Below are 57461 nucleotides of genomic sequence, written 5' to 3'. Positions count from 1 at the left end.
CGGCGCTGAAACCGGGCGGCGAGGCGGTGATTACCAGACTGGCCGACATCCTCATCATCCAGGCGATAAGAACGTGGCTGGATACGGCGCCGGAAGCGCAGACCGGGTGGTTGGCGGCCCTGCGCGACCGCCAATTGGGACAGGCTCTGGTGGCCATGCACCGCTCGCCCGCCGAAGACTGGACATTGGAGGCGCTGGCACGGCTGGCGGGCATGTCGCGGTCCGGCTTTGCCGCGCGCTTCACCGAAATGGTCGGGCAACCAGCCATGCGCTACCTCACCGACTGGCGCTTGCAGCGGGCGCGCCTGGCCATTGTCGGGGGGCGGGACAGCATCGGGCACATTGCCCGCAGCGCCGGCTATCAGTCGGAAGCGGCCTTCGGGCGGGCATTCAAGCAATTTTTTGGAGAGCCGCCGGGCAGTTTACGGCGCGCGGGTTAGCGGTTGCGCAGCCGGTCGAGCGCGCCCTGCAGGATGTAGCTGGCCGCAAGCTTGTCGACGACCTCGGCACGCCGGTCGCGCCGCATATCGGCCTCGATCATCATACGGGTGACGGCGGAGGTGGAAAGTCGCTCGTCCCAAAAGGCGATAGGCAGATTTATCCTGGGCGCCAGGTTGCGGGCAAAGGCGCGGGTCGATTGGACCCGCGGCCCTTCCGTACCGTCCATATTGAGCGGCAGGCCGAGCAGGATCGCCGCCACCTGGTTCTCGGCGATCAGCTCGACGATGCGTTCGGCATCCTGGGTGAATTTGGTGCGCTTGATGGTTTCGAGCGGCGTAGCCGAATATCGCATGCCGTCGGAAATCGCGACGCCAATGGTCTTGGTGCCCAGGTCCAGGCCGAGAATCCTGCCGCTGTCGGGGATCAGGGCAAGGGGGTCATCGGGCAGGGCGCTTGGCATGAGGCACTTTCGCGGTGTAGCTCTGGGGAAGTCTCAATAGGCGCAGGAGTCGCCAATGTCGAGCCAGGCAGGCGGGCCGCTGCATGTCGCCATTATCGGGGCCGGACCGGGGGGAGCGCTCACCGCGTGGCTGCTAACGCGCATGGGCATCAAGGTGACGCTGATCGAGCGGCACAGCGATTTTTCCCGCGAGTTTCGTGGCGACGGCATGACGCCGGGCGGCATGCGGGCCATTCGCGAGGCCGGACTTTGGGACGCATTCGAAGCGCTGCCGTCAGAGCCGATCCGCAGCATGCAGCTCTATTCACGCGGCAAGCGCTTCCTGAGCGTCGATTTGGATAAGATATTGCCGGCTGGCAGCCAGTTCATCCGGCTGCTGGCGCAGCCGCGCCTCATTGAAATGCTGGCGGAACAGAGTGCGGCCTTTGCCAATTTCACGCTGCTGCGCGGCACTGTGGTGCGCGACCTGTTGGTCGAAGGTGGACGGGTCGTGGGTCTGCAATTGGGCGGCGAAGGTGGCGAGCGGGATCTGGCGGTCGATTATGTCATCGCTGCCGATGGCCGTTACTCGATTGCCCGCAAGCGGCTGGGGCTCGAATTGCAGGGCAACCAGCAGGAATTCGACGTCGTCTGGTGCCGCGTGCCGCGGGGCGAACCCGTGCCACGCGGCCAGGCCTTCGGGTTCCTGCTCGATGATTTTTTCGGGCTGGCCTTTCCGGCAGAGAATGATCACGTCCAGATCGGCCGGATCATCGCCAAGGGCAGCTATCGCAGCTTCCGTGGCTCTGAGGGCGAGGACTGGAAGGGTCATCTGGCGAGTGTCCTGCCGCCGCCCTTGCTGACCCTGTTCAATGCCCATCGCGACGAGGCCAGCGACCCATTCCTGCTCGATGTTATCTGCGGAATGCTGCCGAAATGGTCGGTTCCGGGACTAGTGCTGATGGGTGACGCGGCCCATCCGATGTCGCCGGTCGGGGCGCAGGGGATCAATATCGCGTTGCGCGACGCCGTCATCCTGGCCAATCATCTCGGCCCCGGACTTCTGGCTGGCGCCGGCGGCGAAACACTCGATACCGCAGCCTCGGCTTTCGAGGCAGAACGCCGACCGGAGGTTGAAAAAATCCAGGCCGAACAGAACAAGACCGGGACGCAACTGGCCCGCATGCAGGCGATGGCACCGTTTCTGCGGCTGGTGCCGATGGGTCTGGTGGGAAGGGCCGGGCGTTGGATACTCGGCCGCCCGGCAACGCGGCGCTTTATCGAAGGCGCGGCCGACATGAGGCTGACTTTCCGGCCGGAGACTGCGGTTTGAAGATCACCTGGTTCGGTGGAACGACATTTCGCATTCAGATTGGCGGCCAGATCCTGGTGATCGATGCGCAATCGGCGCCGGAGGGAATTGATCGCAATGAGCTGGTGAGCGGCGCCGACCATGTCGTGACGCTGGGTGACCGACATTCCGAGGCGGATGCGGCAGACTGGAAGCGACGGCCGGCCGAACGGCTGCTGGATGAGGGGGATAGCCAGCGTCCCGTGCAGTTCTGGTCGGTGGGCCGGACCGGCCTGCTCATCGATGGCGACGATGACATGCCGCTGCTCCTGCTCGGATCTGGCAATCCGGCGCTGGGGCGATGGGCCGAAAAGGCGGTGATTATCCTCGCCGGAGAGCAGCTTGCGGGCCGAGGGACGGCCCTGCTGGGAGGGGATCGGCCCAGATTGATGGCGCTGGCCGGGAGCGAGGCCGAGATCGGCGCCGCCATCGATGCCGTGCGCGATCTGCTCGATGGGACGGCGCTGCTGGCGCTTGAACCGGGACTGGCCGTGGAAAGCTGATCCTCCGCATAAGGCATTTTCATTGTCATTTGCCGCGCTGCATTGCTAATGAAGCGGCAACACGCCTTTCCTGCAGGAGTTTTCGCATGTCTGTCGACGCCGCCACCGTCAAGCGCATCGGGCGCCTTGCCCGTATTCGCATCGAGGAAGACGAGGTCGCTGGTTACCAGGATGAGCTCAATGCGATTCTTGGTTTTGTCGAGCAATTGGGCGAGGTCAATGTCGATGGCGTCGAGGCCATGACCTCGGTGACGCCGATGACGCTGCGCCGCCGCGACGATGTCGTCACCGATGGCAGCTATGCCGACAAGATCGTCAGCAATGCGCCCCTGACCGAGGATAATTTCTTCATGGTCCCCAAGGTGGTCGAATAGATGAGCATCTCGATCGCAATCGAGACGCCGCTTCAGGACGATGTGCGGGCGCTGGTTGCGCAACTCAACGACCACCTGCTGCCGCTGTCGCCGCTCGAATTCCAGTTCAAGATGAGTGTCGAGCAGATGGCCGACAGCGCGACGACGCTGTTCGTGGCGCGTGACGCGACCGGCAAGGCCGTGGGCATGGGTGCGCTCAAGGTGCACGGTCCCGAATTGGGCGAGGTCAAGCGCATGTTCACCGTTCCCGAGGTGCGGGGGCAGCGGGTAGGCCGGCAATTGCTGGAGCGAATCGCCAATCTGGCGCGGGAGCGCGGACTGCCGGTGGTGATGCTGGAAACCGGCACTGGCGACGGCATGGCCGAGGCGCATCGGCTCTATACCCGTTACGGGTTTGTGCCGCGCGGACCGTTTCTCGATTATCCCGACAGCGAATGGTCGGCCTTTTTTGAGATGAATTTGACGTCGCCGGCATTTGTTGCGACGGCTGACGTGACGAATGAAAGAGAATTGCGTTGACTGACCTGACCAAGCTGAGCCTCGCCGATGCCCGCAAGGGCCTCAATGACAAGAGCTTTACCGCGCTTGAGCTTACCGACGCCTATATCGGCGCCATCGAAGCGGCTAATCCCAAGCTCAATGCCTATGTGGCGACCACGCCCGATCAGGCGCGCGACATGGCCAAGGCCAGTGACGCCAGGCTGGCGCAGGGGCAGGGTGGGGCGCTTGAAGGCATTCCGCTTGGCATCAAGGACTTGTTCGGTACCAAGGGCGTTCATACCCAGGCGGCCAGCCATATCCTCGATGGCTTCAAGCCGGAATATGAGTCCACCGTGACCGGCAATCTCTGGCGCGATGGTGCCGTCATGCTGGGCAAGCTCAACATGGACGAATTCGCCATGGGTTCGTCCAACGAGACCTCCTATTACGGCCCCGTGGTCAGCCCGTTCCGCGCCGAAGGCAGCAATGCCAACCTGGTGCCGGGTGGCTCATCGGGCGGTTCGGCGGCGGCGGTTTCGGCCTGGCTCTGTGCCGGCGCGACGGCAACCGATACCGGCGGCTCCATCCGCCAGCCGGCGGCGTTTACTGGCACGGTGGGCATCAAGCCGACTTATGGCCGGTGCTCGCGCTGGGGCGTTGTGGCGTTCGCTTCATCGCTCGACCAAGCCGGCCCTATTGCCCGCACGGTGGAAGATGCGGCGATCCTGATGACCTCCATGGCCGGGTTCGACCCGAAGGATTCGACCAGCGTTGATCTGGCTGTGCCTGATTTTGCGGCGGCGGTCGAACGCGGCGTCAAGGGCCTCACCATCGGCGTGCCCAGGGAATACCGGATGGACGGCATGCCGGAAGAGATCGAAAAACTCTGGTCGGAGGGCCTGGAATGGCTCAAGGCCGAGGGCGCGAGCGTCAAGGACATCTCGCTGCCGCACACCAAATATGCCCTGCCGGCCTATTACATTGTGGCGCCGGCCGAGGCCTCGTCCAACCTGGCGCGCTATGATGGCGTCAAATATGGACTGCGGGTGTCGGGCAAGGACATCACCGACATGTACGAGATGACCCGCGCCGCCGGCTTCGGTCGCGAGGTGAAGCGCCGCATCATGATCGGGACCTATGTGCTGTCGGCTGGCTATTTCGACGCCTATTATGTCAAGGCCCAGAAGGTGCGCACGCTGATCAAGAAGGATTTTGAGGATGCCTTCAATGCGGGCGTCGACGCCATCCTGACACCGGCGACACCGTCAGCGGCTTTTGGCATTGGCGATGAAGCATTGGCCGCTGATCCAGTCGCGATGTATCTCAACGACATCTTCACCGTGACCGTCAATATGGCGGGCCTGCCGGGCATTGCCGTGCCGGCCGGCAAGGACGGGGCCGGGTTGCCGCTCGGGCTGCAATTGATCGGCAAGCCGTTCGACGAAGAGACACTGTTTGCGGCGGCGCGTGTTATCGAAAAGAGTGCCGACGGGGACTTTGCACCCAAGCGGTGGTGGTAGGGCGTAACCTGCTACACGTTGGCTTGCGCTTGATTGCGCCGCCGATCCGCACTATTTGCGGCCCATGCACAAGTTGAAACTGGTAGAGACGCGAACTGCGGCAGCGTCCGGGCCAACAGGAATTTTGCCGATGGCCACTGATATTTTCACGACGCTCGACTGGTCCGAGCCGCCCAAGGACATGAGCAAGCCATTGCAGGCGCTGTGGTGGCTCAAGAAGGGCGAATTGCGCATTGGCCCCGAATGGGAGCGGGCGCATAATATCGTGCAGTCCATGGAAGGCGTGCAGGCGTTCGACTGGGTGCATGCCCTCATGCACTGGATCGAGGCCGATATGGGCAATGCCGATTACTGGTATCGCCGCGCCGGCAAGCGCCGCGCCACCGCCAGCGTGTCGCAGGAGTGGGAACACATTGCGGCGGCGCTGAGTGAAGTGACGCGGCACTGAAACCTTACCTCTCCCCCACAGGGAGAGGTGAAACCCCTACCGATTATCCACCTGACTGCGCACCAGTTCGAGGCCACGCCTCGTGATGCGGTACGGGCCTCCGCCCTGGGACTTGATCGCCTTTTTCGCCTTGAGCTTGTTGAAGATGAGTTGGGTGAGTCCGCTCATCAGCCAGCCGTCGCGGCTGAGGAACTCGAAGTCGATTATCTTGCCGCGTTCGTCCTTGATGGCGGCGATGCGGCCGCCCTGCGAGAGGGCGTGCAGCACCCGCTGTTCGTTCCGGGAAATATCCATGAAAATGTCTGAAGCCTGATTGGGCGAGCCAGAAGCTCGCGAACAAACTTGGCCGCGCCGACCCGAGGGAAGGCGACGTCCGGTTCATTCATGCCCCGTCGCAGAAGGACGGGGTCTCAGGCATTCCCAGACTGGCTAGACATGGGAAAAACATAGAGTGTTGCAACGGTTTCCGCCAGATTACCTAGGCGCGGCGGGTTGAAATCACCAGCGTGCCGGTGCAAACCAGCAACACCAATCGACACACCGGGGGCCAGACGTGACCGCTGTCAAACTGCCATCAGAATGCCAGACCAAGGATGACGTGCGCGTCGAGATCGACCGCATCGACCAGGCGCTGCTTACCCTGTTCGCAGAGCGCCACGCCTATGTGACGCGCATGGCCGAAATCAAGACCGATCCGCATGAGGCATTTGACCCGGTGCGGATCGAGGCCATCATCACGAAGGTGCGGGGGCGCAGTTTGGACCTTGATCTGGACGAAGATCAGGCCGAACTTATCTGGCGGACCCTGATCAGCTGGAATATCAATTACGAGAAGGGCATCATCGCGGCGCGCAAACGCGCCAGATAGGAGGCGCGCATGCCCGGCATTCGGATACGCAAGGCGGAAATCACGGATGCACCGCGCCTCGCAGACATTGCTTATCGGGCCTGGGAAGCTGGCATCCTGCCCATATTGAGCGAGAAACCGGGCCTGAGGGACGCCGAGCGGCGTCGCTTGTCGCATGCCGTTGGGCATGGCTGGCGCAATACCATCGTGGCCGAGATCGACAGCGTCGTGGTCGGCTGGTGCTCGCGGGTGCCGGGCCGCTCCTACATCCCCTATCTTTTTGTGATCCCCGAGATGCAGGGGCATCGCTTTGGCGCCTTGCTGCTCGAGCGCATGGAGACGATGCTCGAATTGCAGGGTGCAGAACGTGTTCATCTGGAAACTCCGGCGGACCATGTGCGCGCGGTGCGTTTCTATGAACGGCAAGGCTACCGCATCCTTGCCCTGCGTCCCGATGGCCGGGATGGACACGACCCGTTTGTTAGCGTGCATCTCGAGAAGCGGCTGCGTCCCTATGATGGCGAAATCAGCGACGACTGATCCCTGATCCGGCTCGAAGCCAGTCCTCGGGCGCGACGCGACCGGGGAGCGTCACCTTCTCCCGCGAGGGGAGAAGGCACGATGGTGGCTGTTGCAACACTTGGGCAACACGGCTAAGCAGATGACCAGATTTGCCTTGGCTTTCAGGACTGCCCAGTGACCCTCGTTGACACCCGCACCCCCGACAAGAAGCGTCTGATTTCCGGTTCGACCGGCGACTGGGAGGTCATTATCGGCATGGAAGTGCATGCGCAGGTGACCAGCGAGAGCAAGCTGTTCTCCGGCTCGTCCACGGCCTTCGGCAATCCGCCAAATGCCAATGTCAGCTTCGTGGATGCGGCCATGCCCGGCATGCTGCCGACCATCAACGAAGAATGCGTGCGCCAGGCCGTGCGCACGGGCCTGGGCCTCAAGGCTGCGATCAACAAGCGTTCGGTGTTCGACCGGAAGAACTATTTCTATCCGGACCTGCCGCAGGGCTACCAGATCTCCCAGTTCAAGGACCCTATCGTGGGTGAGGGCGTGGTGCTGCTCGATGTCGATGGCGAGCGGATAGAGATCGGTATCGAGCGCCTGCACCTGGAGCAGGATGCCGGCAAGTCGATCCACGATCAGCACCCGAATATGAGCTTTGTCGACCTCAACCGCTCGGGCGTGGCGCTGATGGAGATCGTTTCCAAGCCCGATTTGCGCTCGTCCGATGAAGCTAAGGCCTATTTGGGCAAGCTGCGCACGATCCTGCGCTACCTGGGAACCTGCGACGGCAATATGGAGCAGGGCTCCATGCGTGCCGACGTCAATGTCTCGGTGCGTCGCCCCGGTGGAGAGTTCGGCACGCGCTGCGAGATCAAGAACGTCAATTCCATCCGCTTTACCGGCCAGGCCATCGAATATGAAGCCCGCCGCCAGATCGATATTCTCGAGGACGGTGGTTCCATCGACCAGGAAACGCGGCTGTTCGACCCCAAGCTGGGCGAGACAAGGTCCATGCGCTCAAAGGAAGAAGCGCATGACTATCGCTATTTCCCTGATCCCGACCTGCTGCCGCTCGAATTCGACGATGCCTTCATCAGTGAGCTGGCGCAGCACCTGCCGGAACTGCCAGACGAGAAGCAGGCGCGGTTCATCGCCGATTATGGGGTGACCCCCTATGACGCCATGGTGCTGACACTCGATCGCGAGACGGCAGATTATTACGAGGCCTGCGTTGCCCATGGCGGCGCCAAGCGCGACGGCAAGGCAGTGGCCAATATCCTCAATGCCGATGTGGCGGCCTATGCCAACAGCCAGGGCCTGGCCGTTTGGGAAACCCATTTGCAGCCGGCCCAGATTGCCGGGCTAGTCGACCTGATCGCCGGTGGTACGATATCGTCCAAGGGCGGCAAGGATGTGCTGCAGATCCTGATCGCTGAGGAGCCCGAGGGCGCCCCGGCCGAGATCGTGGAACGTCGTGGCCTCAAGCAGGTGACCGACCTGGGCGCCATCGAGAAGATCGTCGACGAAATCATTGCCGCCAATCCCGACCAGGTCGAGAAGGTGAAGGCAAAGCCAACCATGATCGGCTGGTTTGTCGGTCAGGCGATGAAGGCTTCAGGTGGCAAGGCCAACCCGCAGGCGCTCAACGAATTGATGAAGGCAAAGCTCGGGATCGAATAGCGTCAGGGCGCGACGTCGTCGTCGCGCTTGCCTGGGGTCTCGTCGTTTGGAGTCTCGCTTTCCTGCTCACGCCGCAGCGGAGTGCTGTGCGGATTATCCGTGTCCTCGGTCGGCAGGTGCCTCGGCATTGAAGGCACCTGTTCGGATGTGATGTCCCGATTTTCCGGGCGGCGCTCTAGCGGATCTGGCATTTTACACCTCTCGCGGTCGCGGATCGTGGCCGGGTTCCGGAGGTATCTCCGGTGTCGGTGACCGCTGGGGATCCTCTACCGGCTGGTCCGGCGTAGGGACCTCGGCTGGACCTGGAGGAACGGGGTCAACCGGCTGTGGCTGTGGCGGCTCAGGCTGCGGAACGATTTCGTCGGGCGCGACTGGATCAATGTCGGGTCTGTCTGGCATGGCTAATCTCCTGCAGCAAACCAACGGGGACGCTGCAGGAGAGTTCCGCCAAAGTTCAGGCGGGCGCGCGGCGCCAGATGTGGCGGATGCGCCCGTCGATGAACAGCAGGCCCAAGAAGATCACCAGCATGCCCAGGATCTGGATGGGCAGGATGGTCTCGCCCAGCACCGTGACCCCGATGATCAACGCCGAGATCGGGGCGATGAAGGTGGTGGTGGCGAAATTGGTGGCGCCGACGCGCGGCAGAATGCGATACATGATCTGGAAGGTGAAGGCGGTCGAGAGCAGGCCGATGGCCAGAGCCGCGCCCCAAGTCTCGGGCCGGGTCATCTGCGGCATGCCTTCGGTCAGGAAGGCAATGGGAATGGCCACCACCGCAGCGCCTGTCAAGGCGATGGAGGCAAAGGCCGTCGGCTCGATATGCTTGAAGCTGCGAGTGATATTGAGGGTCAGCGCATAGCACAGCGTTGCACCAAGGCAGGCGGCGACGGCCCAGAGATGGGAATTGCCGCCCTGCGACAGGGCCGGAGACACCAGAATCGCCGCGCCAGCAAAGCCGATGGCGACGCCGGTGAATTTCGTGCGCGTGGCTTTCTCCCCGCCAATCCAGAAATGCGAGATGAGCGCCGTGACCATTGGTGTCAAGGCGTTGATGATAGCGGCAATGCCGCTGGCCAAATGCGCCTGGGCCAGGGGAAACAGGGCGAAGGGAATGGCATAGGCGACGACACCGAGGCCAGCCAGTTGCAGCCAGAGGACCGGATCGCGCGGGATAGGCTTGCGCAGCGCAAACAGCACGACCCAGCAACCGAGGGCGCCGATGCCGACGCGCAGCGAGGTTACCCAGAGCGGGCCGAGCTCGCGGATCAGGATGGCGTTGAAGACGAATGAACATCCCCAGATCGCGCCGAGAACAATGATCCAGGTCCAGTCACGCAGACTCATTTTGCAACCCCATTCAGGAAGCGCGCAGGCTACGCCCGGGGAGAACAAAGGTCGAACCGATTTTGACGATGGGCGCCATCAATTGTAGTGATGACGGGAGCTAAAGCCGGGCTTCGCCGCTGGCCAGCAGCCGCAGGGCTTCGGGATAGAGGCGGTGTTCTTCGACCAGTAACCGGGCCGCAAGGGTTGCGGGAGTGTCGCCCGGGAGAACCGGGATACGGGCCTGGAGGATGACTGGGCCGTCATCGAGGCCTGGGGTCACGAAATGAACGGAGCAGCCATGCTCTGTGGTGCCATCGGCGAGCACGCGCTCATGGGTTTCGAGGCCCTTGTATGCCGGGAGCAGCGAAGGGTGGATATTGATCATCCGCCCCATCCAGCGATTTACGAAATCCTCGCCCAAGATGCGCATGAAACCTGCTAGGCATACATAGTCCACCTCCCAGCCTTCGAGCAGCTGGGTCATGGTATCTTCGAACATTTCCCGGCTGGGGAATTTGCTTTGCGCCAGCGAGGCCGTGGCAATGCCATGGGCGGCAGCGATCTCAAGGCCCGGCGCTGCGGCGCGATTGGAGAGGACGCCGACGATTTCAGCCGGAAAGTCCGGCGCCTTGGCGGCCTCGATCAGCGCGGCCATGTTGGAGCCGCGGCCGGAAATCAGAATGGCAACGCGCTTGCGGCTCACAGTGCGAGCTTGCCGCGGAAGGTGACGGGCTCGTCCGTGCGGGCTGTGAGCCGTCCGACCACGGCGGCGATTTCGCCCGAAGCGGTGAGGTTTTCGACCAGCTTGTCCGCATCGTCCGGCGCCACCGCAACCAGCATACCGACGCCGCAATTGAAGGTGCGCAGCATTTCGCGTTCGCTCATGCCGCCGACCTTGCCAAGCCAACCGAACACGGCCGGAACGGTGACCGCGGCCAGATCGATGTCGGCGGCGAGGTCATCAGGCAGGACGCGGGGGATATTGTCGATGAAGCCGCCGCCGGTGATATGGGCGAGGGCCTTGATGCCGAGACCGGCGCGGAGGGCTGCGAGCAGCGGTTTGACATAGATGCGGGTCGGCTCGAGCAGGGCTTCGGCCAGCGACTTGCGGTCGGCGAAGGGGGCAGGGGCGTCCCAGGCAAGGCCGGAGAGTTCGACAATCTTACGGACCAGCGAATAGCCGTTGGAATGGACGCCGGAGGACGCGATGGCAACCAGCGTATCGCCGGCGGCGATATCCTTGCGGGGCAGGAGGGCGTTGCGCTCGGCGGCGCCGACAGCAAAGCCTGCGAGATCATAGTCGTTGCCATGATACATGCCGGGCATTTCGGCGGTTTCGCCGCCGATCAAGGCGCAACCGGCCAGGCGGCAGCCATGGGCGATGCCTCCGACAATGGCCGTGCCCTGGGCGACGTCGAGCTTGCCGGTCGCCAGGTAGTCGAGGAAGAACAGCGGCTCGGCCCCCTGAACAATCAGGTCGTTTACGCACATGGCCACGAGGTCCTGGCCGATCGTGTCGTGCTTGCCGGTCTCGATGGCGATCTTGAGCTTGGTGCCCACGCCGTCATTGGCGGCCACGAGGACCGGATCAACAAAGCCGGCGGCCTTGAGGTCGAACAGGCCGCCGAAGCCACCGATCTCGCCATCGGCGCCGGGGCGCCGTGTGGACCGGACCGCCGGCTTGATGGCTTCCACCAGGGCGTTGCCGGCGTCGATGTCGACACCTGCCTGCTTGTATGAAAGTCCGTTTGATGGCAGGTTTTGTGCGTCGGACATGAGCCTTCTTGCCATGCTGGGGATTGCGGGCGCAAAAGGCTGCGCGCGAACCGGGTTGGTTGATATTTTCGGTGCTGGCCGTTAGACGGCTGATAGCTTTTCGATTACCCAGACGCAAGGGCTGCCCGGCTTCATGGCACTCAGAAATCAAGTGTTCATCTGGATTGGGCTGCTTCTGGCCCTTATCCTCTTCCTCTGGGTGTTCCGCGGCGTGCTTTTGCCATTCGTGGTGGGCGCGGCTCTGGCCTATCTGCTCAATCCACTGGTCAACCAGCTGCAGAAGTGGCGGTTTAGTCGCGTATGGGCGACGGTGGTGGTGCTGCTCAGCGTCCTGACCATCGTGGTCAGCCTGTTCTTCATGTTCGTTCCGCTGATCGGCCAGCAGATCATCGGGCTGATTCAGCGTCTGCCCGGCTATGTGGGCGACCTGCAGAAACTGGCGGCAGAATGGTCTCCCGAAATCAATGCCTGGCTCGGGCCTGAACGGGCGGCCGAATTGCAACGCAGCCTCAACGACGTTGCGCGGCAGGCGCTTGGTTTCATTGCCACATTACCCGCCGAACTGGTCAATATCGGTTTGACCGGCGCGGCGATGGTTGGTTTTACGGTATTGGCACCAGTCGTGGCTTTTTACCTGCTGCTCGACTGGGAAGGCATGGTGCGCGGCATAGATGACCTCCTGCCCAAGCAGCACAAGGGCGAGGTCAAGGGCATTCTGCGCGAGATCGACAAGTCCATGGCCGGGGTGATCCGCGGGCAGGGCAGCGTGCTGCTGCTGGACGCGGCCTTCTATGCCACGGCACTGAGCCTGATCGGACTAAGTTATGGCCTGGCCGTGGGCCTCATCGCGGGCCTCCTCAGCTTCATACCCTTTGTCGGGTTCGCCGTCGGCCTTGGCCTGTCAGTCGGCATTGCGCTCGTACAATACGCTCCGAACTGGTGGATGATCGTGCTGGTAGCAGGGGTCTATTTTTTCTGGCAGTTCATCGAGGGCAATGTGCTCTATCCCAAGCTGGTCGGATCTTCGATCAACATCAATCCGGTCTGGATGATGTTTGCTCTTCTGGCGCTGGGCGCGGTATTCGGATTTGTCGGCCTGCTGCTGGCCGTGCCGATGGCGGCAATTGCCTCGGTCCTGGTTCGCTATGGCGTGCGCAAGTACAAGGAAAGCACGCTCTATCTCGGACCCAGAAGGCACGCCCCGGGTGATGATGCCCATCTCTGAAACCGGCCCGCGGCAGCTGCCGCTCGATCTGGGTCACGAAATATCGCATGCCGAAGATGATTTCCTGGTGGGCACGGGCAATGCGATGGCGCATGCCCGGATTCTCGCCTGGCCGCACTGGCCGGACGGGGTGACCCTGCTGATCGGGCCGGCGGCGTCAGGCAAGTCGCATCTGGCGCGCATCTTCGCCGATCGAAGCGGGGCCATTCTTGTGTCGCCGGCGACGATTGGTGATGTTGCGTCCGGAGAAGGCACTCAGCCTGTGGCCATCGAAGATGTGGACCGGTTGTCCTATGACGAGCATGATCTGTTCCATCTTCTCAACCAGGCCATGCGGGGGGAGCGCACAGTGCTGCTCAGTGCGCGGGAAGATATTGCACACTGGCCGCTTCAGACCGATGATGTGCGCTCGCGGGTACGCCGTGCACCGGTTTTCCGGCTGGAGGTCAGCGACGACATCGAACTGTCACAGATGTTCGTGAAACTGTTCGGGGATCGGCAGATCAGGATCGATCCCAAGGTCATCGGCTATGTGGTGCCGCGCATGGAGCGCAGCCCCGAGGAAGCCGCTGCCCTTGTCGATCTGATGGACAGGCTGGCCCTTGCCAAAGGGTCGGCAATTACCCGCACGATAGCGTCGGAAGCCCTGGCGCTGCGCCATGGCGCGATTGGGTTGGACCCGCAACAGGATTGGGACGCCGAAACCGATGAATGAAATGAGCGAGTTTGCCGAAGCCGAAGGCTCGGTCCCCGATGTCGAGGCACTGCGCACCAGCCCGGCGCGCTTCGTCAATCGCGAAGTAAGCTGGCTGCAATTCAACATGCGGGTGCTTGAAGAAGCCGGCAATCAGTCTCATCCGTTGCTCGAGCGGCTGCGCTTCGTTTCGATCTCGGCCAATAATCTGGACGAATTCTACATGGTGCGCGTCGCCGGCCTCAAGGGCCAGATTCGCGCCGGGCTCTCCAAGCAGAGCGCCGATGGCTTGTCCCCGGCCGAGCAGCTCGAGGAAATTGCGACCCTTGCCCAGCACCTGCAACTGGAGCAGCAGGATCACTGGAAGGAGTTGCGCGAGGAACTCTTTACCCAAAATGTCGTCATCCACGAGGCCGACGATCTCACCCCGGACCAAGTCGCCTATCTGCAAAAGCTGTTCCGCGAGGAAATATTCCCGGTCCTGACGCCGATTGCCGTCGATCCGGCGCATCCTTTCCCGTTCATTCCCAATCTGGGGCTGGCGCTCGCCTTCGAGTTGAAACGCCCCAATAGCGACCAGCATCTGACGGCCCTGGTGCGCATTCCAGGCAATCTCGATCGCTTCATCAACCTGCCAGGCGGGCTGGTATCGGAGGGCCGATCGGAAGTGGTGACCATCGACACGCTGGTCAAGCTCTTCTTCCACAAGATGTTCCCGGGCCACGAAGTGATCGGCTCCGGAGCCTTCCGGGTCATTCGCGACAGTGAAATCGAAATCGACGACGAAGCCGCTGACCTGGTGGTCGAGTTCGAGAGTGCTCTGCGCCAGCGCCGGCGCGGCCAGGTGATCCGGCTCGAGATCGAGCGCAGCATGCCGCGGGCCCTGAAGCGCCAGATCGGCGAGCAGCTTGGCGTCAAGGACGCCGATGTATTCGAGGTGCATGGCTTTCTCGGCCTCGCCGATGCCAGCAAGGTTTGCGACATTGATCGCCCCGACCTCAAGTTCACGCCGTACCTGGCACGCTTTCCCGAGCGGATCCGCGACTATAATGGCGACAGCTTTGCTGCCATCAAGGCCAAGGACATCCTGGTGCACCACCCGTTCGAGAGCTTCGACGTGGTGGCGCAGTTCTTGATGCAGGCGGCCCGCGACCCGGATGTCGTCGCCATCAAGCAGACGCTCTACCGCACCTCGTCAGACAGTCCCATCGTCAAGGCGCTGGTGATGGCGGCTGAAGCCGGCAAGTCGGTGACGTGCCTGGTTGAACTCAAGGCGCGGTTCGACGAAGAGGCCAATATCCGCTGGGCGCGCGACCTGGAGCGGGCAGGGGCGCAGGTGGTGTTCGGCTTCATCGAACTCAAGACGCACGCCAAGCTGAGTCAAGTGGTGCGGCGCGAAAAGGGCAAGCTGGTGAGCTATTGCCACATCGGCACCGGCAATTATCACCCGATCACCGCCAAGATTTATACGGACCTGAGCTACTTCACCATCGACCCGGCAATCACACGGGACGTGGCCCGGGTGTTCAACTTCATTACCGGCTATGCGCGACCGACCGAGCTCGAGACCATTGCGGTATCACCGGTCAACCTGCGCCAGACCCTGGCCGACAGCATTGCCCGCGAGATCGAGCTGGCGCGCAGCGGACAGCCAGCATCGATCCTGCTGAAAATGAACTCGCTGGTCGATCCTCAGATCATCGATATGCTCTATGACGCCAGCCAGGGGGGCGTGAAGGTGGACCTGATCGTGCGCGGCATCTGCTGCCTGCGGCCGGGCATACCGGGGTTCTCGGACAATATAAGGGTGAAGTCAGTGGTGGGGCGGTTCCTCGAGCACAGCCGCATCTATTGCTTTGGAAATGGCGAACCAATGCCTTCGCCGCGCGCCAAGGTGTTCATCTCCTCAGCAGACCTGATGGGCCGCAATCTCGACGGTCGGGTGGAAACCCTTGTACCCATCCTCAACGAAACGGTGCACAAACAGATCCTGGACCGGATCCTGGTTGCCTATCTCAAGGATAACCAGCAGAGCTGGGAAGTGCTTCCAGATGGTAGCTCGCATCGTGTAAAGGTTGGCGAGGGCGAAGAGCCTTTCAATGCCCATGACTACTTCATGACCAATCCTTCCCTGTCGGGTCGCGGCACTGCAGGCATGGTGGACACTGACGAGGCTTGAATTGGTACAGTTCTGGGGCGTCGATGCCGATCCGACCGCACAGGGGCGCATCAAGGGCGCCAGACCGGTCGCTGTTCTGGACATCGGCTCCAACTCGGTGCGCCTGGTGGTCTATGAGCGCCATGCCCGCGCGCTGACGCCTCTCTACAATGAAAAATCGGCCTGCGCCCTCGGGCGCGGGATTGCCCAGAGCGGGCGGCTGGCCGACGCCAATATGGACAAGGCCATCGAAGCGATGAAGCGCTTTGCGCTGGTGGCGCGGATGATGCGCGTGGGCAAGACCTATATCCTGGCCACCTCAGCGGTCCGGGACGCGGTCAACCGCGCCGAGTTCGTCTCGGCTGTCGAAGCGGTGATGGAGGCGCCTGTCCGGGTGCTGAGCGGCGAAGAGGAAGCCCATTACGCCGCGCTTGGCGTGGTCGCGGGCATTCCCGGCTTCTGCGGTGTCGTGGGCGATCTCGGCGGCGGCAGCCTCGAATTTTCGGACATCGCCAATGGCCTCGACACCAATGGCCAGAGTTTCGAGCTTGGCGTAATCCGCCTGCAGGACGATTCCGACGGTTCGCCAGCAAAGGCCGCCGACCTGGTGCGAGCACGTCTGAAAGAGTCAATTCTCAAGTCGGCGGGAGAGAATGCGCAATTTGCTGCCATTGGCGGTACGTGGCGTTCGCTGGCAAAACTGCATCAGTCCCAAACGGATTATCCGCTGCACATGGTGCAGGACTACGTCGTGCCAGCCGAGGACATGATCACCTTTTGCGAGGAAATCGTTAGCGCTGACTCCCTCAAGTCCTATCGGGGCTCGGGTAGCGTCAGCAGTTCCCGCCGGGAACTGGTGCCGTTCGGGGCTGCGGTCCTGGCCGAGATTCTCAAGGCAGGGGGATTTGGCAGCGTGGTCTTTTCGGCGTTAGGTGTGCGCGAAGGCTATCTCCACGGCATGCTGGACGAGCGCGAACGCGGCATCGATCCGCTGATCCAGGGCGCAGAGGAACTCTCGGTGCTGCGCTCACGGTCGCCGGCCCATGGCAATGACCTGATCGAGTTTACCAGCCAATATATCCACTGCGCCGGGCTGGTCGAAACAGAGGGGGAGACGCGCTTACGGACCGTCGCCTGCCTGCTGGCGGATATCGGGTGGCGGTCGCACCCGGACTATCGCGGGCCGCAAAGCGTCGATGCGGTCGCCTATGGTTCGCTGACGGGGGTGGACCATGCCGGCCGGTCCTTCCTCGCCCAGACCCTGGCGGTCCGCTATGACGGGCTCAAAAGCAAGTCAGCACAGGTGCTGGCCCCGCTCGGGTCGCCAGAGCTCACGGCACGAGCCAGGCTCGTCGGGTCGCTCATGCGCGTGGCCTATCCGATGACAGCCGCCATGCCCGGCATTCTGCCGCGCACACATTTCAGCATGGATGGCGACGTACTGGTCCTGAACCTGCCGGCAGACTTTGCCTTCCTCAATGGCGACCACCTGCGCAATCGTCTCCGGCAGTTTGCCGAGGGCGCCGGGCATGTGGAATCACGGGTCGAGGTTGGCTAGGGCTACTCGGCCGCCTCGGTCTGGCTGACCGCGAATTCGACAATGCCCTTGCGGGTGGCAAAGAGGCCAATGCGGCCGTGCTTGATCGCCAGGGCCTTTTCGCCGAACAGCTTGCGCCGCCAGCCCTTGAGGGCCGGCACGTCCGCATCGTCATCAAGCACCAGGGCATCGATTTCGTCAGACGTGGCGATGATGCGCGCTGCGACGCCGTGTTCCTCGGCGACGGCCTTGAGCAGAACGCGGACGAGATCGCCCACCGCCCCCTTGGGCGAAGGGCCGCGATAGCGTTCGGGCATGGCTGGGAGGGCCGATTTGGGCAGGGCCTCGACGTCCTTGAGCAGGGCTATGATTTCGCCTGCGGCGCTGCTGCGGCCAAAGCCGCGCGGCACGGCGCGGAGCTTTTCGAAGGCATCGGGGGTCAGGGGGCGTTGGGTGGCCAGTTCGCCCAGCACATCATCCTTGAGAATCCGGCTGCGCGGCTGGTCTGTGTCCTGTGCTTTTTGCTCCCGCCACTTTGCCAGCACCTTGAGGGCCGCCAGATCGCGTGGACGGTTGAACTTCATCTTGAGCCGTTCCCAGGCCTGCTCGGGCTGAACGACATAGGTGTCGATGCTGCGCAGGGTGGTCATCTCGTCTTCCACCCAGTCCCAGCGGCGGGTGGCTTCAACCTGCTGGCGAAGCTCGCGGTAGATGTCGCGCAGCCAGGTCACGTCGGCAAGGGCGTAGGTACGCTGCTTTTCGGACAGAGGGCGGGCCGACCAGTCGGTAAAGCGCGAGGACTTGTCCAGTTCCACCTTGCAGATGGAGCGCACGAGGCTGTCATAGGAGGCGCTGTCGCCAAAACCGCAGACGCTGGCGGCCACCTGGGTATCGAAGATATTGTGCGGCACCGCGCCCGTCAGCTTGACGAAGATTTCGACGTCCTGCCGGGCGGCATGGAACACCTTGGTGACATTGGGATTGGCCAGCAGCGCGAAAAAGGGCGCCAGCTTGATGTCGGGCGCGAGCGGATCAATCAGTACTGCTTCGTCGTCGGTTGCCACCTGGATCAGGCATAGGCGCGGCCAATAGGTCGTTTCACGGAGGAATTCGGTATCGACCGTCACAAATTCGAACTTGGCGGCGCGCTCGCAGAATTCCGCGAGCACGTCAGTGGAAATGATGAGGTCCATACTTAATACCGTCTCAATATCGTCAACATTCTTCCTAGCAGGTGCAGCCCGATTGCTCCACCGTCGATTTCCCTTGCGGTAAAGGCGCGAAAGCCGATATGCCCGCGCTGCTTGACAAGCGGGGGCTGCCATGCGCTTTTCCCGCGCGAGATTCCGGCCTTTTCCAGCATTTTCGAGACCTGACATGACCCTGCATCGCTATCGTTCCCACACCTGTGGCGCCCTGACGGCGGGCGATGCCGGCAATAATGTTCGCCTCTCTGGCTGGGTGCATCGCGTTCGCGACCATGGCGGATTGCTGTTCATCGACCTGCGCGATCACTATGGCATCACCCAATGCGTAATCGATCCCGACTCCGCCGCCTTTGCGAGCGCCGAAAAGGTGCGCTCGGAATGGGTGCTGCGCATCGATGGGGAAGTGAAACTGCGCGATGCTGCTGCCGTCAACCCGAACATTCCAACGGGCACGATCGAAATCTTCATTCGCGAGATCGAAGTGCTCTCGGCAGCCAAGGAATTGCCGCTACCGGTGTTCGGCGATGCCGAATATCCCGAGGACATCCGGCTGCGCTATCGCTTCCTCGATCTGCGCCGCGAGAAGCTGCACGCCAATATCGTCAAGCGCACCAGGATCATCTCGTCCATGCGGGCCGGCATGGGCGAGGCCGGGTTCACCGAGTTTTCGACTCCCATCCTGACGGCTTCGTCGCCGGAAGGGGCGCGCGACTTCCTGGTGCCCAGCCGCATTCATCCGGGCAAGTTCTTCGCGCTGCCCCAGGCACCGCAGCAGTACAAGCAATTGCTGATGGTGGCGGGCTTTGACCGCTACTTCCAGGTCGCGCCCTGTTTCCGCGACGAAGACCCGCGCGCCGACCGTCTGCCGGGCGAGTTCTATCAGCTCGACCTGGAGATGAGTTTCGTGACCCAGGAAGACGTGTGGAACACCGTCGAGCCGGTCATGACCGAGGTGTTCGAGAAATTTGCCGAGGGCAAGCGCGTCACCAGGGGCTGGCCGCGCATTCCCTATGACACGGCCATCCGCAACTATGGCTCGGACAAGCCGGACCTCAGAAACCCCATCGAAATCCAGGGCGTGACCGAGCATTTTGCCGGCTCCGGCTTCAAGGTCTTTGCCAACCAGATCGAGGCCGATCCGAAGGTGGAAGTCTGGGCGATCCCGGCCAAGAACAAGGCTGGGGCCGAACCGATTGGTCGTGCGTTCTGTGACCGCATGAATGCCTGGGCACAGGGCGAGGGCCAGCCGGGCCTGGGCTATATTTTCTTCAAGGACGGGCAGGGCTCCGGTCCCATCGCCAAGAACATTGGCGAAGAGCGGACGGCCGCCCTTAAAGCCCAGCTGGGGCTCGATGATGGTGACGCCGTGTTCTTCGTCGCTGGACGCCCTGACAAGTTCTACAAGTTCGCCGGCGAAGCGCGCACCAAGGTCGGCACCGATCTTGGCGTGATCGATACGGAGCAGTTTGCGCTGTGCTGGATCGTCGACTTCCCGTTCTATGAATGGAGCGAGGAAGAAAAGCGCGTGGACTTTGCGCATAATCCCTTCTCCATGCCGCAGGGCGGGATCGAGGCGCTGAACTCGGCCGATCCACTCTCGCTCAAGGCCTACCAGTACGATGCGGTCTGCAACGGTTTCGAGATCGCCTCCGGGTCGATCCGTAACCAGGAGCCGGAAACCATGGTCAAGGCCTTCGAGTTGACCGGCAAGTCGCGGGCGGAAGTCGAAGAGCAGTTCGGTGGCCTCTATCGCGCATTCCAGTATGGCGCGCCGCCGCATGGCGGGGCCGCGTTCGGCATCGATCGCATTGTCATGCTGCTGTGCGGCGTGCAGAACCTGCGCGAGATCACCGCCTTCCCGATGAACCAGCAGGCCGAAGACCTGCTGATGGGTGCACCAAGCCCGGCGGACAACAAGCAACTGCGCGAGCTCAGCATCCGCCTCAACGTGCAGAGCTGATTGTACAGCGCCATTTTCGCGCATCGCAAGACTTCAGAAGGGTGGCCCTCGGGCCGCCCTTTTTGCTGTCACATAGTTATCGGCCGTTAATCAGCATTAACGACCCGTTAAAACCTTGCTTGTTAGTCAGATAGGCAAGATTTTCCTGGTTGGATTCGCTGCGTGAAGTCCAAATTCTCTCATATCCTGATGCTGCTGGGCGCCGTTCTGGCGTTCGTGCCCATCATTGCGGTGGATTATCTGCTCGACGCTTATGTGCAGTATCGGGAAAAAGCCTATGCCAAATCTTATGTTGAGACGATCAGTTCGCATATAAATGCAAGTGCGATGGATGGCGTAGCCGCGCTGCGGCAGGTGATCGCGGCCAGCCCGTCCCTGTGTACGCCGACCTTTGTCACCAATGCCCAAACCGCTATCGAGGCGAGTCTCAATTTGAAGCAGTTCCTGGTCGAGAACCTGGATGGCGTTCAATATTGCGATGCCTATGGGCGCATTGTGACCCATTCGCCCCTGTCGCAGCCGCTGCCGGTGCCGGGCCTGACTGAGACCATGACGGCGGTGAAGCTGGGTGAAATGTCCATGCCAGCGCTCAAGGTCTCGCAGAGCTTTGGAGAGATGAGGCGCGTGTCGGCTTTCGTGCCGTTGCTCGGGCAGTCTGAAGAGGCTTTGTCCGAGACGCTGTCCGACGCGTCAATGATGCGGGTGACGCTGACCAACGGCCTTTCCATCGTCACCATAGGCGATCCATCCGGTTTTGACCGGCGGGCGTCGAGCGCGGATTATATCAGTGCACAGGGTTATGCCGGCCAGTTCCCGATCAAGGTGGAATACGCTGTGCCCTTTGCCATGGTGCGATCCGGCTACGCGGACCTCGATGTTGTTTTTACCGTCATCGCCTGCATTGCCAGCGCAGTCTTCTTGCTGCTCAACCTGAGCTATGTCCGGCGTTCGCGGGTCCCGGCCTTCGATCTGGAGCGGGCCATCGAGCGCAACGAGATCAAGCCGTATTACCAGCCGGTCATCAATCTGCGCACCGGCCACCTGGTGGGTTGCGAGGTGCTGTGCCGCTGGGAGAAGCGCAATGGGCAAGTCATTCCGCCGGGCGCCTTTATCGACTATGCCGAGGTCACGGGCCTGGCCATTCCCATGACCGTCTCGCTGATGCAGCAGGTGCGCAACGATCTGAGCGACCTCAGCAAGATCATGCCGGACATGAAGATTTCCATCAACTTGTTCGAAGGCCACTTCCGTGACGTGGGGATTGTGGAGGACGTGCAGGCGATCTTCGGGCAATCGCCGATCAATTACCGGCAATTGGTATTCGAAATCACTGAGCGCCGACCGCTCAATAATTCCATGACCACCACCAGCGTCATTTCGGGCCTGCATGCGCTTGGCGCACGCCTCGCCATGGACGACGCCGGCACCGGCCATTCAAACCTGGCCTATCTCGCCACGCTTGGCGTGGACGTCATCAAGATCGACCGGATCTTCGTCGACATGATCAAACCGGGCACTACACAGGTTCCGGTGCTGGACGGGCTGATTGCCATGGCCAAGGACCTCGATTGCGAGATCGTGGCCGAAGGCGTTGAGACCGAGGAGCAAGCGCTCTACCTGCGTTCGCGTGGTGTGCTGCATGCCCAGGGATATATCTTTGCACCGGCGCTCAAAGTCGGGGCCTACAAGGAACTGGCTATGGCGCTCTACACGGCCAGCAACCCGCAGCCCAAACTGGAAGTGGTCGCCTCGGCCGCCTGACGCCGCATTTTCGCCGCCGACTCGACGCCATGGGCATATCCGGCCTTTTCAATCCTTCTGATTGATGGCACCAACGCGGCCAATAAGTCGCCGGGGAGAGAGTTGCGTGTCGAACGAAATCAATGAACAGCGCAAGGCATTGCGGGATGCGGCGCTGCATTTCCATGAGTTTCCCAAGCCCGGCAAGCTGGAAATACAGGCGACCAAGCCGCTCGGTAACCAGCGCGACCTGGCGCTAGCCTATTCCCCCGGCGTCGCCGCCCCCTGCGAGGAAATCGCTGCCAATCCGGAATCGGTGGCGCGCTATACGTCGCGGCAAAACCTTGTCGCCGTCATTTCCAACGGCACGGCGGTGCTGGGGCTGGGCAATATCGGGGCGCTTGCGTCTAAGCCTGTAATGGAAGGCAAGGCCGTCCTCTTCAAGAAGTTTGCCGGCATCGATGTGTTCGATCTCGAGATCGACGAGATCAACCCACAGAAATTCATCGATGCGGTTGCGCCTCTGTGGCCGACCTTTGGCGGCATCAATCTTGAAGATATCCGTGCGCCGGACTGTTTCGAGATCGAGGAAGCGCTGCGCGAGCGCATGCCGATCCCGGTATTTCATGACGACCAGCACGGCACGGCGATCATCGTCGGCGCCGCCGTGCTCAACGGGCTGGAACTGGCCGGCAAGAAGATCGCGGATGTGAAAATCTGCACGTCGGGGGCAGGGGCTGCGGCCATTGCCTGCCTTAACGTGCTGGTGGCGCTTGGCGCCAGATATGAAAACATCTGGGTGGCCGACAAGGATGGCCTGGTTACCCACAAGCGCAATGACGTCAACGACAAGTGGCGCGGGCAATTCCGCCGCACCAGCGAGGCGACGAGCCTTGCCGAGGTGATCGAGGGTGCCGATGTATTCCTCGGGCTTTCAGCGGCTGGCGCGCTGAAACCGGAAATGCTGGCCCGAATGGCACCGAAGCCGTTGATCCTGGCGCTGGCCAATCCAAACCCGGAAATCATGCCGGAAGTCGCCAGGGAGACCCGGCCCGACGCCATGGTCTGCACGGGGCGTTCGGACTACCCGAACCAGGTCAACAATGTTCTCTGCTTCCCGTTCATCTTCCGTGGCGCGCTCGACGTGCATGCGACGACGATCAATGAGGAAATGAAGCTGGCGGCGGTGCGGGCCATCGCCAAGCTGGCGCATGAGCCGGGGCTGGAAGTGTCGCCCTCTGGTGCCCCGGCCGTCTATGGCCCCGAGCACATCATTCCCAATCCGTTCGACCAGCGGCTGATCCTCAGGATAGCGCCCGCCGTGGCGCGGGCGGCCATGGAGTCGGGTGTCGCCAAGAAGCCGATCGACGACTGGGACGCCTATCTCGACAGCCTCAATCGCTTCGTGTTCCGCTCCGGCCTCGTGATGAAGCCGATCTTTGACCGGGCGCAGGGGCAGGGCAAGCGCATTGCCTTTGCCGATGGCGAGGATGAACGCGTGCTGCGGGCAGCCCAGGTTCTGCTCGAAGAAGGCATTGCCCGCCCGATCCTGATCGGGCGGCCGGCCGTGCTCGAAGCGCGTATCGAGCGGTTCGGGCTTTCCATCCAGCCGGGACGCGATTTCGAGGTGATCAATCCCGAGGACGATCCGCGCTATCGCGATTATGTCAGCCTCTTTCACTCGCTGGTCGGCCGCAATGGCGTGACGCCGGACACGGCCCGGACCATCGTGCGCACCAATACCACGGTCATCGGCGCCCTGGCGGTTAAGCGGGGTGAGGCCGATGCGCTGCTTTGTGGCCTGCAAGGGCGGTTCATCAAGCATGTGCGGGACCTGGGGTCGATACTTGGCCTTCAACCCGGCGTGACCGAGGCTTCGGCCCTCTCCATGCTGATCATGCCGCGTGGCGCGTTCTTTCTCACCGACACCTATGTGAACCAGAACCCCAGCGCCGACGAGATCGTGTCCATCGCCTTGCAGGCGCGGGATCACCTCAGGCGCTTCAATATCGAGGCCAGGGCAGCGCTGCTGAGCTATTCCAATTTCGGCTCACGCGATGGCGACAGCGCCTACAAGATGCGCGAAGCTTATACCAAGCTGAAGTCCATCGCCCCGGACCTGATCGTTGAGGGGGAAATGCAGGGCGACCTCGCCCTCAACGGGGACCTGCGCGAGCGCTATATCCCCGACACAGTGCTCAAGGGCGAAGCCAATCTCCTGATCTTCCCCGATCTTGATGCGGCGAACCTGTCGATGACGCTGCTCAAGGAGATGAACAACGCTCTGGCAGTCGGCCCGATCCTGATGGGGATGCAGGCACCGGCCCATATCCTGGCGCCATCGGTGACCAGCCGCGGCATTGTCAACATGGCGGCCATCGCCGCCAACGAAGCCCTGGGAGCGGCCCAATGATCCGGCACACTGTTGTCTTTACCCTCAAGCATACAAAGGGTTCCGCTGAGGAGTGCGCCTTTCTCGACGCCGCCCTGGTGCTGGAGGCCATTCCCGGCGTCGAGAGGTTCGAGCGCTTGCGGCAGGTCAGCCCGAAGGCGGACTTCGCCTTCGGCTTTTCCATGGAGTTCGCAGACCAGGCGGCCTATGACGCCTACAATATCCATCCGGTCCATGTCGCCTTCGTGCGGGACCGCTGGGTGCCGGAAGTGGCGCGGTTCCAGGAAATCGACTATGTGGCACTTTAGGTCAGGGACTTGGGCTGTTGCCCCTGGTCTGGCGTTGCGGTAAGGACGTTCACCGCCGCCAAGCGCCGAGGGTGTTCCCATGAACCCGATTGCCGTGTTCGCTGGAAGCTCGCATCCGCAACTGGCGCTCGAGATTTGCGCGCAACTGGGCGTGCCCTTGCAGCCCACGTCCGTCAAACGCTTCTCCAATGACTGCCTCGAAGTGCAATTGCAGGCCAATTGCCGCGAGCAGGATGTGTTCCTGATCCAGACGCTGAGCGCCCCGGTGCAAGATCACCTGGTCGAGTTGCTGTTGATGCTGGACGCGGCGCGCGGAGCCTCTGCGGCGCGGATCACCGCGGTCATTCCCCACTATGCCTATGCACGATCCGACAAGAAGGATGCGCCGCGCATTTCCATTGGCGGGCGGATGGTGGCGGACCTGCTGATGACGGCAGGAGCCAGTCGCGTCGTGACCATGACGCTGCACTCGCCGCAGGTTCATGGCTTTTTCAGCGTGCCGGTGGACCACCTGCATGCGCTGGGTGAACTGGCGGCCTATTTCCAGCGCTATGACCTCACCAATGCCGTGGTGGTGTCGCCCGACCTGGGCAATGCGAAGACGGCGGCTGCCTTTGCCCGGCGCCTCGGGACGCCGGTTGCCGCCGGAGCCAAGGAGCGGATCAGCGACACCCAGGTGCACATCTCCGCAATCATCGGTGAGGTGCGCGACCGTGACGTGATCGTGCTCGACGACGAAATCGCCAGTGGCGGCTCCATGATCGAGCTCATGGCCCATCTTCGCGCCAATGGCGCCCGTTCCATTCGCATTGCTTGTACGCATGGAATCTTTGCCGGATCGGCGCTTGCCCGCCTGAGCGCCGAAGCCGGTCTCAGCGAAATTGTCTGCACCAACACCTTGCCTATCGAGGCGAGCGGGGTGACGGAAAAACTCACCGTGCTGTCGATCGCACCGGCGCTGGCTGAAGCCATGCGCCGGATCAACAATGGTGAATCGGTCAGCGCCTTGTTCCATGAGGCTCCGCGTCCAGACCGCGCGGCGGCTGAATAGGAAACCCCGTATTAATGCCTTATGGGGCATGGTCGGCCATCTCGAATTGGTCCGCCCATGCCCACCCGTCTCAAACGTCCTCCATTCTGGCGTCCATTGGCCCTAACGGTCACGCTGCTCGGGTTCCAGGCTTATCTGGGCTATTCGGCGCTATCGGGTCAGTTCGGCATTACCGGCCGCGAGGACATCCTGGCCGATATCGAGATATTGGAGGATCGCAGCGCGGCCTTGCAGGCTGAGATCGAGGCCTACCGGCACCGCGTGTCGCTGCTCAATCCGCGCCACCTTGACCCCGATATTGTTGTTGAGCGGGCTCGGGCACTGCTCAACATGGCCAATGCCGACGATGTGCTCGTCATGGTGAATCCCGACACAGGTAAACCGATTTCTGGTCAATATGTAGAATTAATCGATGATCAGTTAATCTCGATTATCGAAGCAGATTCAACGCTTTAATTCAGTTTTGCCGTCTCCGTCCGGGCAATGTTATTACCCTTGCGCTTGCAGTATCATGCGCGAAGTGGCCTGATTGGCCGAAGCGGCAAATTCCCCGACCCAAGCGGAGTGTAGAATGGCGCGCAAGGCGACGGCCACCAAGGCCAAGACGCAGCCCAATATCCCCCAGTTCACCCAGGACCAGGAGCTCGAAGCGTTCCGCGAGATGCTGCTGATCCGGCGGTTCGAGGAAAAGGCTGGCCAGATGTACGGCATGGGCCTGATCGGTGGCTTCTGCCATCTTTATATCGGCCAGGAAGCGGTCGTGACCGGAATCACCATGGCTTCGGAGAAGGGCAAGGATGCCCAGATCACCGGCTATCGCGACCACGGGCACATGCTGGTCATGGGCCTTGATCCCAAGGGTGTGATGGCTGAGCTGACCGGGCGCCAAGGCGGGTTGTCGAAAGGCAAGGGCGGCTCGATGCACATGTTCTCCAACGAGCACCGCTTCTATGGCGGCAACGGCATTGTGGGCGCGCAGGCCTCGCTGGGCACAGGTCTTGCCTTTGCCAGCAAATATAGCGGCGATGGGTCCGTCTCGATCACCTATTTTGGTGACGGGGCGGCCAATCAGGGCCAGGTCTATGAGAGCTTCAACATGGCCAAGCTCTGGAACCTGCCGGTCGTTTACGTGATCGAGAACAACAAATACGCCATGGGCACCTCGATCGAGCGCTCCTCGGCGACCACCGATTTCTCGCAGCGCGGTCTCTCTTTCAACATTCCCGGCGAGCAGGTCGACGGAATGGATGTGCGCATGGTCCATGATGCCGCCCAGCGCGCCATCGAGCACGCCCGTTCAGGCAAGGGGCCCTATATCCTCGAAATGCTGACCTATCGCTATCGGGGTCACTCCATGTCCGACCCGGCGAAGTATCGGACCAAGGATGAAGTGACCAAATATCGGCAGGAGCGCGACCCAATCGAGCAGGTGCGGGCACGGCTTATTGAAGGTGGCCAGATCACAGAGGAAGAGCTCAAGAAGATCGAGACCGAAATTCGCGCCATCGTCACGGAGGCGGCCGATTTTGCCACCAATGATCCCGAGCCGGCGGCGTCCGAGCTCTGGACTGACATAACCATCGAAGCCTAGGGCCAGCGATGAGCATCCTTCTCGGTGTCGTCCTGCTGTTTGCAGCCCTGTCGGTGGCCCTGGCTGCCGGCCAGGCCATGGCGATCAGCAAGAGGGCACCGGTGGAGCAGTGGCGCGGCTGGCTGTTCGGCTGGTGGCGCTTTGGCGAGATCAGCCAGCGCGCCGGCCTAGCCGGTGAAGTGCAGGCCGCGATCTACAAGCGTGCCGTCATTGCTGCGCTCGCCTTTGTCATCCTCGGCTTGGTGCTGAGCGGTTGGGTGGTCAACCAGCGTCCCGATGGCGCGGCCCAGATCACACCGAAGAAGATCAATGGCTGGCGGATCGATACGGCCAGCCTCAATCCCAATTCCATTCTCCGCCCTGTGGCCTCCATGCCCGGCGCGATCCTCGTGGAGAGCTGATATGCCTCAAATCCTCATGCCCGCCCTGTCGCCGACCATGGAAGAGGGCAAGCTTGCCAAATGGGTGGTCAAGGTTGGCGACGTTGTGAAGTCCGGCGATGTGCTGGCCGAAATCGAAACCGACAAGGCGACGATGGAAGTCGAGGCCGTGGATGAAGGCACCGTTACTGAAATTCTGGTGGAAGAAGGCACGGAAGGCGTGAAGGTCAATACGCCCATCGCCGTGGTGCTGGCCGAGGGCGAAAGCGCCGGCGAAGCGGCTGCGCCCGTCGCCGAGACGGCTCCCGAGCCGGCTGAGGCGCCAGTTGCCGCGGCGGAAAAGGCCGCTGACACGGCGCCCGCGGCTGCCGCTGTGCCGGCTGCGCCAAAATTCGAGCCGCAGGCCGATCCCGATCTGCCCGAGGGCGTGGAAATGGTCGAGATGACCGTGCGCCAGGCGCTGAACGAGGCCATGGCCGAGGAACTGCGTCGCGACAAGGATGTGTTCGTCATGGGCGAGGAGGTCGCCGAGTATCAGGGCGCCTACAAGATCACCCAGAACCTGCTGCAGGAATTCGGCAAGGACCGCATCATTGATACGCCGATCACCGAGCATGGCTTTGCCGGTCTCGCCGTCGGTGCCGCCTTTGCGGGGCTGAAGCCCATCGTCGAGTTCATGACCTGGAACTTTGCCATGCAGGCGATTGACCAGATCATCAACTCGGCCGCCAAGCAGCTCTATATGTCGGGTGGGCAGGTGACGGCGCCAATGGTGTTCCGTGGCCCCAATGGCGTGGCTTCGCGCGTCGGGGCGCAGCACAGCCAGGACTATTCGGCCTGGTACAGCCATGTGCCGGGCCTGACCGTCATCGCGCCCTATAGCGCGGCAGACGCCAAGGGCCTGCTCAAGGCGGCGATTCGCTCGCCCAATCCGGTGGTGTTCCTCGAAAACGAAATTCTCTACGGCTCAACGGGCCTGGTGCCCAAGGTCGATGATTTCGTGCTGCCCATCGGCAAGGCGCGCATCGCTCGCAAGGGCGCAGACGTAACAATCGTCTCGTTCTCCATGGGCATGCGCTACGCCACCCAAGCCACCGAGAAGCTGGTTGCCGCCGGGGTCGATGTCGAACTGATCGACTTGCGCACCCTGCGCCCACTCGACAGCGACACCGTCATCGAGTCGGTCAAGAAGACTGGTCGCATGGTGACCGTCGAGGAAGGCTGGCCGCAGGGCGGCATCGGCGCCGAACTATCGGCCCGAGTCATGGAAGCGGCGTTCGACTACCTCGATGCGCCGGTGATGCGCGTGACGGGGAAGGACGTGCCCATGCCCTATGCCGCCAACCTTGAAAAGCTGGCGCTGCCTAATGTTGATGAAGTGATTGCGGCTGTGAATGCCGTGACTTATCGCTCGTAAGGGAGAACCGGGATGCCAATTGATATCACCATGCCGGCGCTCTCTCCGACGATGGAAGAGGGCAAGCTTGCCAAGTGGCACGTCAAGGAGGGAGACAGCGTCTCCTCGGGCGATGTCATTGCCGAGATCGAGACCGACAAGGCGACCATGGAAGTGGAAGCCGTGGACGAGGGCAAGATTGGCAAAATTCTGGTCGAGGAAGGCACTGACAATGTGAAGGTCAATGCCGTCATCGCCGTACTGTTGCAGGATGGGGAGAGCGCCAGCGACATGGCTGCGCCAAAGGCCGCGGAACAGCAAAAATCAGAGGCTCCCACGCCAGAGGCGAAAGCCGAAGAGCCCAAAAAGGATGCTGGCACGGTCGAGCGCGCCGATGCCGCCACGCAGACTACGCCCACTGCCAAGGCCGACCCGGCACCTGCCAAGGCAGCGCCGGCCGCCGCTAAATCTGAAGGCGGCAAGGTGTTTGCCTCGCCACTGGCACGGCGACTGGCCAAGGAAGCGGGCATTGATGTTGCGGCCATTTCCGGCACGGGCCCCAAGGGGCGCGTGATCAAGGCGGACGTCGAAGGTGCCAAATCGGGCAAGACGCCGCTCAAGGCTGCTGCAAGCGCATCGGCTGCTCCAGCTGGTGGGGCCATGCCAACCGGCATGAGCAAGAATCAGGTGATGGCTCTCTACGAGGACGGCTCCTACGAGGTCGTTCCCAATGACGGCATGCGCAAGACCATCGCGGCGCGCCTGACCGAGAGCAAGCAGACCGTTCCGCATTTCTATCTGACCATTGATTGCCGCATCGACGCCTTGATGGCAGCGCGCGAGCAAATCAATGCCACTGCGCCCAAGTCCAAGGACGGCAAGCCGGAGTTCAAGCTGTCGGTCAATGACTTCGTGATGAAGGCTTGGGCCATTGCGCTGCAGCGCGTGCCGAGCGCCAACGCCACCTGGGCCGGGGACTCGATCCTCTATCACAAGCGCAGCGACGTCGCCGTGGCCGTGGCCATTCCGGGCGGGTTGTTCACGCCGGTGGTCAAGAGCTGCGACACCAAGAGCCTGCGCGAAATCTCCGAGGCGGTGAAGGACCTCGCGACCCGGGCGCGCAACAAGAAGCTGATGCCGCATGAATATCAGGGCGGCGCCTCGTCGGTGTCGAACCTTGGCATGTTCGGGATCAAGGACTTTGCCGCCGTCATCAATCCGCCGCATGGCACGATCCTCGCCGTGGGCGTGGGCGAAGAGCGGGTCTATGCCGACAAGGGCGAAGTGAAAGTCGGCCAATTCATGACCTGCACGCTCAGCTGTGACCACCGCTCGGTTGACGGGGCGCTGGGGGCCGAGGTGCTGGGCGTGTTCAAGGGGTTGATCGAAAATCCCGTGATGATGTTGGCGTAGGCGAACGGCTCATGAAGACCATTCTCGCCTATGGCGACAGCCTGACCTATGGCGCGGACCCCGGTGGCGGGCCTCGCCATGCCTATGAAGATCGCTGGCCGACAACCCTTGAAAAGGGCCTTGGTGGCAAGGCGCGGGTGATTGCCGAGGGTCTTGGCGGCCGTGCCACGGCCTATGACGACTGGACGGCGGCGGCCGACCGCAATGGCGCGCGCATCCTGCCGACCCTGCTGGCCAGTCATGCGCCGCTCGACCTAGTCATCATTTTCCTCGGCACCAATGACCTCAAGCCCTTCGTGGCGGGGTCGGCGGCCTATGCCGCGCGTGGTGCACGGCGGCTGATCGAGATGACACGCGGGCATTTTGCCAGCGTCGGTGAAGCAGTGCCGCAGATCCTTCTCGTGTCGCCGCCGCATGTGGTGCAAACGACCAATGAGAACATGCTGAGCAATTTCGGCGGGCTGGATCACCTGATCCGCGAGTCGCAGGATTTTGCGCGGCACTATCGTCGCCATGCCGAGGAAACCGGGGTTGCGTTTTTCGACGCGTCCACGGTCGCCAAGGCCGATCCGCGCGACGGCGTGCATCTCGACCCGGCCAATACACGCGCCATTGGCGAGGGCCTTGTGCCGCTCGTCACGAAAATCCTGGGTCTCTGAACCCTGTTTATTTCTGGAGGCCCAAATGGCTGACCAATACGATCTTCTCGTCATCGGCGCCGGTCCCGGCGGGTATATCGCTGCCATTCGTGGCGCGCAGCTGGGCATGAAGGTGGCCATTGTCGAGCGCGAGCATATGGCCGGCATTTGCTCGAACTGGGGCTGTATTCCGACCAAGGCGCTGCTGCGGTCGGCTGAAATCTACGGGCATATGGGTCATGCCAAGGATTATGGCCTCACGGCTGAAAAGTTCGGCTTCGACCTCGACGGTATCGTCAAGCGTTCGCGCGCCATTGCGGCGCAGATGAACAATGGCGCGCAGTTCCTGATGAAGAAGAACAAGATCGACATCATCTGGGGCGAAGCCGTCATCACCCGGCCAGGCGAGATCAAAGTCGCGCCGACCAAGAAGAAGATTGTTGAGCCGCAGGGGCCAATCCCCAAGAATGCGTTGGGCGAGGGGACCTACAAGGCCAAGAACATCGTCATCGCGACCGGTGCGCGGCCGCGCGTGCTGCCCGGCATCGAGCCGGATGGCGACAGGATATGGACCTATTTCGAGGCCCTGAAGCCAGCTGAAATGCCCAAGTCGCTGGTGGTCATGGGCTCGGGTGCCATCGGCATCGAGTTCGCATCTTTCTATCGCTCGCTGGGCGCCGAAGTGACGGTCATCGAACTGCTGCCGCAAATCCTGCCGGTGGAGGATGCAGAAATTTCGGCCCTTGCCCGCAAGCGGCTGGAAAAGCGCGGCATCAAGTTCCTCACCGAGGCCAAGGTGGCCAAGGTCGAAAAGACCAAGGACGGCATCATTGCCCATGTTGAGACCAAGGATGGCAAGACCCAGCAGATTGCCGGCGACAAGCTGATCTCGGCGGTTGGCGTCATGTGCAACATCGAAGGGTTGGGGCTGGAGACGATCGGGGTGAAGACCGAGCGCGGTGCCATCGTCATCGATGGCTATGGCAAGACCAGTGTGGACGGGATCTGGGCGATTGGTGACGTTGCCGGCCCGCCGATGCTGGCGCACAAAGCCGAGCACGAGGCAGTGATCACGGTCGAGAAAATCGCCGGCATGAAGGTGCACGGTCTCGACAAGTCAAAGGTGCCGGGCTGTACATATTGCGAGCCGCAGGTGGCGAGCGTTGGCCTCACCGAGGCCAAGGCGAAAGAAGCGGGGCGCGAGATCAAAGTCGGGCGTTTTCCGTTCATTGGCAATGGCAAGGCGATTGCGCTCGGCGAGCCCGATGGTCTGGTGAAGACCATTTTTGACGCCAAGACAGGCGAGTTGCTGGGTGCCCATATGGTTGGCGCGGAAGTGACCGAGCTGATCCAGGGCTTTGTGGTAGCAATGAACCTCGAAACCACCGAGGAAGACCTGATGCACACCATTTTTCCGCATCCGACGCTAAGCGAGACGATGAAGGAAAGTGTCCTCGACGCCTATGGTCGCGCGCTGAATATCTGATTTTCTCACGGTGCTGGGCGCCGATGCGGAACGTACAACCACAGGAGTTTTCCACATGGTCAAGGCAATCCAGATCGGTCTGGGACATTGGGGTTTCAGCTGGTCGAAGGATGTTATCCCCAAAGTTCCCACTATAGAGATGGTGGGCTATGTGGATACCAATCCCGAGGCCACGAGCCGGGTCCAATCCGAATTGGGCATTGATCCGAAGCTCTGTTTTTCGAGCCTGGAAGACGCTGCCAAGCATACCGATGCGACGCTGGCGCTCTGTACCCTGCGCACCGAAGCACATTACCCGGTCGTGAAGCGCTGCCTCGAGCTGGGCTATAACGTGCTGGTGGAAAAACCCTTCACCACCACCATTGCCCAGGGCAAGGAATTGGTGGCGCTCGCCAAAGCGCAGGACCGGGTGTTGATGGTCAGCCAGAACTATCGCCACCAGCCCGCACCGATTGCCGTTGCCGATCTCATCGCTTCCGGAAAGTTCGGCGCCCTCAATATGGTCAGCATCGATTTCCGTCGCCATGGCCCCAGCCAGGGCTATCGCTATTGGGACATGCCCGACCCGCTGCTGGCCGATATGTCCATCCACCATTTCGACCTGATGCGCTACGTGCTTGGCGACGAGCCGGTGCGGCTGTCCTGCCGGACCTGGAACCCGCCAGGCAGCCCGTTCCGCTTCGATCCAAGCGGCGTCGCCACCATCGAATTCTCGAAGGGGACAGTGGTTTCCTATCGCGCCAGCTGGATGAATTCCGGGCCGGTGACGCCTTGGGCGGGCGAATGGATCATGGACGGCGCCGAGGGCCAGATTGCATGGAGCTCGCGCGACCATTTTCGCGACAAGGCCGGCCCCGATGTGCTGACATTGCTGCCGCTCGATGGCAAGGTCGAGAAGGTCAAGCTGGATGCAGTGAAGTTTCCTGACCGGACCGGTACGCTCAATGCCATTGCCAATGTGCTGGATACCGGCGCCGTGCCGGTGGGTTTCAGCTCCGGCGCCGACAATCTGGGTTCGCTCGGGCTGGTGCAGGCGACCATCCTTTCCGCATCGCGCGGGGGCGATTGGGTCGAGATGACTGAAATCATGGGGTAGGGTGGCCTGCATGGCTGCCAATCACCCAGACGGCCGGGTTGAACCTGGTCGCCAAGGGAGCGATATAGGGCTTAATCTTTGTGGTCGTGTTCCGGACGCCGAACCGGTCCCAACTCGCCTGGAAACACTCGGACCCCAGTCAGGACTGACATGGTCACGCTCATCGACAATTCTGCGGTAAAGCCGCGCCATCCGGAAAAGGCCAATCGGCCCGACAGCATTGTGCTGCGCAAGCCGGACTGGATCCGCGTCAGGGCGCCCGGATCGCCGGTCTACAAGGAAACCCAGCAGATCGTGCGGGAGAACAATCTCGTCACCGTCTGCGAGGAAGCCGGCTGCCCCAATATCGGGGAATGCTGGAGCAAGAAGCACGCGACCATGATGATCATGGGCGAGATCTGCACCCGCGCCTGCGCCTTCTGCAATGTGCGCACCGGCATGCCGGGGCCGCTCGATCCCCATGAGCCCGAAAATGTGGCCATTGCCGTCCAGAAGCTAGGGCTTGAGCATGTGGTCATCACCTCAGTGGACCGGGATGACCTGGCCGATGGCGGCGCGCAGCACTTTGCCGATGTGATCCTGGCCATCCGCGCGCGCAATCCGCGAACGACGATCGAAATCCTGACGCCGGACTTCCTGCGCAAGGAAGGGGCCCTGGAGATCGTTGTGGCTGCCAGGCCGGACGTATTCAACCACAATCTTGAAACCGTACCGTCGAAGTATCTGAAGGTGCGGCCCGGCGCTCGCTACTTTCATTCCATCCGGCTGTTGCAGCGGGTCAAGGAACTCGACCCGACCATTTTCACCAAGTCAGGCATTATGGTGGGCCTGGGCGAAGAGCGGAACGAAGTGTTGCAGCTGATGGATGACCTGCGATCGGCCGAGGTGGACTTCCTGACCATCGGGCAATATCTGCAGCCGACCAAGAAGCACTATCCCTTGCAACGATTTGTCACGCCGGAGGAGTTCAGGTCCTTCGCCACGGTCGCGACTGCGAAGGGGTTTCTGCTGGTCTCGTCGAGCCCGCTGACGCGCTCCTCGCACCATGCCGGCGAAGATTTCGCGCGCCTCAAGGCCAACCGGATGGCAAGGCTCGGCCATTAGGGCGCGTCGCGACCTTGAGGGTCGCTCTATGCGCCCTGACTCTGGTCTTGGCGCATGTCTTTGTCCCGAAACCGGGACCACTTTCGGGAGACATGCTTTAGGATGAAGCGCTTCTATGAACGGCATGTGCCGCACCTGCCGGAGCGGATGTATGAGATCGTCTCCGATCTCGAGCACTATCCGCGCTTTGTTCCCAATTGCCGGGCGATGAATGTGCGGCGTGACCCGGCGGCGCAGGTTGGCGATGTGCGGCTGGCGAAAATGACGATTTCGTTCGGGCCGATCACGCAGTCCTACACCAGCCGGGTGACGCTGAATCCTGCCGCGAAGACGATCGTCGCCAAGGCGGTGGATGGGCCGTTTGCCTATCTCGACTCAGTCTGGAGCTTCGAGCCCGAGGGGCAGGGGACGCGGGTGCGGTTCGAAATCGACTTCAAGATTTCCAATCCGCTGATCGCGGCAGTTGCCGAGCCGGCCTTCGCGGCCAAGCAGGAAGAGATCATGCAGGCGTTTTGCGAAGAGGCGGATCGGCGGTTTGAAGGCTAGCACCCAAATCTAATCTCTGTCGCTCGTCAGCACCTGCAACACCAGGTCGAGCGCTGCGTCGACGGTGGCCTTGCGAATGGCGTCGCGGCTGAGATCTCCGAAACGGTGTTCGATCACGATGGTGGCCAGTTCGGACGAAACCGCGACATAGACCAGGCCCACGGGCTTCTTATCGGTGCCGCCATCAGGTCCGGCAATGCCGGTCGCGGCCACGGCGAAGTCAACGCGGGCGGTGTTGCGGGCGCCGTCGGCCATAGCGCGAGCGACCTGGTTGCTGACCGCGCCATAGTCACCGATCAGGCGCGGCTGCACCTGAATCATGCGTGACTTGGCCGAATTGGCATAGGTGATGTAGCCGCCGTATATGGCCGCCGAGGCGCCGGGGATATCGGTCAGCGCCGAGGCGATCATGCCGCCGGTGCAGCTTTCCGCCGTTACAAGGGTCTGGTTGCGCTCGGCCAGAAGGTCGATGATCTGCTTGCCGATCGAGGGCTTTTCCTTGGCTGCCATTCAGTCGATCCTCGGCACTTCCACGCTTGCACTCGCCATTGCCACGATTCCTTCCTCCCGCCCGATAAACCCGAGCTTTTCATTGGTTGTCGCCTTGACCGCCACGCGGGATGCCGAAATCCCGAGGGTCTCGGCGATCACGGTGCACATGGCGGGGGCGTGCACCGCAATCCTCGGCGCTTCCGCGACGATTGTCACGTCCAGATTGACGATACGGCCACCGAGATGGCTGACCAGATCGCCGGCATGACGCAAGAAGATGGTTGAAGCGGCGTCCTTCCACTGCATATCGCCGGGCGGAAAATGCACGCCGATATCCCCTTCGCCGATGGCACCCAGGATAGCGTCGGTGAGTGCGTGCAAAGCCACATCGGCATCGGAATGGCCCTGGAGTTTTGCGCCATGCGGAATTTTCACGCCACAGAGCCAGACGGCGTCGCCCGGGGCAAAGGGATGGACGTCGTAGCCGGTCCCGATGCGGGTTTCGAACCCCTGGTCTGCCATGATGATGCGCTCCGCACGTATGAAGTCTTCGGGATGGGTGATCTTGATATTGTTGCGCTCGCCTTCGACCATTGCGACCCGAAGGCCAGCCCATTCGGCAATTTCGGCGTCGTCGGTAAACTCGCGGCGGACGGTGCCGGTACGCATATGGGCAGAGAATATCGGGCCGAAGCGAAAGCCCTGCGGGGTCTGAGCGGCGAAGAGTTGGCGCCGGTCCTCGGTGGTGGCGACAAGCGCGCCGTCGAGTGAGCGCTTGATGGTGTCGGTGACCGGAACGGTGGGGAGGGCGCCATCGTGCTGGTCGAGGGCGGCGATGACGCGGGTGATCAGTTCAGCGGAGACGAAAGGCCGCGCTGCGTCGTGAATCAGGACCCGGTCGGGTTGCAGCGGCCCAAGGGCCTTCAAACCTTCGAGGACCGAGCCTTGACGCGTTGCGCCACCATGGACCGCAGGCATGAGACGCGCATCGGCCAGACCGAGGGCAGCATAGCGCTCGCCGTGGTCGGCATGGATGATCGGAACCACATGGGTGATGGAATCCAGGGCAAGAAACGCCGTTATGGTGCGGGACAATACCGGCTCACCGGCGACCTGGCGATACTGCTTCGGATCGGAACTATCGTTAGCCCCGGCGCGCTCGCCTTTTCCGGCAGCGACAATGATGACAGCTATGGATTTTGCACGCATGGCGATATAGGCACTTCGCTCCGATACTGTCGTCTTCGCTAACGGTCTAGCCGCCGCCCTGCCATGCGGCAAGAGCAGGGCTGGTTTCCACTGCTGCAACAGCGGGTAGCGGTTGCGTGCACAATGAAAATGATTATTGTGCGGGCATCATTGCCAAATTGAACATTTCTGGGGCAACTCTTTGAACGACAGTGCCTGCGCATTGAGCATCGGGGGGCATGCCATTCGCAATTGCGCCTTTTTGGCGCCGATGGCGGGTATTACCGACCGACCGTTTCGGGATATCGCCGAGCGTTTTGGCGCCGGCATGGTGGTATCCGAAATGGTCGCCAGTTCGGCCCTCTCCACCGGCCATGAAGGCATGGTGCGTAAGCTGACACGTGCCGGCAGCCTGCCGCATATGGTGCAACTGGCCGGGTGCGAGCCGCACTGGATGGCGGAAGGCGCGCGCATTGCCGATGCTGCCGGCGCCGACATCATCGACATCAATTTCGGCTGTCCGGCCAAGCGCGTGACCAATGGCTATGCCGGGTCGGCGCTGATGCGGGTTCCGGATCAGGCTCTGGCCATTGTCGAGGCCGTTGCCGGCGCCACCAACAAGCCGGTGACGGTTAAGATGCGCCTGGGCTGGGACGATGACAGCCTCAATGCTGCGCAGATCGCGCGGCTGGCGGTGAGCGCCGGGGCGCAGATGATCAGCGTCCATGGGCGCACACGGCAGCAGTTCTACAAGGGCAATGCCCGTTGGTCGCTGGTGCGCAGCGTGGTCGAGGCGGTCGACATGCCTGTGGTGATCAACGGCGACATTGTCGATTTGGCCAGCGCGCGGCAAGCGCTGGAGCAGTCTGGCGCGGCAGCCGTGATGCTGGGTCGGGGTGCACAGGGACAGCCCTGGCGGGTCGGGCAAATCGGCGCTGGGCTTGCCGGACAGGTGGTGCAGAACGCGCCCGAGGGTGCTGACCTGGTGGCCCTGGTGCAGCGGCATTATGAAGAGATGCTGCTCGACTATGGTCGGGAAGTGGGACTGAGGGCGGCCCGCAAGCATCTGGGCTGGTACGCGGATGCAGCAGGTTTGGCGCTCGATAAACCCACCCGCAAGACGCTGCTCGACAATGACAATACCAAAGAGGTGCTGTCGCTGATCGGCACCCTGTTTTCTGGTGAGTGGAGGACCGCGGCGTGAGCAGTGCAGTTCTGATGGATTTGGACTCGGTGCCGGCGCGGGCGGTGTTGCAGGCGCTGCCGCAACCGATTCTCGTGCTGGACGAGACCCGCCGCATCCAGTTCGTCAATTATGCCGCCGAGGCGTTTTTTGGCGCGTCGCTCAGCGTGCTCACGCGCCAGACGCTGGACGACCTCATCGCCTTTGGGTCGCCGATCATTTCGTTGGTTGAGACGGTATTGCAGCGCCGGGCCCCGATGACCGAATACAGGGTACGGGTCGGTTCGTCGCGCTTTGGCGACGAACGTATCGCCGACGTCTTTGCCAGCCCGATTTCGGATACGGATGGGCGGGTTGCGGTGCTGATCCAGGAACGCACCATGGCCGACAAGATCGACCGGCAGATGGTATCTCGTGGTGCTGCGCGCTCGGTGACGGGTCTGGCGTCCATGCTGGCGCATGAAATCAAGAATCCGCTCTCGGGCATTCGGGGTGCGGCGCAATTGCTCGAACAGTCGGTGGCCTCAGATGAGGTGCCGCTGGCCCGGCTGATCCGAGAGGAAACGGACCGCATCGTCGGGCTGATCGATCGTGTGGAAGTGTTCGGTGACGAGCGCCCGATGGAACGTGAGCCGATCAACATCCATGTGGTGCTCGACCGTGTGAAACTGCTGGCCCGCAACGGGGTGGCACGCGGCATCAAATTCGACGAGGAATACGATCCGTCGCTGCCGCCGGTCTTTGGCAATCGTGACCAGTTGATCCAGGTGTTTCTAAACCTGATCAAGAATGCCTCGGAAGTCCTTGAAAGAACGCAAAAACCTGAGATCAAGCTGACAACGGCCTTTCGGCCCGGCATTCGCATCAGCGTGGCCGGCGTGGCCGAGCGCATCTCGCTACCGCTCGAGATCATCATTGAGGACAATGGTCCGGGCGTGCCGCCCGACATTCTGCCATTCCTGTTCGATCCCTTCGTCACCACCAAGACCAATGGTTCCGGGCTCGGTCTGGCACTGGTTGCCAAGATCGTGGGGGATCATGGCGGGGTGATCGATTGCGACAGCCGCCCCGGCCGCACCCGTTTCCGCATCCTGCTGCCTGTGGCCAGCGGTGCCTTCCAGACCCCAGCCGACGCCGAAGAGGGTTCGACCATATGAGCCATGTCGTTCTGCTTGCCGATGACGATGCTGCTATCCGCATGGTGCTCAACCAAGCCCTAACTCGGGCCGGGTACGAGGTGCGGCCAACGGGCAACATCTCGACCATGTGGAACTGGGTCAGCCGCGGGGAAGGGGATATCCTTATCACCGACGTGGCCATGCCCGATGGCAATGCCTTCGAGGTGATGCCCAAGATCAAGAAGCTCCGACCTGAGCTGCCGATGATCGTGATGAGTGCCCAGAACACCTTCATGACGGCCATTCGCGCCTCGGAAGTGGGCGCCTATGAATATCTGCCAAAACCCTTTGACATCACCGAGGTGCTCTCGGTGGTGGCGCGTGCCCTGGCCGACGCCAAGAAGCCCACCAATGCCGAGCGCAAGGCCGAGGAGCCGGGCGAAACCATGCCGCTGGTGGGTCGCTCCACCGCCATGCAGGACATTTATCGGGCGCTGGCGCGGCTGATGCAGACCGATCTCACGGTGATGATCACCGGCGAGAGCGGCACCGGCAAGGAACTGGTGGCGAGGGCGCTGCACGACTTTGGCAAGCGCCGTAACGGGCCGTTCGTCGCCATCAACATGGCCGCTATCCCGCGCGACCTGATCGAGGCAGAACTCTTTGGCCATGAGAAGGGCGCCTTTACCGGCGCCAATTCCCGCTCTTCTGGCCGGTTCGAGCAGGCCGAGGGCGGCACGCTGTTCCTCGACGAAATCGGCGATATGCCGATGGACGCGCAGACACGCCTTCTGCGCGTGCTGCAGGAAGGCGAATACACCATGGTCGGGGGGCGAAACGCCATCAAGACCAATGTGCGCATCGTTGCCGCCACGCACCGCGATCTCAGCCAGATGATCCGGCAGGGCCTGTTCCGCGAGGATCTCTACTACCGCCTCAATGTGGTGCCCATCCGCCTGCCGCCACTGCGCGAACGCATCGATGACATCACCGATCTTGTGCAGCACTTCCTGCGCCTGGCGCAACGCGAAGGGGAGCCATCCAAGACCATCTCGCCCGAAGCCATCCGGCTGATGCAGAACTACAATTGGCCGGGCAATATCCGCGAGCTGGAAAACCTGGTGCGGCGGTTGTCGGCGCTCTATGCCGACGAACAGATTTCGTCCGAGATCGTACAGAACGAGCTCAACATCGTCGACCGGTCCTCGGTCAGCACCGCGTCGGGCCCGATGGACATATCCATGGCGGTCGAAACCCATGTGGGGCAGCTGCTGCGCGAGCATGAGCCCAACCTGCCGCCGCCGGGCATGTATCAGCGGGTGATCGACAAGGTCGAGGCGCCGCTGATCGCCATGGCCCTCAACGCCTGTGGCGGAAACCAGATCAAGGCGGCAGACCTGCTCGGGCTCAACCGCAATACGCTGCGCAAGAAGATCCGCACGCATAGCATCGAGATCGTCAAGCACAGCCGTCGGGGCGGGTAGCGCGGTTGCTTAGGCGGCGCTAAGCCCATTGTAGTTAGGTGCTCACGGCATGGAGCATGCCCTGCGAGCGTAGCTCTTCGGGCCCCAGACCCTAAAATCGCTTCACTGGAGCGATTTTACCCGCGTAGCGGGTCGAGGCCGCCATTCGAGCGTAGCTCTCATGGCCTCCGTGGCGGAAAACGGTCCACTGGACCGTTTCTCAGCGCCACGGAGTGTCACATTTTGGCAACAATTGTCTTGAAGGGTCGCCTGAATTGGGTCAGGCTTCGCTTTCCTGTTGGCTTTGCACCTAGATGACACTTGCCGGCCCACCCAAAGGCGGCCGGGCAAAGCCAGCAAAGCGGGGGAAACTAGGCAGTCCATGGCCGATTTGGTCTTAACCGATGACCAACAGCGCGACGAATCCGCGACCGAGTCCCGGTCCGGGCCGCGCCGGTTCTCGCGCATAAGGCAGAACCAGTCTTTGCGCGTGCTGGGGTTCCTCGTCGTCTTTGCCTCGGTGCTGATGTCTTCGGTGTCCTTCCTGATCCTGTCGGGCATCACCACGATCGAGCCTTCGCCGGCCATCTGGACAGTGATCTGGATCGTGACGGGGCTACTGGTGCTGCTGGTGATCGCCCTGGTTGTGACCGAGGCGGTACTGCTGTTCCAGGCGCGATTGCGCGGTGTGCCCGGAGCGGGCCTCCAGATCCGCATGGTGGCCATGTTTGCCTTCGTGGCGGCGGTGCCGGCCGCCCTCGTGGCCGTGGTGGCCACCATCGCGCTCAACCAGGGGCTGGACCAATGGTTCTCCGAGCGGACCCGGGCCATGGTGGAAAGCTCACGCCTCGTCGCGCGCTCCTACATGCTCGAACATGCCCAGGTGCTGCGCGACGACATCATCTGGGTGGCGACCGAGTTGGAGCAGGCCCGCGCCACCTATGAGAACGAGCCGGAACGCTTCGAGCGCATCCTGACCGCATTGGCAGTCACCCGCTCGCTCCCCTTCACATCCCTGATCGACCGCGCCGGCGAGACCTTGATGCGCGCGCAGATCAATGTCGCGGGTTCCTTTCCCAAGCTTCCGGCGGGTGTGACCGATGGCGTTGTCGAGGGCATTCCGACACCCATCGCTCCCGGCGCAACCCAGTTTGTGGGCTCCGTGATCAAGCTGCGGAACTATGAGGAGACCTATCTGTTCGTCGCGCGGCCCGTGGATGCGGAAGTGCTTGAATATATGCGTCTAACTGACGAAAATATAACGGAATATCGGGAATATGCGTCTAATCGTCTGGTGTTCCAGATTACCTTTACCATCATGTATGTCGGGCTTGCAGTGGTGCTGTTGCTGGCAGCGCTGTGGATCGGCATTGCGCTGGCCAACCGCTTTGTCGACCCGATCCGGAACCTGATGATCGCTTCGCGCCGGGTCAGCGCCGGCGACCTTGACGTGCAGGTGCCGGTGCAGGAGGGCAGGGGTGACCTGCGGGACCTGTCCAACGGCTTCAACCGCATGACCCTGCAACTCAAGTCGCAGCGGCTCGACCTGCTCAAGGCCAATGAGGTCAATGAAAAGCGCCGCCAGTTCACCGAGGCGGTGGTGGAAGGCGTGTCGGCCGGCATTATCGGCCTTGACCCCTATGGCGCGGTGACCCTGGTCAATGCCCGGGCTTGCGAAATGCTGGGGCGAACTGAAATCGAGCTCATGGGCGAGCCCATGGACGAGATCATGCCCGAGATCGGACCGACACTGGACAAAGCGCGTTCGGCGCGACGCGGGCAGGTTCGAGACCAGATACACTTGGGTAATGAAACCGACCGCCGCATCTACCAGGTGCAATTGACCCGCGAGGGCTCGATCACCGAATCCAAGGGCTATGTGCTGACCTTCGATGACATTACCGATCTCGAATCAGCGCAGCGCACGAGTGCCTGGGCGGATGTGGCGCGCCGTATCGCCCATGAGATCAAGAACCCGCTCACGCCCATCCAGCTCTCGGCCGAACGGCTGCGCCGCCGCTATGGAAGCAAGCTGGAGGACGACCGGGAGGTCTTCGACAAATGCATCAACACCATTGTGCGCCAGGTCGGCGATATCGGCCGGATGGTGGATGAATTCTCGGCATTCGCGCGCATGCCGGAATCGGCGCCGGAATCAGCCGATCTCAGCGATACAGTCCGCCAGGCGGTGTTCCTCGAAAGCGTGCGGCTGCCCGAAGTCAATATCGTTACTCTGCTGCCCGAAGACCCGATCAATGCCTGGTTCGACGCGCGGCTGGTGGCCCAGTCCCTCACAAACCTGATCAAAAATGCCGTGGAGGCCTTCGAGGGAATAGCGCTGTCGGCAGACTGGCAGCCAACAATCACGGTGGAAGCGCATGTGGAAGGCAATCACGCGCGCGTCTCGGTCTCGGACAATGGCAAGGGCTGGCCGCCGGAAAACCGACAAAGGCTGCTCGAACCCTATATGACGACGCGGGACAAGGGCACGGGCCTCGGACTGGCCATTGTTGCGCGCATCATCGAACAGCATGGCGGGATCGTTGAACTGATCGATGCCGAACCTGATCTGCAGGGCAGGGTGGGGGCATGCGTGACCTTCACGCTTCCTTTGCATTCCCCTGCAATGAGCACAATCGAGGCAGAAACCGCGGCGGCGGACGAAAACCCTGCCCAAGAGGAGGAGCCGCATTTTTCGGCGGTTGTTCAGAAGTAAATGGCTTTAGACATCCTTATTATCGATGACGAAGATGATATCCGCGACCTGATTGCGGGTATCCTCGAAGACGAGGGCTATGAGGCAAGGCAGGCGCATGATGCCGATAGCGGCCTCAACGAAATCGCGCGGCGGCGGCCCAGCCTGGTGTTCCTCGACATCTGGATGCAGGGCTCGCGCCTCGATGGGCTGCAATTGCTTGACGTGTTCCAGACCCAGCACCCCGACATGCCGGTGGTGATGATCTCGGGCCATGGCAATGTCGAGACGGCCGTGTCGGCCATCCGGCGCGGCGCCTATGACTATATCGAAAAGCCCTTCAAGATCGACCGGCTGCTGCATGTGACGCAACGGGCGATGGAGGCGACGCGCCTACGCAACGAGGTGGCCGAACTCAAGGAGCGTTCAGCCAGCAAAAGCGTCGAGATGGTGGGGACGTCTCCAGCCCTGCAGCAGATTCGCGCCGTGATCGAAAAATCGGCGCCGACCAATTCGCGCATCTTCATTTCCGGACCCTCGGGCACCGGCAAGGGCCTGGTCGCGCGCCAGATCCACCAGCGCAGCCCGCGCGCCAATGCCCCCTTTGTCGAGATCAACGCCTCACTCTACGCGCCCGACGAAGTACCGGTGGTGCTGTTCGGGCGCGAAGCGCGTGACAAGACCGGGATGCTGAAGATGGAAGTGGGGGCGCTGGAGCGGGCCCATGGCGGCACGCTCTACCTTTCGGAAGTCACAACGCTGCCTCAGCAGGTGCAGACGTCGCTGCTGCGCACGCTGGTGGAAAACCGGTTCAACCGTGTCGGCGGCACCCAGGCGGTTCCGATCGACGTGCGCATCATCTCTTCAAGTTCACAAAACGTAGCGGCCCAGGTCGAGGCCGGCGAGTTCAGGTCGGACCTGTTTCATCGCCTGTCCATCGTGCCGCTGCCGCTGACACCGCTGCGTGAACGACGCGAGGATGTGCCGCCCCTTGTCGCGGTGTTCATCGAACAGGTCTGCCGCATGCACAATCTGCAGCGCCTGATCGTGGGAGACGACGCCATGGCGGTGCTGCAGGCGCAGGAATGGCCGGGCAATGCCCGCCAGTTGCGCAATTCGCTGGAGCGCCTCCTGATCCTGATGAAGGACCAGCAGCCCGACAATGGCGTGCTCACCGCCACCATGCTGCCGTCCGACATTGGCGAGGTGCTGCCCACGGTGGGCGACACGGACGCCTCGGCGCATCTGATGAGCCTGCCGCTAAGGGAGGCCAGGGAGGTGTTCGAGCGCCAGTACCTGCTGGCGCAGATCGAGCGGTTTGGTGGTAATATATCCAAAACCGCGGAGTTCGTCGGTATGGAGCGCAGCGCGTTGCATCGCAAGATAAAGTCGCTCGGTCTCTGAAAATGCTATGAAAATGTCGCCCTGCCATGCAATGAGGGCGGTAGGCAGTTCGGCACATTTGTGCCATAGTGCATTTCATATGATAATTCGGGCTTTGGGGCTGGGCGGCAGTCCTTCGAAGTCCGGACGCAAGTCATTGCGGAACAACAGCGACATACAAGCCGCGGCAAAGAGGCCTAAATGCCCAGCGAAAAGCAGCAAAACCTGCAGGATTCCTTCCTGAACCATGTTCGCAAGCAGAAAGTGCCGGTCACCATTTTCCTGGTGAACGGCGTGAAGTTGCAAGGCGTCATTACCTGGTTCGACAATTTCTGCCTGCTTTTGCGCCGTGACGCGCAGTCGCAACTGGTCTATAAGCACGCCATCTCAACCATCATGCCCGGCGCGCCGATCCAACTGTTCGACCCCGAGCAGAACAACGATCACGACTGACCGCATATATGGACGAATTTAACGACGAGGCGGGCGCCTTTCCCGGTGGCCCGAAGCCTTATATCGATCGGCAGGAGCAGCCGACGCGAACGGGGCTGGTTTGTCCCGATGTTCGCGGAAAGTCGTCCTATCACAGCATTGAGGCGCGGCAGGCCGAGTTCGAAGGCCTGGCGGGTGCCATCCGGCTCGATATCGTTTTTTCCGAAGTGGTCAAGGTCCGCGAGATCCGCCCGGCCACCTATATCGGGGCCGGCCACGTCGCGACACTGGCCGAAAAAGTCAAGGCCGAGCAGATTGAGCTGCTGCTGGTCGATGCGGCGCTCACACCCATCCAGCAGCGCAATCTGGAACGCGAGACCGGTACGAAGGTGCTTGACCGCACGGCGCTGATCCTCGAAATCTTCGGGGAACGGGCAGCAACCCGCGAGGGCGTGCTGCAGGTCGAACTGGCGCATCTAAATTACCAGAAGGGGCGTCTCGTTCGCTCCTGGACCCACCTTGAACGCCAACGCGGCAGCGGGGGCACCGGCTTCATGGGCGGCCCCGGCGAAACACAGATCGAAAGCGACCGCCGCCAGATCACCGAGCGCATCGTGCTGCTGGAGGACCGGCTGGACAAGGTCAGGAAGACCCGAGAGCAGCAGCGGCGGCAACGCACCAAGGCGCTGATCCCGGTGGTGGCCCTCGTCGGCTATACCAATGCCGGAAAATCCAGTATTTTCAATACATTGACCGGGGCAGGGGTGTTTGCCGAGGACCTGCTCTTCGCCACGCTTGACACCACGGTGCGCAAGATCGAATTGCCGCATGGCCGCGAAGTGATGCTGAGCGATACCGTGGGCTTCGTTGCTGATTTGCCGCACGACCTGGTGGCTGCGTTCCGCGCCACGCTCGAAGAGGTGCTGGACGCCGATATCATCCTGCATGTGCGCGATATCGCCAATCCCGATCATGCCGCGCAAGCCCAGGACGTCCTCACCGTGCTCGAAGAGCTTGGCGTGTCATCCGAGGCCACGCCGATCATCGAGGTCTGGAACAAGATCGACCTGCTCGACGAGCCCGCCCTGGCCTTGGCCGCCGCTGCCCCGGCCGGCAAGGTCCTCGCCACGATGCCGGTCTCGGCCCATACCGGGCAGGGGCTGGACGCGCTGAAGCTGGCCATCGAGAAGACGCTGGGCGAGCAGAGCCGTACCTATCACGTGCATGTTCCGCACAGCGCCGGCAGCGATATCGGCTGGCTACACAACAATGCCGAAGTCATTTCGCGCGATGAGCCAACCGAAAAGGGATCCGACTATGTCGTGCGTGTCGACCCGCGCCACCGGTCGGCCTTTCTCGAGCGCTTCAACGGCCGGATCGCGCTGTCGGACCTCTAGCGCTTGTCGCTGGCGCGGATTTCGTTCCAGTAGCCATCCAGGCGCTCCAGCCCGGCCGATGCGGCCTCGATCTCGTCCTCCCGACAGCGCGCCTCGACATAGTGAAACCGGCGGGTGAACTTGGCATTGGCGTCGCGTAGCGCGGCTTCCGGGTCAATACCCGCCTTGCGGGCCAGATTGGCCACGGCAAAGAGAAGATCACCGATTTCCTCGCGGAGGGCATCCTCGTCGCCTGACAACTCCGCCTCGGCCACTTCCGCCAGTTCCTCGGCGACCTTGGTGCGAACCGCGGGCAGGTCGGGCCAGTCGAAACCCACCTTTGCGGCCCGCTTGGTGAGTTTTTCTGCCCGGGCCAGGGCAGGGAGCACCTGGGGCACATCATCGAGGATCGAGGGTTCGACGTCGCCCTTGCGCTCGGCCTTGGCAGCGCGTTCGCCGGCCTTGATGGCTTCCCAGCGGTTCTGGGCATCATCGGCCCCGTCGGCGACCACATCGCCAAAGACATGCGGATGTCGGCGGATCAGTTTTTCGGTGATTGCCTGCACGACATCTCCAATATCGAACTTGCCGATCTCGCTGGCCATCTGGGCGTGGTAGATGGGCTGCAACAGCAGGTCCCCCAATTCATCGCGCAGATCGGAGAAATCCTCGCGCTCGATGGCGTCGGCCACCTCATAGGCTTCTTCGATGGTGTAGTGGCGGATAGAGCGGAAATCCTGCTCCAGATCCCAGGGGCAGCCGCCATCGGGATTGCGGAGCGCCGCCATGATTTCGATCAGGCGGGATATGTCGCGGGATGGCTGCATGGCAAGGCTCGTATTGGGGCAGAATCGGTGGTGAACCATAGCCTGCCTTGCGCCCATGGGCAGGGCGTTTCTGCCCGCCAACAGGCAGAACTTGCCGCGCAAGTGTCAGGTCGGGAGGTTCTAACGGGTTGCTGCGTTTGAATTTTATAGGATTTCTGCGGCCCCGAACTGGCATGACAATTGCAGATGAACTTATGTGCATTGATCAGCCGGGAGCGGATTATGACCGACAGCGCCATTGGTAGCGGGCCCTTTGGACCAGACTTGCTGGCCCGGCTGTTCCAGAGAGCAGACGCCGACCGGAACAATGTTGTCAGTGCCGAGGAAATCGCCGGGCTGCTGCCAGGCAGCGCTGATCCTGACGTTGCCCGGGGCGTGGTGAGCCGGCACGATCAGGATAACGATGACCAATTGTCCCTGGCCGAATTCAGCGTGGTGACAATGGCGCCCGCGACCATGGCGAGCCTGCTGTCCGTGCAGGAATACAAGGCTGCAAGCCGCGATGAGCGCATGGCCGACGATAGGGCGGCTGTCGATGCATTGTTTGAGCGGGCCGACCTTGATGGCGATGGTCTCCTGAGCCGGGAGGAGTTTGACGCCGAGAGGGCGCTGCAATTCGCCCAGGCCCTGGATGAAGGGGACATTCCCCAGCACGGCTTTGCCGCACTGCCAGGCGCCGCAGAGGACGGATATTTCTCCCGGGATGAAGTCATGATCGGCCGCCGGATGATCGACGTGCTCGATCCCATCGATCTCGATGATCCAGATCTCGATCCGACGGTGAGGGAGCGCGTGGAGGCCGTCCGGCGCCTGACACCGATAAAGGACGGCGCGGCGGAGCCACCGCCGGCGCCGCCACCGGATATTGAGACGGTCCTCGGCGGGGTGGTTCGGAGCGCCGAATTGACCGATGCGCTGATGGCCCGACTCATCCGGCAACTGGAACTGGGTGCGGTGAGGTCCGACGCTGCTGAAGTCCAGCAAGCGTAGCCGCAACTCAAAGAGCCTGGGCGAGCGAACCACAGGGGGAGGTCCCAGGGCTGCTGAAGCGAGACATTGCCAACTTCAGAGAGACTGGCGCACACACAAAATGCTCAATCTCTATTTCGCATAATATATATTATGGAACTTTTGTAGGTTAGAAATCCTCGGAAATCCGAGGCTTTCGGCGCTTCGCTGCGTCCTAGCGGTTGAGAATGCGCCCGGTTGTGACATCGATCTGCATTCCGTCATAGGCAGGCGTGACGTTTGAAGGCGTCTCGGCATCTGTGCCGCGATAATCGAGGTCGATGTGCATGTTGGTCAGTATGGCCTGGTGCGGCGCAAAACGTTCGATCAGGTCCAGGGTCTCTGGCAGGCTCAGATGGCTGGGATGCGGCGTGGGACGCAGTGCATCGACAATCCAGGTGTCGAGCCCGCTCAATGCCTCGTGAGCGCTTGGCGGCACCGCCGAGAGATCGCAGCAATAAGCCACGCCGCCGATGCGGTAGCCCAAGGCATTGATGTCGCCATGGACCAGGTCGAAGGCCAGCAGCGCCAACGTGCCGCCGGGACCACTGACCTCCACGGCCTGGCCGTCGGCGATTTCGTGGGCATTGAGGATCGGCGGATAGGAACTGCCCGGCGGCGTCGAAAAGCAATAGCCGAAGGCCTCGCGCAGCCGCGCGCCGCATCCTGCCGAGAAATAGACGTCGACGCGGCGGCGATTGTGCAGCGCCAGCACCCGCAGGTCGTCGATGCCATGGGTATGGTCGGCATGCTCATGGGTGAAGAGCACGGCATCGACGCGGTCCACTTTGGCGTCGAGCATCTGTTCGCGCAGATCCGCGCCGGTATCGATCAGGACGCGCGTGGGATCGGGAATGCCGTCCCGCCAGCCTTCGATCAGCAACGAACAGCGGCGGCGGCGATTGCGTGGCTCATTCGGGTCGCAGGCGCCCCAGTCATTGCCGATGCGTGGTACGCCGCCGGAGGACCCGCAGCCCAGAATGGTCGCTATGATCCGGTCCGGTGCCGCCATGCGTCAACTGATGCCGGTTTTCGAGAACAGGCGCCCGAAATTGGCGGTGGATTCGCGGCCGAGCTGTTCAAGTGTGATGCCGCGCACCTCAGCCAGTTTTTCCGCCGTGTGCCGCACATAGCTCGGTTCGTTGGAGTGGCCGCGATGCGGGATCGGTGCCAGATATGGCGCGTCGGTCTCGACCAGATAGCGGTCGGCGGGCACGATCCTGGCGACGTCGCGAATTTCTTCGGCATTCTTGAAGGTGATGATCCCCGAGAAGGACACGTAGCCGCCGAGCGCCAGGGCGCGCTGCGCCAAGTCCATGCCGGCAGTGAAGCAGTGCAGGACGAAGGGGAAGCCCCCCTGCCCGGCCTCTTCTTCAAGGATCGCCGCCATGTCTTCATCGGCCTGGCGGCTGTGGATAACCAGTGGAAGACCTGTCAAACGGGCCGCTGCGATGTGGCGCCGCAAGCCGGTGGCCTGGGCCTCGCGCGGGGCATTATCGTAGAAGTAGTCGAGGCCCGCCTCGCCGATGGCAACGCAACGCGGATGGGCACTTAGCCGGACAAGATCATCCGTCTCAATATGCAGTTCTTCATGGGCGTTGTGCGGGTGGGTGCCGACCGAGCACCAGACGTTCCCATATCGTTCCGCGAGCCCAGCATATGTGGAAAAGTTTTCCACCCTTGTGGATATCGTCACCATGCCGGTGACCCCGGCCGCCTCGGCTCGCGCCATTACGCCATCCAGGTCAGCGGACAGCGCCTCGAAATCGAGATGGCAATGGCTGTCGATCAGCATGTCACTCAGCCGGCTTTTCTACACGCGCGAAGACGCCCTGTGGCACCGGCAGTTCGGTGCCAGTCACGAGGGCATTTGATTGCATTGCCGCATCCAGGCCGCGCTGGTCTGCGGGCACGGCCAACTGGTCGAGCAGCTTTGCGGCCGAGGCCGGTACAAAGGCCTGCATGGGAATAGCGAGCCGGCGAACCGTGTCGGCCGTCACATAAAGAACAGTGGCCATGCGGGCCGGATCGGTCTTTTTCAGCGCCCAGGGCTCCTGGCCTGCGAAATAATTGTTGGCCGAACTCAGCGCTCCGATGATGGCACCGGTGGCTTCATGGATCAGTTGCTGGTCCATGGCCTTTTGCGCGTCGGCTAGCGCCTCGGTGACTTCGACGATAATCGCGTCATCGGCGTCGGTCAAAGCACCCAGTTCGGGTATCTTTGCTTCGCAGTTCTTGTTGATCATCGAAAGCGAGCGCTGCGCCAGATTGCCCAGATTATTTGCAAGGTCTGCATTCACGCGGTTGACCAGCTTTTCGTGACTGTAGTCACCGTCATTGCCGAACGACACTTCGCGCAGGAGGAAATAGCGCACCGCGTCGGGCCCGAAGGTCTCGACCAGATGGAACGGGTCGATGACATTGCCAAGCGACTTGCTCATCTTCTGGCCATCAACGGTCAGGAAGCCGTGGGCGAAGACGCGGTGTTGCACCTCGATGCCGGCGCTCATCAAGAAGGCGGGCCAATAGACGGTGTGGAAACGGATGATGTCCTTGCCCACGACGTGGAGGTCCGCCGGCCAGAACTTCCTGAACAGCTCGCTCTGCTCATCCGGATAGCCTAGGCCGGTGATGTAATTGGTCAGGGCATCGACCCAGACATACATCACGTGGCCCGGTGCGTCGGGTACCGGCACCCCCCATTCAAAGGTGGTGCGGGAGATTGAAAGGTCCTTGAGGCCGCTTTTTACGAAGGAAATGATCTCATTGCGGCGCTCCTTGGGAGCGATGAAATCGGGATTGGCCTCGTAGAGGTCCAGCAGTTTCTGCTGATAGGCCGAGAGGCGGAAGAAATAGGTCGGCTCCTCGACCCATTCAACCTCGGCGCCAGACGGTGCAAAGCGCTTGCCGTTCTTCTCGGACAGCTCGTCTTCGTCAAAATAGGCTTCGTCGCGAACCGAGTACCAGCCCTTGTAAGTGGACTGGAAGATATCGCCATTGTGGCTGGCGGCCATCTTCTTCCAGATGGCTTGCGAGGCTTCGTAGTGGCGCGGCTCGGTGGTGCGGATAAAGTCGTCGTTGGAGAGGTTCAACTCGCCAGCGAGCTTGAGAAAGGCGCCGGCATTGCGGTCGGCCAGGTCGCGCACGGGAATGCCTTCCTTGGCTGCCGTCTGCACCATCTTTATGCCGTGTTCATCCGTGCCGGTGAGGAAATAGACCTCTCGGCCTTCCAGCCGCTTCCAGCGGGCGATGGCGTCGGTCGCGATCATCTCATAGGCGTGGCCGATATGGGGCGCGCCATTGGGATAGGAGATCGCGGTGGTGACGTAGAAGGGCTTGGCGGTCATGCTGGCTCGGCGGGATTGGCGATGAGGGCGCAGTGCTTCCTTATGGCATCGAAGATGACCACCAGCGTCTGCTTCATATCGAGGTTGACGCTGTCGGCTTCGCCCATAAGTGCGCCTGCCTTCTCCCATAGCTCGGTTGCCGAGGCAAGCCGCCTGCGCGCCCCCGGTTGCATGGCCGCCTCGCGCATTTCACCGGCCAGCCAGTCACTGAGGATTTCGCGGCCAAAGGACAGGTCCGCTCCCTGCGGATCGCTGCCCAGGGCATCGGCCAGTTGCAGGCCTGCGGCCACCGGCGCCGCCTCGGGCTGGCGCAGCCACAACAGCAGCGCGCCAACGGGTGAATTTTCAGCCAGGGCCAGCGTTTCGAAGGCGCGGCGCGGACGCCCGCCGGCCAGCTGGATGGCGCGCTCAAGCGCCGCCTGATCCAGCTCCGGCAGGCTGCCTTTAACAATGCTGGCAACATCCGCATCGGCGAGCGGCCGCAAGGCAAGGGTGTGGCAGCGCGAGCGGATGGTGGGCAGCAACTGCCCGGGCCGGTGCGAAACCAGGAAGAAGGTGGTGTCGGCTGGTGGCTCTTCGAGGGTCTTGAGCAGAGCATTGGCCGCATTGGCATTGCAGTCGTCGATGCTGTCGAGAATGGCGACGCGGTGCCCTGCCCTGCCCCTTGTGTGGTGCAGTCCGTCGCGCAGTTCGCGCACATCCTCGACGCGGATGACGGTGTAATAGCCCTTGGAATCCTTGGGGCGGCGGCGCAGGACCGACAGATTGGGGTGCGACAGGGCCGCCACCTGCTCACGGACCCGGTGCGCGTCCTCGTCGCCTGTGGCCGTCTGGATCGAGGCGGCTAGCTCGAAGGCAAGCGTCGCTTTGCCGATGCCCTGCGGCCCATGGAGCAGAAATGCGCCAGGCAGGCGGCGATCTGCCAATTGGGCAAGCACGGCATTGCGGGCTGTGTCATGGCCAATGGCTTTCTGCCGCACTTCGGGCAGCGGCAGATCCGGGAGGGCAGTGGGATCGGTCACGGGACCGGCCTGCCCTGCAATTCGGGGAAGCGGGAACTGACAGCCTCCCAGATGGCGTCCTCCAGCTTTTCCTCGTCCTGTTCTGCGGAAATGACGACGCAGCGATCTGCGTTGTTGCGGGCAATATCCAGGAAGTTCTCGCGCAGGCGCTGGTGCCAGTCGAGCTCTTCCTTTTCGAAGCGGTCGCCGGTCAGCTGCAGGCCGTCTTCCACCGCGCGTTGTTCGACCCGGCGAAAGGCCACTTCCGGGTCCATATCGAGCACGATGGTAAGGTCGGGGGTATGGCCATCCAGGGCGAGATTTTCCAGCGCATCGATCAGCCGGTCATTCACCCCTCCGGTCAGGCCCTGATAGGCGCGGGTGGAATCGCAGAAGCGATCGGAAATGACCCAGGTTCCCTTGGCGAGATTGGGGGCGATGAGCTGGCTGACATGGTCGAGCCGTGCGGCGGCGAACAGCACCGCCTCGGCGCCAGCGCCCCAGATTTCCGAGCGCCCCTGCAGGATGAAGGAGCGGATGGCTTCGGCCTTGGGCGTGCCGCCGGGCTCGCGGGTGCGCACCGCCTCGACGGCGTGGTGGCTCAGATTGTTCAGCAGTCGCCGCACCTGCGTGGACTTGCCAACACCTTCTCCGCCTTCAAAGGTGATGAATCGGGCCGGTCTGGTGTCGGTTGTTGGCACGTGGTGCAACATTGTCCTGTATTCCATGCACTAGCCAAGCAACGCCCACCGCGCGTGACCCTCGGGCTAGACCCGAGGGCTATGTACTTCTGGCGCGGTCGTCAAGTGAAGAGCCCTCGGGTCGAGCCCGAGGGTGACGGCTGGATGGGTTGGGAAGCCATCAGAATGCACAGCGGCGCCAGCTCTCAAAGCCAGCCCAGCGCCAATTGCTTGAGCGCATCCGTCGCCCGGCGAACCAGATCGCCCTGCCCGACGCTCTCAGCAGCATAGAGGGGCGCAGACTGCACGAGCTGATCGTTACAATAGACCCGCAATTCCCCAATTCTGTCGCCGGCGTTGACCGGTGGTAGGAGCGGGGCGTGGTAGTTGACTGTTGCCGACAGGCATTGTCGTGATCCGCGCGGCAGGTAGAGCGCGATTTCACCGCTTCCGACCAGTCCGACATTGGGGCTGGCCCCACCATAGACATCGGCGAATGCGACCACCTGACCGTCGGCATAAGGCGTGAAGCGCTCGAAGGCGCGTGCGCCCCAAGTCAACAGTTTTCGGGCTTCCTCGGTGCGTTCCCGCATCGAGGTCAGGCCATGAACGACTGCGATCAGGCGGCGATCGCCCTGGTCGGTTGATGTCACCGAGCCATAGCCGGCGGCCTCGGTATGGCCGGTCTTCAGGCCGTCGACCCCTATGCCCATTTCCACCAGCGAGTTGCGATTGGCCTGGTTGATACCGTTCCACTCCATCGAGGGCTCAGAGAAATAATGATAGTATTCGGGGAATTCGCGGATCAGGTAGCGGCCCAGTTCAGCCAGGTCCCGAGCGCTGGAATACATGTCCGGGTCCGGCAAGCCGGTTGGATTGGTGAACTGTGATCCCTCTAGTCCGATATCGTCGGCCAGCTCGTTCATCATCAGCGCAAAGGTGCCTTCGGAGCCAGCAATGCCCTCGGCCAGGATGATGGCCGCATCATTGCCGGACTGGATGATGACCGAACGCACCAGCTCCTCGACGCGGATCTGCGAATTGAGTTCCGCGAACATGGTCGAGCCGCCCGATGCGGCGCCGCCGGTGCGCCATGCATGTTCGGAGACGAAGAACTCGTCATCGAGACTGGTCCGCCCCGCTCTGATCTCATTGAATACCACTGCCAGCGTCATCAGCTTGGCCATCGAGGCCGGCTCCAGCGCGGCGTCAGCGTCTTTCTGGAAGATTACCGTGCCGGACTCGTAGTCCATCAGCACCGCGAACTGCGCCTTGGTGTCGAAGTCAGCCTGTGCAGCGACCGATCCGGCAAAGGCCAGAAAAGCAGCGATAGCGATCAGCACTCTCACGGACATTTCCCTTGCGTCTCATATTCATGGGCCGAACTCCCCCGGCCGCACGATCGTCGCAATTAATAGAGAATTGCGTCGGGAAGGCCAAGCTCTCGCGCAAGTGTGAGCGCGTCTTGTGATGTCGCCCCGGGCTTGAGGTGAGTCAGCGTCAGCTTGGTGGCCGGGCCATTATTGATCGAGACCGGTTCTTCGGTCACGGCGCCAAGCAGAGCAAATTGCCGGGCCAATTCGGCGGCATTCGCGGGGTCAGCAAAGACACCCAAAGCCAGCGTAATGGCGCGACTATCCGCATCGACGGAGTTGGCCCAGGCCGCGAGACCGGCATTACCACCCGCCATGGCATTGGCCGCTTCATGTGCCGAGCCGATGGCGGCATCGGCCTCCAGGGCGGTGGTGTCCGCGTAGGAGAAAAGGCCTGAAATGAAATTGGTGGTCATGCCGACCAGGCTGCGATTGCTCTGACTGCCGCCAGAACTGGCAACGCGGATCGGGCCGGTGTCATAGTCGGCCGGGCCGGAATAGCTGGCGACCAGCATGCGGGTGTCGTCCCCTTCCAGCGGCGCCTGCCCCACATATTGCACATGGACGCTGGTCGAGCCCTTGTTGACATAGCCCAGCATGGCGGCGGCCTGATGCGACAGGTCGATGATGCGGCCGGCGACATAAGGGCCGCGATCATTGACGCGCACGATCAGCGAACGGCCATTATCGGTATTGGTGACGCGGACATAGGAGGGCAACGGCAGGGTCGGATGCGCCGCCGTGATGGCATTGGCCGAAAAAATTTCGCCATTGGCGGTGCGGCGGCCATGGAAGTCGGAGCCATACCAGGAGGCTGAACCGGACGCCGAATAGCCCGGATCATGCTGCGGCACATAGGTCTTGCCGCGCACCGTATAGGGCTTGCCGATCTGGTGGCGACCGCCGCCCCTGGGGGGATTGGGGTTGGAGGTGACGCGCGGCGACACCGCAACGCCATATTCGCTGGATGAGAAGGCCGCGCGCTTGACCGTGGCGCCGAGCCCTCCCCCGGTCGCGCAGGCGGCGATCGTCGGAACGATTAGTGCCGAAAGGGCCATGATACGGACGGCGCTGCGCCAGGAGGTCGTCACGGTACGCAATACTCTTTGAAACACACACTCTTGCGCGTGAGCATAGCTGCCCCGCATCCCGGATTACAGAAAGGAACAAGTTTCTGGTTTAGGAGCGGTTAAGACCAATGAGATGTTAGCGGCTTGCATGGCATTTTCGTCAAACCGTCCGGAAAGCGCAAAGCCATGCCTTGTCGCTTGACTGATATAAAGATATCTTTATGTGATGACGCGGCGCCCGTTTGTGCCGCAACTCTATGAAAGTGAGGACGGCGATGAGCTCCTCCCCTGACCAGATCACCGATGGCGCTGTCATTCCCGATTGGGCGGACGTGCACGCCGCGCTCAAAAGCGCCATGGCCGAACGCATACTGATCCTTGACGGTGCCATGGGGACGATGATCCAGCGGTTGGGGCTCACCGAGGAGAATTTCCAGGGTGAGCGCTTCAAGGGCTGGAGCCACCCGCTCAAGGGCAATAACGACCTCCTCGTCATCACCGAGCCGCAGATGATCGAGGATATTCACCTCGAATATTATCTGGCCGGCGCCGATATCGTGGAGACCAATACCTTCTCGGCCACCTCAGTGGCACAGGCAGACTACGCCTGCGAGGAAGCGGTCTATGACATCAACTATCAGGGAGTGATGGTGGCGCGGCGCGCGGCCTTGCGCGCCGAGGCCCAGGATGGCCGCCGCCGCTTCGTGGCCGGCGCCCTGGGGCCGACCAACAAGACCTCGTCCATGTCAACGGACGTCAACAGCCCTGGCCATCGCGCCATTACCTTCGACGAACTGGTCGTAGCGTATGGTGAGGCCATTCGCGGGCTGGTGGATGCCGGTGCGGACCTGCTGCTGTTCGAAACGATTACCGACACGCTCAACACCAAGGCCGGTATCTTTGCCGCTCAGAGGCTGTTCGAGGAACGCGGCATCGATGTGCCGATGATGATCTCGGGCACCATCACCGATCTGTCGGGCCGGACACTTTCGGGCCAGACCCCGACGGCATTCTGGTATTCGGTGCGCCACGCCAACCCCATCACCATCGGGCTCAACTGCGCCTTGGGCGCTGATTTGATGCGCGACCACATTGCCGAGCTTTCGGGCGTGGCGGACACATTCATCTGCGCCTATCCCAATGCGGGCCTGCCCAATGAAATGGGCGCCTATGACCAGACGCCCGAGCAAATGGCGGCGC

At 62.0% G+C, this 57461-nt stretch carries 55 protein-coding genes (2 of these 55 only partly in view); 38 read left to right on the top strand and 17 right to left on the bottom strand.

The window, feature by feature from the left end; all coding sequences use genetic code 11:
• Nucleotides 1–440: the final stretch of an AraC family transcriptional regulator gene (locus ACXYMS_RS12295; protein WP_458906666.1), read on the top strand. It extends 514 nt beyond the left edge of the window; only the last 440 of its 954 coding nucleotides appear in the window; the start codon falls outside the window, past its left edge; its stop codon occupies nt 438–440.
• On the opposite strand, the gene ruvX is transcribed toward ACXYMS_RS12295, so the two are convergent.
• Entirely contained in the window at nt 437–901 is a 465-nt protein-coding gene (gene ruvX / locus ACXYMS_RS12290) for a Holliday junction resolvase RuvX (RefSeq protein WP_458906664.1), read from the bottom strand. The genes ACXYMS_RS12295 and ruvX overlap by 4 nt on opposite strands.
• A 55-nt stretch (nt 902–956) precedes the next feature.
• Between ruvX and ACXYMS_RS12285 the strand changes: the two genes are divergently transcribed.
• The 6 genes from ACXYMS_RS12285 to ACXYMS_RS12260 all read left to right on the top strand — a co-directional run bounded on the left by ACXYMS_RS12285 (nt 957) and on the right by ACXYMS_RS12260 (nt 5556).
• Nucleotides 957–2213, top strand: coding sequence for an FAD-dependent monooxygenase (locus ACXYMS_RS12285; protein WP_458906663.1), 1257 nt, complete (start codon nt 957–959; stop codon nt 2211–2213).
• On the top strand, nt 2210–2734 hold the full coding sequence (locus tag ACXYMS_RS12280) for a hypothetical protein (RefSeq protein ID WP_458906661.1): 525 nt from the start codon (nt 2210–2212) through the stop codon (nt 2732–2734). Before ACXYMS_RS12285 ends, ACXYMS_RS12280 begins: the two co-directional genes overlap by 4 nt.
• 86 nt (nt 2735–2820) lie before the next feature.
• Nucleotides 2821–3108, top strand: a complete 288-nt coding sequence (gene gatC, locus ACXYMS_RS12275; protein ID WP_458906659.1) for an Asp-tRNA(Asn)/Glu-tRNA(Gln) amidotransferase subunit GatC — start codon at nt 2821–2823, stop codon at nt 3106–3108.
• Nucleotides 3109–3627, top strand: a complete 519-nt coding sequence (locus ACXYMS_RS12270; RefSeq protein ID WP_458906658.1) for a GNAT family N-acetyltransferase — start codon at nt 3109–3111, stop codon at nt 3625–3627. It abuts the gene before it with no gap.
• Entirely contained in the window at nt 3624–5108 is a 1485-nt protein-coding gene (gatA, locus tag ACXYMS_RS12265; RefSeq protein ID WP_458906656.1) for an Asp-tRNA(Asn)/Glu-tRNA(Gln) amidotransferase subunit GatA, read from the top strand. Before ACXYMS_RS12270 ends, gatA begins: the two co-directional genes overlap by 4 nt.
• Before the next feature lie 130 nt (nt 5109–5238).
• Nucleotides 5239–5556, top strand: coding sequence for a hypothetical protein (locus ACXYMS_RS12260; RefSeq protein ID WP_458906655.1), 318 nt, complete (start codon nt 5239–5241; stop codon nt 5554–5556).
• A gap of 36 nt (nt 5557–5592) precedes the next feature.
• On the opposite strand, the gene ACXYMS_RS12255 is transcribed toward ACXYMS_RS12260, so the two are convergent.
• Nucleotides 5593–5850 carry a YjhX family toxin gene (locus ACXYMS_RS12255; protein ID WP_458906653.1) on the bottom strand — a complete coding sequence of 86 codons (258 nt, stop codon included), beginning with the start codon at nt 5848–5850 and terminating at the stop codon, nt 5593–5595.
• A 259-nt stretch (nt 5851–6109) separates the two neighbouring features.
• Between ACXYMS_RS12255 and ACXYMS_RS12250 the strand changes: the two genes are divergently transcribed.
• The 3 genes from ACXYMS_RS12250 (at nt 6110) to gatB (ending at nt 8599) form a co-directional block, all read left to right on the top strand.
• The gene (locus ACXYMS_RS12250; protein WP_458906652.1) at nt 6110–6424 is read left to right on the top strand and encodes a chorismate mutase; all 315 of its coding nucleotides are present in this window, start codon (nt 6110–6112) and stop codon (nt 6422–6424) included.
• A 9-nt stretch (nt 6425–6433) separates the two neighbouring features.
• A complete protein-coding gene (locus ACXYMS_RS12245; protein ID WP_458906650.1) occupies nt 6434–6943 on the top strand; it encodes a GNAT family N-acetyltransferase in 510 nt (169 codons plus the stop codon).
• 156 nt (nt 6944–7099) lie between these two features.
• A complete protein-coding gene (gene gatB / locus ACXYMS_RS12240) occupies nt 7100–8599 on the top strand; it encodes an Asp-tRNA(Asn)/Glu-tRNA(Gln) amidotransferase subunit GatB (RefSeq protein WP_458906649.1) in 1500 nt (499 codons plus the stop codon).
• Nucleotides 8600–8601: 2 nt separating this feature from the next.
• Here gatB and ACXYMS_RS12235 read toward each other — a convergent pair whose 3' ends face one another.
• From ACXYMS_RS12235 to purM, 4 genes are all read right to left on the bottom strand, one after another.
• Nucleotides 8602–8790, bottom strand: coding sequence for a hypothetical protein (locus ACXYMS_RS12235; protein WP_458906648.1), 189 nt, complete (start codon nt 8788–8790; stop codon nt 8602–8604).
• A 263-nt stretch (nt 8791–9053) separates the two neighbouring features.
• Complete coding sequence (locus tag ACXYMS_RS12230; RefSeq protein WP_458906646.1) at nt 9054–9944, bottom strand: DMT family transporter; 891 nt, start codon at nt 9942–9944, stop codon at nt 9054–9056.
• A 100-nt stretch (nt 9945–10044) separates the two neighbouring features.
• On the bottom strand, nt 10045–10629 hold the full coding sequence (gene purN / locus ACXYMS_RS12225) for a phosphoribosylglycinamide formyltransferase (RefSeq protein WP_458906644.1): 585 nt from the start codon (nt 10627–10629) through the stop codon (nt 10045–10047).
• Nucleotides 10626–11702, bottom strand: coding sequence for a phosphoribosylformylglycinamidine cyclo-ligase (gene purM, locus ACXYMS_RS12220; RefSeq protein ID WP_458906642.1), 1077 nt, complete (start codon nt 11700–11702; stop codon nt 10626–10628). Before purM ends, purN begins: the two co-directional genes overlap by 4 nt.
• Before the next feature lie 133 nt (nt 11703–11835).
• Here purM and ACXYMS_RS12215 point away from each other — a divergent pair, with 133 nt between their 5' ends.
• Genes ACXYMS_RS12215 through ACXYMS_RS12200 form a run of 4 tightly spaced genes read left to right on the top strand, consistent with a single transcriptional unit; the run spans nt 11836 to nt 17337 of the window.
• Nucleotides 11836–12927 (top strand): AI-2E family transporter, encoded by a 1092-nt coding sequence (locus ACXYMS_RS12215; protein ID WP_458906640.1) that lies wholly within the window; start codon nt 11836–11838, stop codon nt 12925–12927.
• A complete protein-coding gene (locus ACXYMS_RS12210; RefSeq protein ID WP_458906638.1) occupies nt 12911–13642 on the top strand; it encodes a P-loop NTPase family protein in 732 nt (243 codons plus the stop codon). Before ACXYMS_RS12215 ends, ACXYMS_RS12210 begins: the two co-directional genes overlap by 17 nt.
• The gene (locus ACXYMS_RS12205; protein WP_458906636.1) at nt 13635–15800 is read left to right on the top strand and encodes an RNA degradosome polyphosphate kinase; all 2166 of its coding nucleotides are present in this window, start codon (nt 13635–13637) and stop codon (nt 15798–15800) included. Before ACXYMS_RS12210 ends, ACXYMS_RS12205 begins: the two co-directional genes overlap by 8 nt.
• A gap of 1 nt (nt 15801) precedes the next feature.
• Nucleotides 15802–17337 carry a Ppx/GppA phosphatase family protein gene (locus tag ACXYMS_RS12200; protein ID WP_458906634.1) on the top strand — a complete coding sequence of 512 codons (1536 nt, stop codon included), beginning with the start codon at nt 15802–15804 and terminating at the stop codon, nt 17335–17337.
• Nucleotides 17338–17339: 2 nt separating this feature from the next.
• Here the strand turns inward: ACXYMS_RS12200 and rnd are convergent, their stop codons facing one another.
• Nucleotides 17340–18509, bottom strand: coding sequence for a ribonuclease D (gene rnd / locus ACXYMS_RS12195; protein ID WP_458906632.1), 1170 nt, complete (start codon nt 18507–18509; stop codon nt 17340–17342).
• 190 nt (nt 18510–18699) lie between these two features.
• Between rnd and aspS the strand changes: the two genes are divergently transcribed.
• From aspS to ACXYMS_RS12120, 15 genes are all read left to right on the top strand, one after another.
• On the top strand, nt 18700–20484 hold the full coding sequence (gene aspS / locus ACXYMS_RS12190) for an aspartate--tRNA ligase (RefSeq protein WP_458907015.1): 1785 nt from the start codon (nt 18700–18702) through the stop codon (nt 20482–20484).
• 162 nt (nt 20485–20646) lie between these two features.
• Complete coding sequence (locus ACXYMS_RS12185) at nt 20647–22245, top strand: EAL domain-containing protein (RefSeq protein ID WP_458906630.1); 1599 nt, start codon at nt 20647–20649, stop codon at nt 22243–22245.
• A gap of 64 nt (nt 22246–22309) precedes the next feature.
• Nucleotides 22310–24637 carry an NADP-dependent malic enzyme gene (locus ACXYMS_RS12180; RefSeq protein WP_458906628.1) on the top strand — a complete coding sequence of 776 codons (2328 nt, stop codon included), beginning with the start codon at nt 22310–22312 and terminating at the stop codon, nt 24635–24637.
• Nucleotides 24634–24924 carry a Dabb family protein gene (locus ACXYMS_RS12175; RefSeq protein ID WP_458906627.1) on the top strand — a complete coding sequence of 97 codons (291 nt, stop codon included), beginning with the start codon at nt 24634–24636 and terminating at the stop codon, nt 24922–24924. Before ACXYMS_RS12180 ends, ACXYMS_RS12175 begins: the two co-directional genes overlap by 4 nt.
• Nucleotides 24925–25003: 79 nt before the next feature.
• On the top strand, nt 25004–25975 hold the full coding sequence (locus ACXYMS_RS12170; protein ID WP_458906625.1) for a ribose-phosphate diphosphokinase: 972 nt from the start codon (nt 25004–25006) through the stop codon (nt 25973–25975).
• 57 nt (nt 25976–26032) lie between these two features.
• Nucleotides 26033–26431, top strand: coding sequence for an FtsB family cell division protein (locus ACXYMS_RS12165; RefSeq protein ID WP_458906623.1), 399 nt, complete (start codon nt 26033–26035; stop codon nt 26429–26431).
• A gap of 115 nt (nt 26432–26546) precedes the next feature.
• Nucleotides 26547–27566 (top strand): pyruvate dehydrogenase (acetyl-transferring) E1 component subunit alpha, encoded by a 1020-nt coding sequence (gene pdhA, locus ACXYMS_RS12160; protein WP_458906621.1) that lies wholly within the window; start codon nt 26547–26549, stop codon nt 27564–27566.
• 8 nt (nt 27567–27574) lie between these two features.
• Complete coding sequence (locus ACXYMS_RS12155) at nt 27575–27967, top strand: hypothetical protein (protein ID WP_458906620.1); 393 nt, start codon at nt 27575–27577, stop codon at nt 27965–27967.
• 1 nt (nt 27968) lies between these two features.
• Nucleotides 27969–29363: a pyruvate dehydrogenase complex E1 component subunit beta gene (locus tag ACXYMS_RS12150; protein ID WP_458906618.1), complete on the top strand. Its 1395-nt coding sequence runs from the start codon at nt 27969–27971 to the stop codon at nt 29361–29363.
• A 12-nt stretch (nt 29364–29375) separates the two neighbouring features.
• Nucleotides 29376–30755 (top strand): pyruvate dehydrogenase complex dihydrolipoamide acetyltransferase, encoded by a 1380-nt coding sequence (locus ACXYMS_RS12145; protein WP_458906616.1) that lies wholly within the window; start codon nt 29376–29378, stop codon nt 30753–30755.
• Between the two features lie 11 nt (nt 30756–30766).
• The gene (locus ACXYMS_RS12140) at nt 30767–31414 is read left to right on the top strand and encodes an SGNH/GDSL hydrolase family protein (protein WP_458906614.1); all 648 of its coding nucleotides are present in this window, start codon (nt 30767–30769) and stop codon (nt 31412–31414) included.
• 25 nt (nt 31415–31439) lie between these two features.
• Nucleotides 31440–32879 carry a dihydrolipoyl dehydrogenase gene (gene lpdA, locus ACXYMS_RS12135; RefSeq protein ID WP_458906612.1) on the top strand — a complete coding sequence of 480 codons (1440 nt, stop codon included), beginning with the start codon at nt 31440–31442 and terminating at the stop codon, nt 32877–32879.
• Nucleotides 32880–32934: 55 nt separating this feature from the next.
• Entirely contained in the window at nt 32935–33975 is a 1041-nt protein-coding gene (locus tag ACXYMS_RS12130; RefSeq protein WP_458906610.1) for a Gfo/Idh/MocA family protein, read from the top strand.
• A 150-nt stretch (nt 33976–34125) separates the two neighbouring features.
• Nucleotides 34126–35079, top strand: coding sequence for a lipoyl synthase (gene lipA / locus ACXYMS_RS12125; RefSeq protein WP_458906609.1), 954 nt, complete (start codon nt 34126–34128; stop codon nt 35077–35079).
• A 102-nt stretch (nt 35080–35181) separates the two neighbouring features.
• The gene (locus ACXYMS_RS12120) at nt 35182–35625 is read left to right on the top strand and encodes a type II toxin-antitoxin system RatA family toxin (protein WP_458906608.1); all 444 of its coding nucleotides are present in this window, start codon (nt 35182–35184) and stop codon (nt 35623–35625) included.
• 9 nt (nt 35626–35634) lie between these two features.
• Here the strand turns inward: ACXYMS_RS12120 and ACXYMS_RS12115 are convergent, their stop codons facing one another.
• A complete protein-coding gene (locus ACXYMS_RS12115) occupies nt 35635–36135 on the bottom strand; it encodes a CinA family protein (RefSeq protein WP_458906606.1) in 501 nt (166 codons plus the stop codon).
• Nucleotides 36136–37326 (bottom strand): bifunctional 2-C-methyl-D-erythritol 4-phosphate cytidylyltransferase/2-C-methyl-D-erythritol 2,4-cyclodiphosphate synthase, encoded by a 1191-nt coding sequence (locus ACXYMS_RS12110; protein ID WP_458906604.1) that lies wholly within the window; start codon nt 37324–37326, stop codon nt 36136–36138.
• A gap of 181 nt (nt 37327–37507) precedes the next feature.
• On the opposite strand from ACXYMS_RS12110, the gene dusB reads away from it, so the two are divergent.
• The 7 genes from dusB (at nt 37508) to hflX (ending at nt 46976) form a co-directional block, all read left to right on the top strand.
• Nucleotides 37508–38509: a tRNA dihydrouridine synthase DusB gene (gene dusB / locus ACXYMS_RS12105; RefSeq protein WP_458906602.1), complete on the top strand. Its 1002-nt coding sequence runs from the start codon at nt 37508–37510 to the stop codon at nt 38507–38509.
• Nucleotides 38510–38523: 14 nt separating this feature from the next.
• Nucleotides 38524–39645, top strand: a complete 1122-nt coding sequence (locus ACXYMS_RS12100) for a two-component system sensor histidine kinase NtrB (protein WP_458907013.1) — start codon at nt 38524–38526, stop codon at nt 39643–39645.
• Nucleotides 39642–41090 (top strand): nitrogen regulation protein NR(I), encoded by a 1449-nt coding sequence (gene ntrC / locus ACXYMS_RS12095; RefSeq protein WP_458906601.1) that lies wholly within the window; start codon nt 39642–39644, stop codon nt 41088–41090. Before ACXYMS_RS12100 ends, ntrC begins: the two co-directional genes overlap by 4 nt.
• A 361-nt stretch (nt 41091–41451) precedes the next feature.
• A complete protein-coding gene (locus ACXYMS_RS12090) occupies nt 41452–43785 on the top strand; it encodes a sensor histidine kinase (protein WP_458906599.1) in 2334 nt (777 codons plus the stop codon).
• Nucleotides 43786–45168 carry a nitrogen assimilation response regulator NtrX gene (gene ntrX, locus ACXYMS_RS12085; protein WP_458906598.1) on the top strand — a complete coding sequence of 461 codons (1383 nt, stop codon included), beginning with the start codon at nt 43786–43788 and terminating at the stop codon, nt 45166–45168.
• A gap of 180 nt (nt 45169–45348) precedes the next feature.
• A complete protein-coding gene (gene hfq / locus ACXYMS_RS12080) occupies nt 45349–45600 on the top strand; it encodes an RNA chaperone Hfq (RefSeq protein ID WP_035078721.1) in 252 nt (83 codons plus the stop codon).
• An 8-nt stretch (nt 45601–45608) separates the two neighbouring features.
• The gene (gene hflX, locus ACXYMS_RS12075) at nt 45609–46976 is read left to right on the top strand and encodes a GTPase HflX (RefSeq protein WP_458906595.1); all 1368 of its coding nucleotides are present in this window, start codon (nt 45609–45611) and stop codon (nt 46974–46976) included.
• Here hflX and mazG read toward each other — a convergent pair.
• Nucleotides 46973–47782 carry a nucleoside triphosphate pyrophosphohydrolase gene (gene mazG / locus ACXYMS_RS12070; RefSeq protein ID WP_458906594.1) on the bottom strand — a complete coding sequence of 270 codons (810 nt, stop codon included), beginning with the start codon at nt 47780–47782 and terminating at the stop codon, nt 46973–46975. The two genes, hflX and mazG, sit on opposite strands and share 4 nt — an antisense overlap.
• 222 nt (nt 47783–48004) lie before the next feature.
• On the opposite strand from mazG, the gene ACXYMS_RS12065 reads away from it, so the two are divergent.
• Entirely contained in the window at nt 48005–48772 is a 768-nt protein-coding gene (locus ACXYMS_RS12065; RefSeq protein ID WP_458906592.1) for an EF-hand domain-containing protein, read from the top strand.
• 193 nt (nt 48773–48965) lie between these two features.
• Here ACXYMS_RS12065 and ACXYMS_RS12060 read toward each other — a convergent pair whose 3' ends face one another.
• The 7 genes from ACXYMS_RS12060 to ACXYMS_RS12030 form a co-directional block, all read right to left on the bottom strand.
• On the bottom strand, nt 48966–49802 hold the full coding sequence (locus tag ACXYMS_RS12060) for an MBL fold metallo-hydrolase (RefSeq protein WP_458906590.1): 837 nt from the start codon (nt 49800–49802) through the stop codon (nt 48966–48968).
• 3 nt (nt 49803–49805) lie between these two features.
• Nucleotides 49806–50585, bottom strand: a complete 780-nt coding sequence (locus ACXYMS_RS12055) for a TatD family hydrolase (RefSeq protein WP_458906588.1) — start codon at nt 50583–50585, stop codon at nt 49806–49808.
• A gap of 1 nt (nt 50586) precedes the next feature.
• Entirely contained in the window at nt 50587–52137 is a 1551-nt protein-coding gene (gene metG, locus ACXYMS_RS12050) for a methionine--tRNA ligase (RefSeq protein ID WP_458906586.1), read from the bottom strand.
• Entirely contained in the window at nt 52134–53159 is a 1026-nt protein-coding gene (locus ACXYMS_RS12045; protein ID WP_458906585.1) for an AAA family ATPase, read from the bottom strand. Before ACXYMS_RS12045 ends, metG begins: the two co-directional genes overlap by 4 nt.
• Complete coding sequence (gene tmk, locus ACXYMS_RS12040) at nt 53156–53839, bottom strand: dTMP kinase (RefSeq protein WP_458906583.1); 684 nt, start codon at nt 53837–53839, stop codon at nt 53156–53158. The genes ACXYMS_RS12045 and tmk overlap by 4 nt, the downstream gene beginning before the upstream one ends.
• Nucleotides 53840–54024: 185 nt before the next feature.
• Nucleotides 54025–55173, bottom strand: coding sequence for a D-alanyl-D-alanine carboxypeptidase family protein (locus ACXYMS_RS12035; protein ID WP_458906581.1), 1149 nt, complete (start codon nt 55171–55173; stop codon nt 54025–54027).
• A 56-nt stretch (nt 55174–55229) separates the two neighbouring features.
• Nucleotides 55230–56282, bottom strand: coding sequence for a septal ring lytic transglycosylase RlpA family protein (locus tag ACXYMS_RS12030; protein WP_458906580.1), 1053 nt, complete (start codon nt 56280–56282; stop codon nt 55230–55232).
• 254 nt (nt 56283–56536) lie between these two features.
• Here ACXYMS_RS12030 and metH point away from each other — a divergent pair, with 254 nt between their 5' ends.
• Nucleotides 56537–57461 carry the beginning of a methionine synthase gene (gene metH / locus ACXYMS_RS12025; RefSeq protein WP_458906578.1) on the top strand. It continues 2843 nt past the right edge of the window, so only the first 925 of its 3768 coding nucleotides appear in the window; it begins with the start codon at nt 56537–56539; its stop codon lies off the right edge, out of view.

It is taken from the genome of Devosia sp. CAU 1758 (assembly GCF_054482695.1).
The sequence above is the reverse complement of the archived record's forward strand: the minus strand, read 5'-3'. Positions and strand labels throughout refer to the sequence as shown.

Bases quoted from the DNA above. Each gene is read 5' to 3' on its own strand.
- ACXYMS_RS12115 (WP_458906606.1), bottom strand. From the start codon at position 36,135: ATGGCAGCCAAGGAAAAGCCCTCGATCGGCAAGCAGATCATCGACCTT.
- ACXYMS_RS12285 (WP_458906663.1), top strand. From the start codon at position 957: ATGTCGAGCCAGGCAGGCGGGCCGCTGCATGTCGCCATTATCGGGGCC.
- rnd (WP_458906632.1), bottom strand. From the start codon at position 18,509: ATGGACCTCATCATTTCCACTGACGTGCTCGCGGAATTCTGCGAGCGC.
- ACXYMS_RS12215 (WP_458906640.1), top strand. From the start codon at position 11,836: ATGGCACTCAGAAATCAAGTGTTCATCTGGATTGGGCTGCTTCTGGCC.
- metG (WP_458906586.1), bottom strand. From the start codon at position 52,137: ATGACCGCCAAGCCCTTCTACGTCACCACCGCGATCTCCTATCCCAAT.
- hflX (WP_458906595.1), top strand. From the start codon at position 45,609: ATGGACGAATTTAACGACGAGGCGGGCGCCTTTCCCGGTGGCCCGAAG.
- ACXYMS_RS12205 (WP_458906636.1), top strand. From the start codon at position 13,635: ATGAATGAAATGAGCGAGTTTGCCGAAGCCGAAGGCTCGGTCCCCGAT.
- ACXYMS_RS12210 (WP_458906638.1), top strand. From the start codon at position 12,911: ATGATGCCCATCTCTGAAACCGGCCCGCGGCAGCTGCCGCTCGATCTG.
- ACXYMS_RS12245 (WP_458906650.1), top strand. From the start codon at position 6,434: ATGCCCGGCATTCGGATACGCAAGGCGGAAATCACGGATGCACCGCGC.
- ACXYMS_RS12170 (WP_458906625.1), top strand. From the start codon at position 25,004: ATGAACCCGATTGCCGTGTTCGCTGGAAGCTCGCATCCGCAACTGGCG.
- ACXYMS_RS12055 (WP_458906588.1), bottom strand. From the start codon at position 50,585: ATGCTGATCGACAGCCATTGCCATCTCGATTTCGAGGCGCTGTCCGCT.
- ACXYMS_RS12270 (WP_458906658.1), top strand. From the start codon at position 3,109: ATGAGCATCTCGATCGCAATCGAGACGCCGCTTCAGGACGATGTGCGG.
- ACXYMS_RS12155 (WP_458906620.1), top strand. From the start codon at position 27,575: ATGAGCATCCTTCTCGGTGTCGTCCTGCTGTTTGCAGCCCTGTCGGTG.
- ntrX (WP_458906598.1), top strand. From the start codon at position 43,786: ATGGCTTTAGACATCCTTATTATCGATGACGAAGATGATATCCGCGAC.
- ntrC (WP_458906601.1), top strand. From the start codon at position 39,642: ATGAGCCATGTCGTTCTGCTTGCCGATGACGATGCTGCTATCCGCATG.
- purM (WP_458906642.1), bottom strand. From the start codon at position 11,702: ATGTCCGACGCACAAAACCTGCCATCAAACGGACTTTCATACAAGCAG.
- hfq (WP_035078721.1), top strand. From the start codon at position 45,349: ATGCCCAGCGAAAAGCAGCAAAACCTGCAGGATTCCTTCCTGAACCAT.
- ACXYMS_RS12150 (WP_458906618.1), top strand. From the start codon at position 27,969: ATGCCTCAAATCCTCATGCCCGCCCTGTCGCCGACCATGGAAGAGGGC.
- gatC (WP_458906659.1), top strand. From the start codon at position 2,821: ATGTCTGTCGACGCCGCCACCGTCAAGCGCATCGGGCGCCTTGCCCGT.
- ACXYMS_RS12120 (WP_458906608.1), top strand. From the start codon at position 35,182: ATGAAGCGCTTCTATGAACGGCATGTGCCGCACCTGCCGGAGCGGATG.
- ACXYMS_RS12165 (WP_458906623.1), top strand. From the start codon at position 26,033: ATGCCCACCCGTCTCAAACGTCCTCCATTCTGGCGTCCATTGGCCCTA.
- ACXYMS_RS12110 (WP_458906604.1), bottom strand. From the start codon at position 37,326: ATGCGTGCAAAATCCATAGCTGTCATCATTGTCGCTGCCGGAAAAGGC.
- ACXYMS_RS12180 (WP_458906628.1), top strand. From the start codon at position 22,310: ATGGCACCAACGCGGCCAATAAGTCGCCGGGGAGAGAGTTGCGTGTCG.
- pdhA (WP_458906621.1), top strand. From the start codon at position 26,547: ATGGCGCGCAAGGCGACGGCCACCAAGGCCAAGACGCAGCCCAATATC.
- ACXYMS_RS12145 (WP_458906616.1), top strand. From the start codon at position 29,376: ATGCCAATTGATATCACCATGCCGGCGCTCTCTCCGACGATGGAAGAG.
- lpdA (WP_458906612.1), top strand. From the start codon at position 31,440: ATGGCTGACCAATACGATCTTCTCGTCATCGGCGCCGGTCCCGGCGGG.
- ACXYMS_RS12130 (WP_458906610.1), top strand. From the start codon at position 32,935: ATGGTCAAGGCAATCCAGATCGGTCTGGGACATTGGGGTTTCAGCTGG.
- ACXYMS_RS12260 (WP_458906655.1), top strand. From the start codon at position 5,239: ATGGCCACTGATATTTTCACGACGCTCGACTGGTCCGAGCCGCCCAAG.
- ACXYMS_RS12235 (WP_458906648.1), bottom strand. From the start codon at position 8,790: ATGCCAGATCCGCTAGAGCGCCGCCCGGAAAATCGGGACATCACATCC.
- ACXYMS_RS12090 (WP_458906599.1), top strand. From the start codon at position 41,452: ATGGCCGATTTGGTCTTAACCGATGACCAACAGCGCGACGAATCCGCG.
- ruvX (WP_458906664.1), bottom strand. From the start codon at position 901: ATGCCAAGCGCCCTGCCCGATGACCCCCTTGCCCTGATCCCCGACAGC.
- ACXYMS_RS12175 (WP_458906627.1), top strand. From the start codon at position 24,634: ATGATCCGGCACACTGTTGTCTTTACCCTCAAGCATACAAAGGGTTCC.
- ACXYMS_RS12035 (WP_458906581.1), bottom strand. From the start codon at position 55,173: ATGTCCGTGAGAGTGCTGATCGCTATCGCTGCTTTTCTGGCCTTTGCC.
- ACXYMS_RS12140 (WP_458906614.1), top strand. From the start codon at position 30,767: ATGAAGACCATTCTCGCCTATGGCGACAGCCTGACCTATGGCGCGGAC.
- lipA (WP_458906609.1), top strand. From the start codon at position 34,126: ATGGTCACGCTCATCGACAATTCTGCGGTAAAGCCGCGCCATCCGGAA.
- ACXYMS_RS12060 (WP_458906590.1), bottom strand. From the start codon at position 49,802: ATGGCGGCACCGGACCGGATCATAGCGACCATTCTGGGCTGCGGGTCC.
- ACXYMS_RS12065 (WP_458906592.1), top strand. From the start codon at position 48,005: ATGACCGACAGCGCCATTGGTAGCGGGCCCTTTGGACCAGACTTGCTG.
- ACXYMS_RS12230 (WP_458906646.1), bottom strand. From the start codon at position 9,944: ATGAGTCTGCGTGACTGGACCTGGATCATTGTTCTCGGCGCGATCTGG.
- ACXYMS_RS12100 (WP_458907013.1), top strand. From the start codon at position 38,524: ATGGATTTGGACTCGGTGCCGGCGCGGGCGGTGTTGCAGGCGCTGCCG.
- mazG (WP_458906594.1), bottom strand. From the start codon at position 47,782: ATGCAGCCATCCCGCGACATATCCCGCCTGATCGAAATCATGGCGGCG.
- ACXYMS_RS12255 (WP_458906653.1), bottom strand. From the start codon at position 5,850: ATGGATATTTCCCGGAACGAACAGCGGGTGCTGCACGCCCTCTCGCAG.